The sequence below is a fragment of the Reyranella sp. genome, from assembly GCF_052439685.1.
In the GTDB taxonomy this organism is placed as follows: Bacteria; Pseudomonadota; Alphaproteobacteria; order Reyranellales; family Reyranellaceae; genus Reyranella.
This window is the reverse complement of sequence record NZ_JBQVQG010000028.1, coordinates 1-55105: the sequence shown is the minus strand read 5'-3', so window position 1 is coordinate 55105 and position 55105 is coordinate 1. Positions and strand designations below refer to the sequence as shown.

The window sequence follows — 55105 nt, the reverse complement described above, 5'->3', positions numbered from 1 at the left end:
CGCGGCGCCTGAGCCGCGGCGCCGGCCTCAGCCCAGCCGCTCGGCCTTCAGGCGGCCTTGGCGGATCGCCTTGACGAAGGTGCGATAGTCGCGCTGGGCCTGGTCGGCATACTCGACCGAGAAATCGGCGATGGCGTCGTCGAAGGTCTCGCTGCCGCCGAGATAGCCCGCGATCATCGCCGGGTCGCCCGAGCGGGCATGGGCGCGCGCCAGCGCCCAGGCGCAGATCCGGCCGTAGGTGCGCAGGTCGCCGGCATCGAAGCTCTCGACGACGGCGCTGATCTTCATGTCGCGCAGCTGGCGGACATAGTGCGAGCGCCCGTCGAGGCCGCGCGTCCAGCCGAGGAACAGGTCGCTGGCCGACTGCATCAGCCGCTGGCCCGCCACGACGCGCTGGCCGTGATTGTCGTGCAGGCTTTTGCCGACATAGGGCTCCAGCACCGAGGGCACGGCCTCCTTGACCTGCAGGAAGATGGGATCGCGGCTGTCGGCCATGAACAGGACCACGCCGCACATCCGTCCGACGCTGCCCACGCCCACCACCTTGATGGCGAGGTCGCAGAACTCGTAGCGGTCGAACAGGGTGCGCAGATGCTCGGGCAGCGATTCGCGATACTGCCGGATGGCGTCGCCGAACTGCGTGTGGAGGCCGGGCGTCTGCTCCGGCGTCGGATGGAAGATCAGCGGCGGATCGTCCTTGATGCGCGGCGTGTCGCCGACATGGTCGGCGAGCTTGGGGAACAGATAGTCGGGGACGTTCTTCTCCTCGATCTTCTCGAGGCGCTTGCGGATGATCTCCTGCCGCTCGGGCGAGTCGACGGCCTTGATGAAGCGGTCGAGGTCGATCGCATCGTACCAGACGTCGAGCGCCCGCATCCCGGCATAGTCCGACATGCGCTCGCGATAGGAGCTGGCGGCGGCGCGGGCGGCGCGCACCGCATCGCTCTCGGCCAGGCCGATCTGGCGGCCGGCCACGACCAGGCTGGCGGCCAGGCGCTTGACGTCCCACTCCCACGGGCCGGGCAGGGTCTCGTCGAAATCGTTGATGTCGAAGATCACCCGCCGCTCGGGCGTGGCGAAGCCGCCGAAGTTGCAGAGATGGGCGTCGCCGCAGGCCTGTACCCGCAGTCCCGAGACCGGCGTCGTGGCGAGGTCGGCCGCCATGATGTCGGCGGTGCCGCGATAGAAGGCGAAGGCCGATTCCATCATGCGCCCGTGGCGGATCGGGATCAGGTGCTCGAGCCGCCCCTTGTTGGAGCGCTCGATGATCTCGACGATGTCGGCCCGGTCCTTCGGCGCCTTCCAGTGGGCATGCGAGACCCGCGGCACCGTCTCGCGGATCGCCTTCCCGGCGGCGCGCCGCTCGTCGGCATGCAGGAACGCCGGTTCCCTCTGCGTGGTCTTGCGCGCCTTTTTCATGTCTGGTCCCGCTCCATCCCCGCCCGCGTGTAGTCCCCGCGGCTCGCCCTCAGGATAGAAGCCGCCGCATTCTCCGGCCAGTGCGTCACATGCGTCGTCCAGATCGACCTGGAACGCGTCGACCCCGCAGTCTCAAAGTCCTTTGGTCTGCACGGGGTCCGCAGCCACGATTTCCGGTCCGATTTCGAGTCGATGGCTGAGGACTTCGAGATAGCCGCACTTGGTGAAGTAGATCGCGTAGTGGCGGAGACCGCGCAGATCGGACGACACGCGCTCTCTGTATCGATCCACCCATTCGGAACCGGCCACTTCACAGAGTTGATCGATGCAGTGCCGCGCCGTGAGCGGCATCAACATCTCGGAATAGAGGCTGTGGCCCTGCACGAAGCCGAAGGTGAAGATCCTGCTGAAGGTGCCGGCCGTGCGGTAGTACTGAACGGTGGCGATGAGATCCATTTCGCGGAACTCGATCTTCAGCTCGTCGCAATGCCCGTACATCGTGTCGAGCCGGAGAATCGGTTTGAACTCCATCGATGCGCCCCGTCACCGCCCCGCCGACTCACACCAGGTCGTCGAGATCGACCTTCAGCACGTCGGCAATCTTCTTCATCACCGACACGCTTCCATCCTTCTTGCCGCTCTCGATCTCGGAGATGAACGGGGCGCTGACGCCGGCGGCGGCCGCAAGCTCGCGCCCCGACAGTCCGCGATGGCTGCGCCAGACCCTGACCTTGTTTTCGCCGGCGATGAGACGGCGCACGACCTCCGCCGGTACGACCTCATCGTCACCCGCCGCAATGTCGCGCACGACCTTGTTCGCCTTCGCAATGTCGGCCTGGTCGACGAGCTGTTCGTAGTCCGCGAGCGGCAGGATGACGAGACGCTCGCCGTTCGGGGTGGTGATGATCTGCACGCTCGCCTCCTACCTGTAGATGTCGCCCCGAGGGCCGATTTCGAGGACCAGTAGCACGGTACCCTGCTCGTCCATGATGACTCTCCAGTCGCCGACACGAAGACGGATATAGGGCGATCCGGCCAAAGCCTTCACATTGTTGGCCTGGGCTTGCGGATCGGCAGCGAACTGGTCGACTTTCTCCATGATCCGCGCCGCCAGCTTGGGCTGCAGCCGGCTCAGCACCTTGAGCGCTGATTTACTGTAGGCGACTGTTGTCACGGTCTAATATTAGCTGATAGCTAATATATTAGCAAGCAACTTGTCTCATAAGCATGGCAACGGCACCGGGCGGCGAGTAACAATGTTGCACGGGGGAGCTGTATCCGCTGCATGGACAAGAAGGCTCTGAGCGAGCGCGACATCTGCACGAAATTCATCACGCCGGCCGTGACAAAGGCGGGCTGGGATGTCGACACTCAGATTCTCGAGGAAAAGTCCTTCACCAAGGGCCGCATCATGGTCCGCGGCAAGCTGGTCAGCCGCGGCGCGCTCAAGCGGGCGGACTACATCCTCTCCTACAAGCCGAACATCCCGCTCGCCGTCATCGAGGCCAAGGACAATTCCCGCAGCGTCGGCGACGGCATGCAGCAGGCGCTGGACTATGCCGAGACGCTGGGCATCCCCTTCGTCTTCTCGTCCAACGGCGACGGCTTCGTCTTTCACGATCGGACCGGCAACGCCCAGCCGGTCGAGGTCGACCTGCCCCTCGATGCCTTCCCCTCGCCCGCCGACCTGTGGGAACGCTACCGCCAATGGAAAGGGCTGACGCGAGAGGCGGAACAGATCGTCCTGCAGCCATATTATGGCGGCAAGGGCCCGCGCTACTATCAGGTCAACGCCATCAACGCCGCCGTCGAGGCCATCGCCAAGGGCCAGCAGCGCATCCTGCTCGTAATGGCGACCGGAACCGGCAAGACCTACACCGCCTTCCAGATCATCTGGCGGCTCTGGAAGGCCGGGCGCGAGAGGCGCATCCTCTTCCTGGCCAACCGCAACGTGCTGATCGACCAGACGATGGTGAACGACTTCCGCCCGTTCGGCGGCGTCATGGCCAAGCTCAGCACGCGGTCAAAGACCATCGAGAAGGCCGACGGCACGAAGGAGGAACTGGCGCTCGCCGTCGACGGCACGCGGCAGGTCGACAAGTCCCACGAGGTCTATCTCGGCCTGTACCAGTCGCTGACCGGACCGGAGGAGCGCCAGAAACTCTACAAGAGCTTCTCGCCGGGCTTCTTCGACCTCATCGTCATCGACGAATGCCACCGGGGCAGCGCCGCCGAGGACAGCGCGTGGCGGGAAATCCTCGAATACTTCGACTCGGCGACGCAGATCGGCCTCACCGCGACGCCGAAGGCAACCACCTACACCTCGAACATCGCCTATTTCGGCAAGCCGGTGTTCTCCTACACGCTGAAGCAGGGCATCCGCGACGGCTTCCTCGCGCCCTGCAAGGTCGTGAAAGTCCCTATCGACCCCGACGTCGAGGGTTACCGGCCGGAAAAGGGCCAGTTCGACCGAGACGGCGACGAGGTCGACGACCCCATCGACAACGCCAGGGACTTCGAGCGCACGCTGGTGCTCGACGACCGCACCCGGCTGGTGGCCCGGAAGGTCACGGAGTTCCTGAAGCAGAGCGGCGACCGTTTCCAGAAGACCATCGTCTTCTGCGTCGACCAGGAACATGCGGCGCGCATGCGCCAGGCGCTGGTCAACGAGAATGCCGACCTCGTGCAGGCGAATGCGCGCTACGTCATGCGCATCACCGGCAACGACAAGGAAGGCACCGACCAGCTCGGCAACTTCATCGATCCGGAATCGCCCTACCCGGTGCTGGTCACGACCTCCCGCCTGCTGTCGACCGGCGTCGATGCCCAGACCTGCCGCCTCATCGTGCTCGACCGCGAGGTCGGCTCGATGACCGAGTTCAAGCAGATCGTCGGGCGCGGCACCCGCGTCCACGAGGACACCAAGAAGTTCTATTTCACCCTGATCGACTTCCGCGGCGCCACCAACCATTTCGCCGACCCGGATTTCGACGGCGAGCCGGTGCAGATCTACGAGCCCGGGCCGGACGAATCCCCCGTCCCGCCCGACGACGAGGATCCTATCCCGCCCCAGCCGGGCGACGACGAGACCATCGTCGACGGCTTTCCCTTTCCCTCGGCATCGAAAGGCGGCTTCAGCGATCGGCGCAAGGTCTGTGTCGACGGCGTGACCGCGACCATCGTCGCCGAGCGCGTCGAGTATCTCGACGAGAACGGCAAGCTGATCACCGAGACGCTGCGCGACTTCACCAAGACCACCCTCGAGAAGCGCTTCACTAGCCTCGACGACTTCCTGAAGCGCTGGAAGGCGGCCGAGCGCAAGCAGGCGGTGATCGACGAACTCGCCGCCGAGGGCCTGCTGCTCGATCCGGTCGCCGAGGAAGTCGGCAAGGACCTCGACCCGTTCGACCTCATCTGCCACGTCGCCTTCGACCGCAAGCCGTTGACCCGCCGCGAGCGCGCCGACAACGTGAAGAAGCGCGACGTGTTCGCCAAGTACGGCCCGCAGGCCCGAGCGGTGCTCGACGCGCTGCTGGCCAAGTATGCCGACGAAGGCGTGCTCAATCTCGACGACACCAACGTGCTCCGAATCGCCCCCTTCACGGGGCTGGGCACCCCCTTTCAGCTGATCCGGGCGTTCGGCGACCGGCAAGGCTTCGAGCAGGCCGTGCGGGAGATGCAGGCCGAGCTGTACCAGGAGACCACCCAGCCTATGCACGACGATTTTCTGCCCGGCGTGTCCGCGGCGCACGTCCTTGCACGCCTGGCCAAGGCCGGCGGCGCCGAAATAGAAAGCGGGAAATTCGCCAGCCCGGAGAGTTCGGCGGCACTGGCCTGCAACACGTTCGGCTGGTTCGCCGAGCGTCCAGGCGAGCTACCGCCCCTGCCCGGCATGAAGCCGCATGCGACGGCCTCTCTGGTCGATGTCGAATACAGCGCGCGCTTTCCGTTCCGTGGCGGGAAGCACCCCTGGCTCGATGCGGTCGTGGAGACCGGCGACCAGCTTATCGGCGTCGAATCCAAGCGATTCGAGCCCTATCGGGATCGCAAGAAACCGATTTTTTCGGCCGCCTACAGCCGCGTTGACTGGGGGCCGGACCTGAAGCCCTACGAAGCGATGCGCGATGCCCTCGCGTCGGGGCAGCAGACGTTCGAATTCCTCGATGCGGCACAACTGGTGAAGCACGCCTTCGGGCTCGTGACCGACGGGCGCCGCAAGGGCAAGGCGCCGGTCCTGGTCTATCTGTTCGCGGAGCCCGCCTCCCTCAAGGGCAGCCCCATTCCCGCGGCATCGTTCGCCCGTCATCGCGAGGAGATCGCACGATTTGCCGCGGCCGTGCGGGAGGCCGAGGTTTCTTTCCAGTCGATCAGCTATAGGGAGTGGCTCGCTATGTGGCCCGCTTCGCCTTCCCCGGTGGGCGATCACGCCCGGGCGATCGTCGAGCGCTTTCACCCCTAGTCGGTCCAGTCCATGCCCGTGCGTAACGCCGTCAAATCCATCCAGGACATCATGCGCCAGGACAGTGGCGTCGATGGCGATGCCCAACGCATCAGCCAGCTGTGCTGGATGTTCTTCCTCAAGATCATCGACGACCAGGACCAGGAGCTGGAGCTCACCAAGGACGCCTATCGCTCGCCGATCCCGAAGAAGCTGCAATGGCGGAGCTGGGCGGCGGACCCCGAGGGCATCACCGGCGACGCGCTGCTCGCCTTCATCAACGGCGAGCTGTTCCCGGCGCTGAAGGAGCTGCCAACCTCGACACGGCCGGGCGACCGGCGGCGCGTCGTCAAGGACGTGTTCGAGGACGCCTACAACTACATGAAGTCCGGCCAGCTGATGCGGCAGGTGGTCAACCGCATCAACGAGATCGACTTCAACGATCTCAGCGAACGCCAGCATTTCGGCGACATCTACGAGCAGATCCTCAACGACCTGCAGTCGGCCGGCAATGCGGGTGAATACTACACGCCGCGCGCCGTGACCGCCTTCATGACCGACCGCATCGACCCGCGCCCCGGCGAGCTGCTGCTCGACCCGGCCTGCGGCACGGGCGGCTTCCTCACCGGCGCCATGCGCCACATGCGTGCCAAGTACGTGAGGAGGCCCAACGACGAAGCCACGATGCAGGCGGCGTTGCGCGCGGTCGAGAAGAAGCAGCTGCCGCATATGCTCTGCGTCACCAACATGCTGCTGCACGGCGTCGAGGACCCCAGCTTCGTGCATCACGACAATACGCTGGCGCGGCCCTACATCAGCTACAGCCAGTCCGACCGGGTCGACATCGTGCTGACCAACCCACCGTTCGGCGGCCGCGAGGAAGACGGCATCGAGAGCAACTTCCCGACGCACTTCCGCACAAAGGAAACCGCCGACCTGTTCCTCGCGCTGATCGTGCGCCTGCTGAAGACCGGCGGCCGTGCCGCCGTGGTGCTGCCGGACGGCTCGCTGTTCGGCGAGGGCGTGAAGACGCGGCTGAAGGAACACCTGATGGAGGAGTGCAACCTGCACACCATCGTGCGGCTGCCCAACTCGGTGTTCCGGCCCTATGCCTCCATCGGCACTAACCTGCTGTTCTTCGAGAAAGGCACGCCGACGAAGGACATCTGGTACTGGGAGCATCGCGTGCCCGAGGGCCAGAAGGCCTACTCGATGACCCGGCCGATCCGCCTCGAACACCTGCAGGACTGCATCGACTGGTGGGGCGGCGCCAAACGTAGGGGCCGCGACGAAGGCCCGCGCGCCTGGAAGGTGACGGCCGAAGAGGTCAAGGCCCGCGGCTACAATCTCGACATCAAGAACCCGCACACCGTCGCCGACGACCACGGCGACCCGGAAACCCTGCTGGCCGACCTCACCGCCGCCGAGGCCGAGACCGCGCGGCTGCGCGACCAGTTGAAGGCGATCCTGGCCGAGGCGCTGGCCCGATGAACGCGGAGCGGCTTCTGGCGCACTATGAGAAGATTGCCGAGGCGCCAGACGCGATCGCGCGGCTGCGGCGGTTCATCCTCGATTTGGCCGTGCGCGGGAAGCTGGTGTCGCAGGATTCGAGGGATGAACCGGCGCCGGAGTCGCTGAAGAGGGTCTCTGCAACTTCGTTGTTGTCGAGATCAGGGAAGAAGCATTCGGCAACCGCCAGCGAGCTGCCGTTCGCGCTGCCGCCTGGCTGGTCTGCCGCGAGCATTGCGCAAGTGCTGGATGAATTGCAGACGGGTCCGTTCGGCAGCTCCCTCCACCAGAGTGACTACCAAGTTGGCGGCACGCCGGTAATCAACCCTGCATCCATTCAAAATGAAAGAATAGTGCCGATCGAAAAGATGGCAGTTGGGACGGATACCCTATTGCGACTGGCCACCTTCAAGCTTCGAGCCAACGATATCGTTATGGGGCGCCGCGGTGAAATGGGCCGCTGCGCCGTTGTCTCGGAACATGAGCAGGGGTGGCTGTGTGGAACAGGAAGCCTCATCCTTCGACCGTCGCGGTGCATATTCGCGCGATTTCTGGTCCTGCTCATTGGCTCCCCGTTTTCCCGTGAATACCTCAACGGGACTGCCGTTGGTTCAACTATGCAGAACTTGAACCAGTCGATACTTCTCAGTTTGGCTTTTGGTTTGCCTCCTTTTGCGGAACAACACCGCATCGTCGCCAAGGTCGATGAATTGATGGCTCTGTGCGACCAGCTCGAGAAGTCACGGACGGCACGGGAGGAAACACGGGATCGCCTGACCGCCGCAAGCCTCGCCCGCCTCAACGATCCCGCCCCCGAGACCTTCCAGACCGACGCCCGCTTCGCCCTCGACGCGCTGCCCTCGATGACGGCGCAGCCCGATCAGATCAAGCAGCTGCGGCAGGCGATCCTTAGTCTCGCGGTGAGAGGCAGGCTCGTCCCGCAGGATCCGACGGATGAACCGACGTCAGAGTTATTAAAGCGGATCGCAAAGAAAAAAGCCGAAAGAAAAAGCCTAACAAGCGACCCGCGCATCAGGATCGCTCCCGATCCGGCACGGGCGGAGTTTCCCATGACGCTTCCGCCTGGCTGGTCGCTGCAGTCATTCGAAAACCTCTTTCTCTTCATTGACTATCGGGGCAATACGCCCCCTAAGACGGATGGTGGAATTCCGCTTATTACCGCGAAGAACATTCGCAGGGGGTACCTGAACCGCGAGCCGCGGGAATACATTTCACTGGCAACCTTCAAGACTTGGATGACGCGCGGCTTTCCCGAAGTCGGCGACCTTTTCTTCACCACCGAAGCGCCACTCGCAAACATTTGCCTGAATGATATCGAGGAGCCCTTTGCACTCGCTCAGCGTGCAATCTGCTTTCAGCCCTATGGGAAGATCAACACCCGGCTATTGATGCTGTTCTTGATGAGCGATGTCATGCAGCACCTTATCGACAGCCACGCCACTGGTATGACGGCCAGGGGGATCAAGGCAGCAAAGCTCAAACCCCTTGCAATCCCAATACCGCCTGTGCACGAGCAACAGCGTATCGTCACCCGCGTAGATATGCTGATGTCCCTTTGCGACCGACTGGAAGCGAGCCTTGCCGCGGAGGAGACAGCGCGGAGCAGGCTGCTCGATGCGCTGCTGCACGAGGCCCTGGAGCCTTCGGATGATCGACTGGAAGCGGCGGCCTGACGCCCTCATAAACGCCCGACAACACTCCCCTCACCGCGGCGCCGGCAGCGGGCGGATCTCCTCCTTGGCCAGCATGCCGAGCGCGAAGATGCGGCGGGCGACGACCAGGGCTTCACCGGCGGTGCCGACGACAGCGGCAGCGATGCGGTCGTGGGTGGCCTTCATCGCGAACTCGACGACGCTGCTCATGACGGCAGTCGAGGAGGCCGACAGGAGGACGTGCGAGATGATGCGCCAGACGGCGCGCGCGCTATGGCGCAGCCCGTAGATCAGCATCAGGTCCTTCACCAGCGCGACGCCGATGCCCACCACGACCAGCGCGTCGAGCGCGGGGTGCGGACAGGCCGCCACGCCGAGGCTGGCGCGCAGCGCGGCGCGCTGGATGCGGTCGTCGGCCAGGCGATCCATCGGCACGAAGATCTCGCGGTTCAGAAGATCGATCACGTCGGCGTCGGTGTGCTGCGGCTGCAGCGCGGCCGAGACGGCGCCGAGCTTGCCGCGCACCTCGGGATTGCCGGCGTAGAGCGCCTCGAGGACGCCGACCAGGCGGCCGCCGCTGCCGACGCCGCCCAGCCGCGCCAGATGCTCGGCGAGTTCCCTCGCCCGCTCCGCCGACTTCAGCCGCGCATAGGCGCGGGCCTGGCCGGCCACCAGCCACAAGGTCGAGACCAGCAGCGCCACCAGCAGGCCGAACTGCGCCAGGTCGAGCACGCTGCCCTGCTCGATCGCACTGCGCAGCAGCGAGACCGCGCCGTCGACGACGAACAGCACCAGCAGCAGGCCGGCCGAGCCCAGCGCCAGCTTGGCCGGCCAGCGGATCGCCGGCGGGCGCGTCGTCACCTCGGGCAGGACCTCGTCGAGCGAGGGCGCGTCGGCCGGCGGCAGGTCGCCCGGCCGGAACTCCATGTCGACGAGGCGGCGGGGGGTCTCGGCGTTGGTGGTGCTCATGAGGATGCTCACGCGAGGAGGAACTGGAGGACCTTGTCGAGATTGACGTGCGGCAGCGGGCGGTCGCGGAAGGCGGGGCCCAGGCGCGGCGGCTCGAAGCGGCGGATGTTGAAGCCCTGCTCGGCCCACTGGTCGGCGGCGGGGATGGTGCCGGGGATCACGCCGGGCTGGATGTCGAGCACCTCAGCTCGGCCGGCCGGGATGCCGCGCAGGAAGGGCGTGGCGAGCCCGTTGACCTTGAGCTTGAGGTCGGTGGTCGCGCGCACCGAGGCCACGGCCAGCAGGCCCGACTGCCGCGCCGTCGCCTGCAGGAACGGCTCCCCGATCAGGTCGCGCAGCAGGTTGACCAAGTTGGCATGCTGGTCGGCGGTGACATGGTCGGCCTTGGTGGCGGCCAGCGCCAGCCGGTCGACCCGGGCGAGCGGCAGCAGGCGCAGCAGCGGGTTGCGCAGATCGTCGAAGGCGTCGCTGATGCTGCGGATGGCGAGGCCGAGATCGGCGAAGGCGTCACGGCCCTGCTGCAGCGCCGACAGCAGATCGACCAGCAGCACCTGCTTGCCCATGCGGCCGAACACCTCGCCGTAGAACTGCCGCACCTGCTTCAGGTAGGCGGCGTGGCGGCGCAGTAGTGCGGCGCCCATCGTGCCGCTGCGGGGCCCACGCACGCCCGAGCGCACGGTGGAGAGCGGGAAGAACAAGGCGGCCGGATCGACCGTTTCGTCGGCCAGCGCAAAGCGGCCGGGCTGCACGAAGCACAGGCTGCGCTCCTCGCGGCAGCGCAGGAGATAGTCGCGATAGAGCAGGCCGATGCGCGCCAGCTCGGCGGGATTCTCCGGCGCGGCGGGATCGAGCGCGCGCACGGCGGCGAGCCAGGGTGCCGCGAGATCGTGCCGGCCGGCGCTGTTGGCCAGCTCCTCCATCTGCCGCGACCAGTCGCGGAACGACTGGGTCAGCATCGGCAGGTCCAGAAGCCATTCGCCGGGATAGTCGATGAGATCGAGATCGGTGGTGGCCGTCGACGACAGCGCCGAGCGCAACAGGCCGACATCGCCGTGCCGGATGCGCACCCTGAGGCCGCTCAAGCCGGTGGTCGGCGCCGGCCAGGCCGGCGGCTCGGCGAGCAACTGGTCCAGCCGCTCCTCGACGGGAAAGCGCGGCACGCCGGGGATCGCCAGCAGTTCGACGTCGCGCACATGCTCGCGCCAGGGAAAGAACGGGAAGGCCGCCATCGGCGCCTGCGCCGCCGTGCGGAGCGCATGGGCGAAGGCGGTGATGAACACGGTCTTGCCCGAGCGCTGCAGCCCGGTCACGGCGATGCGATGCCGCCGCTGCCCCAGCGGCGAGGCGTCGAACGCCGCCGCCAGCCCCTCCAGGGTGGAATCGGCCGCGTTTTTCAGACGGGAAAGAGGTGTCACCAGGTCGTCGCCTCGAAGCATGTCCTTGGATGTGGGGTGTCACCACGTCCGAAAGATGGCAAGGCGACGGAGATCATATGCGATGGTCCCGGCGTATAGAGAAGGCTGAATGACGATCCCCTCGAAACGCCTCCTCAGGGGCGCCCTGTTCGCGAGCCTGGCCGCCGGCGTGATCCTCGCCGCCGTCGCGATCGCCCTCGCCCCGCCGCGTGCCGCGCCGCCTTCGTTCGAGCGCATGAGCGCCGCGCAGGCCTGGGCGGATCTCGAGAGCAGCCGCCCGGTCGGCCATCTCATCCGCCTGGTCGCCTTCGATCCGCAGAAGGAGCCGTGGCTGGCGATCGACCGGCTGGAACGGCTCGGGCCGCCGGACCAGCTCTATTCGTTCGTCGCGAGCTACGAGGAAATGGCGGGCTACACGGCGAAGCAGGCGCTGGAGAAGAACGGGCTGCGCCTGGGCGAGGGCCAGCACGTCTCGGCCGTCATCTTCCCGCGGCGCACCGAGCTCTATCCGGCCAATGCGCGCGGCCTGCTGCAGATCATCCGCGCGGTGGAGCAGGAGAAAGGCGAGACGATCGGCCAGCGCTTCCTCGAAGGCGCGAACGCACTCACCGGGGCCGAGGCGAAGGAGCTGCAATCGACCGACAGCGCCTCGTATCGCGTGAGCGATTTCCGCGACAGCTATCCGCGCTATTGCGAACTCGCGCGCCGATTCAACTGCGGCCCGGCCCCCTATCCCGCCAGCCGCTTCATCGGCAGCCTCTATCACGACTGGCATCCGCTGGGATTTTCCCAGATCGAGCCGGCCCGCGATCCCTGCACCCTGCCCGCCGCGCACTACTGCGCCTTCGTCGACTGGTCGACGGCGCGGGCCGAGTTCCTGCCGCGCTTCGGCAGCCGCGCCTTCTTCACGAAGAACCTCGAGGTCGCGAAGATCCCCGGCCGCATCCTGATCGACTTCGACCGGCCCGACCGGCAGATCATTCCCTATATCGGCGCGACGGCCGACTGACCCCGGAGAGAAGCATGTCCGAGACGACCCGCGCCTTCGCCGTTCGACTGATGCAGGACGTCTGGGAGAGGTTCGATCCCGCCGCCGTGCCGCGCTTCTATCATGCCGACATGGTCGGCCATCATCGCGCGCAGGTGCTGACCCGCGACGACGTCGTGCGGCGCCTCGAATGGGACCGGCTCCATTTCAGCGACGCCGCCTACGACATCCAGGACATCGTCGCCGACACCGACCGCTTCGCCCTCCGCTTCGTCCATGCCTGCACCCTCATCGCCAGCGGCCAGCGCTTCACCACCGAGGTGAACTATTTCTACCGGATGCGCGACGACAGGATCTCCGCCTTCTGGCTGCTGAGCGACGCCGACTTCGACTACAGGGCGCGGCCCTAGGGGCGGCGTCACTCAAACCAAAAAGCCTCCGGCGAATCCGGGGCGATGCAGGAGGCCGTATGAGACTGCATAAGCAAGCTCTTTTCCTGGCAAACATTCAACTCGGTCAGGGCAGTCCGGAGGCGCGGGCCATCCTGACGGCTTGCGATCGCCTGAACGGCATCTTGTCGAATCTCGATTCGAAGACCTCCGTGCTTCTCAGGGTAAACGCGATGGTTGTTGCGGCCCTCGCCTACGTCCTGATCATAAATGGCAGCGACCTTCTTCAGGTCGGCAACAGCACGTTGCGCCTGCTCGGCATCGTCGTTGGCCATGCGAGCCTGATAGCAACGATTGCAAGTTGTTGCTTTGCCTTTCCCGTCATTAACTTCGAAGGAGATTTTTTCGGCGTCTCTTTTGGCGAGAAAGAGGGTGATCCCGCAGCACTCGACGAGGCGGTTCTGGCCAGAAGATCTTCCACCGTCGCCAGAAAGGTCTGGTTCTACGGCTGGGCATGGCGCCTCGCCGCGCTGGGAAGCATTGGCTTTTCCCTGTTGGCGTTCCTGGCAACCCTGCATGTGAAGTAGCAGCGGCGAACCGGCGCCCCCTAGGCCACCTCAAGGCCGCCCCCAAGGATAGCGCTCTCTCCCCGCCGCACCCCCCGTATTAAGTGGCTTGTTGTTCCTGTTTTGTTCGCATACGAGTCGGTCCAGCAAGGAGGTGCTGGATGACCGGTCTCACGCTTCACGACGTCGCCACGGGCAGGCATCCCGTCGGCATCGAATGCGACCGCTGCGTGCGTCGCGTGGTCGTCACCGCCGCCGCATTGAAGGCCGTGGCGGGCGACCGCCGGACGCTCGCAGAGGCCGGCGTGGTCTGCGGCAAGTGCGGCTCGCGCGCCTTCAGCGTCACGCGCTTCCTGTCGGCCGCCTCCGTGCGCTCCTTCGTGCGCAATCACTGAGGGAGGCGACGATGATGCGTGGCGACCTGCCTCTCCCGCCGCCGCCGCCCGTGCGCGTGCGCTGCAATACCTCGGAGGAACTCGAGCGGGCCTTCCCGCACACCACCGCCATCATCCACCGCGGCGGCTGGACGTCGTTGGAACTGGCCGAGCTGAGCGGCTGGATGAAGCCGTTCGGCGACGTGCGCAGCGGCGAGTTCAACGGCATCCGGCACTTCTACTTCACCTGCCCCGAGCAGGCCGCGAAACTCCGCGAACATGCGCTGGAGACGCGGCTTCATCGCCTCAAGGCTCACTGCACGCGTGGCGCCACGCGCGAGGAAGTGGCGCTGGAATGGGAGCGCATGGCGGCCGAGCGCGAGGAGATCCTCGCCTGGGGCCGCCTGACCGGCATGACCCGCCAGGTGGTCGCCCATTACCGCGCCGAGCGGCATGTCGGCACCTATTCCTACACCGCGCATTTCAACGCCGCGAAGATCATCGAAAAGGCCCATCCCACCATCTCCGACCCGCGCAACCATGCAGGCGTGATGATCGAATGGGCGGAGCGGGAACACCGGGCATGGTTCTGGCGTTGCTGCCGCGGCCTGCACCATCTGTAAGGGAGAGCCCATGTCCGTCGCTTTCGAATACCTGCCCAATGCCCGGGATCTGGGGGCAAGGGATCCGCTCGACCGGGAAGCCGCTCTGATCCGGCGTGCTTTCGAGCTTGCGGCGGACCAGCCCTACGGCTTCACCTTCGATGACCTGGAGCAGGTCGAGGCCTATCGCACGCGGCGCGCGGGTACCTCCACCTTGCTGGAGTGCGTCGCCAGCCTCACCGACGGCCGCCGCTTCCACCTCGCCCATGTCGCGGGCCCGCACCGGCCGGATTCGGTGACGGTGACGCAGCTCATGACCCACGAGCCCCCGCCCGCGACCGGCGCCGACCGCGTCTCGCCCTGGATCGACGACGTGGCCGAACTCAACCACACGCTCGGCCTCCCCCTGATCCCGCCGCCGCCTACGCCCGTGATCCTGCCGCTGCCGGCGCGGCACTAGAAACGCAGCGGGGAGCTTGCGGCGACCTGCGGTCTCGCCCACAAGCTCCCCCGATGACCAAGCAGCACTCCCACAAGCGGCCGCCCTCCTCCCGCGAACGGCCGGACGTGATCGCCGCGCAGAAGGTGCTGGCGGAGATGTGGCCGGGGCCGGCGCGCGAGAGTTCCGTGACGCTCCTGAAGGCGCTGCACGTGCTGACGCGCGACGGCGGGCTGAACCTCGACACGCGGCGCAAGCTGAAGCAGGTGCTGCATCTCGTGCAGCTGCTGCGCCCCTCGATCGACGCGCTGCTGGCGCCAGAGAACGGTGAAGACGGAAACGATCCGGTGATCGCCGATCTCGGCACCGGCAAATCCTATCTCGGCTTCATCCTCTACGATCTGGTGATCGGCCCGGCCGGGCGCGGCTCGATCGTCGGCATCGACGTGCGCGCCGAACTGGTCGAGCGCTCGCAGCAGCTCGCGAAAGCCTGCGGCTTCGAGCGCATGTCTTTCGTGGCCGGCGGCATCGCCGACACGGTGCTGCCGGGTGGTCACGCCGAGGGGGGCCGCGCCGACATGGTGACGGCGCTGCATGCCTGCGACACCGCCACCGACGATGCGATCCGCTTCGCGTTGCGCCACGAGGCCAAGGTGGTGGCGCTGATCCCCTGCTGCCAGGCCGAGGTCGCGTCGCTGCTCGAGCATGCGAAGCCGGGGCCGATCGACCAGCTGTGGCGCCATCCGATGCACCGCCGCGAGTTCGGCGCCCATGCCACCAACGTGCTGCGCGGCCTGGTGCTCGAAGCCAAGGGCTACAAGGTGCGCGTCACCGAGTTCACCGGCCTCGAACACACGCTGAAGAACGAACTGATCCTCGCGACCCGCCACCAGCAGAGCAATCCCGTCGCCCGCCGCAAGCTCGATCAGCTCGTCGAGCAGCTGGGCGTGCGGCCGGGCCTGCTGGATGTGATGGACGCGCCTGCGTCCTGAGGCTGCGTCACCTCAGCACCGCGTGCGCAGACCGCCTCAACGCCTCACGTTGCCGGCCTTCGTCGCACCTCTCGACGGGAGCTGAAAGACCTCATGGGGAGGGTTTAGGGCTGGCCCCTCCCCGGCGAGCCACTGTCTCGCAAGAGCCTGGTCCGTGAAGAGGCGGATACGCCGACGGTGTCCTATCCGGTCTTTCAGCAGGATCGCCATGTCCACCAGAAGCGGCGGCGGGGTCTTGCCCAAATAAATCGCGATGGGCCCAGACCGGATAGGTCCTCCCAGGCGCGTACTGGCGACCATGCTCTCCATGTCCTGGTTGCTCAGCTTGATGTCGACCCGGCTGAGATCGAACAACTTGCAAAAGCCTGCTGCGCCCTCTGCACGCATGGCCTCTCGAAACGCCGTCGCAAAGTAGATGTCGAATACGCCGATGCCGCGAATCACGACCAGCTGTTCCGGCCGGTAGATCGTCCATCCCAAGGCACCCATAACGCTACCCCCTCTGACTTACCCCTGTCGGTAGTACTCCCTCCCGCCGAGTATTCTGTGATCACTCGCGAGGAAGAGTCATCATATTTCGCGCCGGCGGCCGATAGAAACGCTAGACATTGAAGCGTCAGTGAAGCTTTCGGCGCATTGCCTCCGCCATCGAGCGCTTGTCGCTGGTCGCCCACCAAAGGGCAGCTGCACGCTGATCGTCGTCGCCCCGAAGTTGATCGCCTCGAATAGATAGGCGGCCGGGCAGGTTCTCTTCAGGGACTGGCGGACTGCTTCTTCAGCTCGGTGTTCATTGCGGCCACCCGATCGAGCATTTCGGGCAGGCTTTCAGGCCCCACAGCATCAGAGCCAGATACGCGACAACAGCGATCCAGAACCCTTTGGGGTCACCTTGGCGGGCGAGAAGTTTCCGCGAGCCGGACGTCACGCGGCCTATCCAGGCGATGCCCCCGAAGAAGACCGTGAAGAGCAATAGATCCGCAGCGATGGACAGGGAATGTGGGTGCATTGGTTGTACTGCTCGCGAGAATCCGAAAATATTCAGTGACCGCGTGCTTGAGAGCGGACGGTCCCATTAGGGGGAAGCGCGGCTGGGGATTGCAAGAACCGTCCGGGCCGCCGTCAGGCACGCCGCGAGCCTCGATCGGTCACCTTCCAGGCATCACCGATCTACAACCCGCGCGCGGCAAAAGCGGCCTGGGAATCGGCGCAACGATGGCGGCGGAGGCGGCGTTGAGCGGCCTGAACCCGCACCGGCGCCACCCCAGCAGGAGCCAGCCATGGCAAGCCCCCGCGAAAACGATGTGAAAAGACGCACCCTGATGGCGGCGACCGTCGCCACGGCGGCAGTCGGCGCCGTGGCCCCACGGGCCGGGGCGCAGACGACTCCCGCTCCCCCTGCCCCGCAGGCGCCGTCGAGTGGCGCCGTACCGGCGCTGAAAATTTCCTTCACCGTCAACGGCAAGCCGCGCGATCTCGAACTCGATCCGCGCACGACCCTGCTCGACGCGCTGCGCGAGGGGCTGCATCTCGGCGGCACCAAGAAGGGCTGCGATCACGGCCAGTGCGGCGCCTGCACGGTGATCCTCGACGGGCGGCGCATCAATTCCTGCCTGACGCTGGCGGTCATGCACCAGGGCGGCGAGATCACCACCATCGAGGGGTTGGGCACGCCCGACAAGCTGCATCCGATGCAGGCCGCCTTCGTGAAGCATGACGGCTACCAGTGCGGCTACTGCACGCCGGGCCAGATCTGCTCGGCAGTCGCGGTGCTGGCGGAGATCGAGGCCGGCATCCCGAGCCATGTCACCGCCGACCTCAATGCCAAGCCCCCGCTCGACGACGCCGAGCTGCGCGAGCGCATGAGCGGCAACATCTGCCGCTGCGGCGCCTATTCCAACATCGTCGAGGCCATCGGCGACGTCGCCGGGAGGAAGGCATGAAGCCCTTCACCTACGAACGCGCCGCCTCGCCCGCCGAGGCCGCCCGCGCGGCCGCGGACCGGCCGGACGCGCGCTTCATCGCCGGCGGCACCAACCTACTCGACCTGATGAAGCTGCAGATCGAGACGCCGGCGCATCTGATCGACGTCAATGGCCTCGGCCTCGACAAGATCGAGGCGAAACCGGACGGCGGCCTGCGCATCGGCGCCCTGGTGCGCAACACCGATCTCGCCGCCGATGCGCGGGTGCGGCGCGACTATGCGGTTCTGTCGCGCGCGCTGCTGTCGGGCGCCTCGGGCCAGTTGCGCAACCGCGCCACGACGGCGGGCAATCTCCTGCAGCGCACGCGCTGTCCCTATTTCTACGACACCAACATGGCGTGCAACAAACGCCGCCCCGGCAGCGGCTGTTCGGCGCTGGGCGGCTACAGCCGCCAGCTCGCGGTGGTGGGCGGCAGCAACGCCTGCATCGCCACCCATCCCGGCGACATGCCGGTGGCGATGCGCGTCCTCGACGCCACGGTGGAGACGATGACACCCAAGGGCCAAACGCGCACCATCCCGATCGCCGACTTCCATCGCCTGCCCGGCGACACGCCCGAGATCGAGACGGTGCTGGAGCGCGGCGAACTGATCACGTCGGTCACGCTGCCCAAGCCGGCCGGCGGCACGCATCACTATCGCAAGGTGCGCGACCGCGCGTCCTACGCCTTCGCCCTCGTCTCGGTCGCCGCCATCGTCCAGCCCGACGGCAGCGGCCGGGTGGCGCTGGGCGGCGTGGCGCCCAAGCCGTGGCGCAACGAGGACGCCGAAGCAGACATGGCGCGCGGGGCGAAGCCGGTGATGGCCAGGCTGCTCGCCGGTGCAAAACCCACCGAAGAGAACAAGTTCAAACTGCCGCTGGCCGAGCGCGCGCTCGCCGCCGTGCTGGCCGACGCGAAGGGCTGAGCCATGAAATTCGACACGCCCGCCACGACCAATCCGATCGACCGGCTGAAGATCGTCGGCCAGCCGCTCGACCGCATCGAGGGACCGCTGAAGACCACGGGCACCGCGCCCTATGCCTATGAGCGTCACGACGTGGCGCCCGACGCGGCCTATGGCCATGTGCTGGGATCGGCCATCGCCAAGGGCCGCATCGCCTCCATGGATATCGCCGCCGCAAAGGCCGCGCCCGGCGTGCTGGCCATCGTCACGGCGGAGAATGCCGGCAAGCTCGGCAAGGGCGAGTACAATACAGCGACGCTGCTGGGCGGACCCGACATCGAGCACTATCACCAGGCCGTCGCCCTGGTCGTCGCCGAGACCTTCGAGCAGGCGCGCCATGCCGCCGGGCTGATCGAGGTCGCGTACACGCCGGCCAAGGGCGCCTTCGATCTCGCGGCATCCCGCGACAAGGCCAAGCCCGCCGGCACGGACGACGAGCCCGCCGACAGTGCGGTCGGCGATTTCGACGCAGCCTTTGCCGCCGCGCCGGTGCAGCTCGATGCCACCTACACCACGCCCGACCAGTCGCACGCGATGATGGAGCCGCACGCCACAATCGCTTCGTGGAAGGGCGACAGGCTCTCGCTGTGGACCTCGAACCAGATGATCGCCTGGAGCGTCGGCGACGTGGCGAAGACCCTGCATATGCCCAAGGACAAGGTCCACCTGATGTCGCCGTATATCGGCGGTGGCTTCGGCGGCAAGCTGTGGGTGCGTGCCGACGCGGTGCTGGCGGCGCTCGGCGCGCGAGCAGCCAGGCGCCCGGTCAAGGTGGCGCTGCAGCGGCCCCTGATGATGAACAACACCACCCACCGTCCGGCAACGATCCAGCGCCTGCGCATCGGGGCGGCGAAGGACGGCACGATCACGGCGATCGGCCATGACAGCTGGTCGGGCGACCTGCCCGAGGGCAAGCCGGAAACCGCGATCATGCAGACGCGGCTGCTCTATGCCGGCGCCAACCGGCTGACCCGCCAGCGGCTGGCCGTGCTCGATCTGCCCGAGGGCAATTCGATGCGCGCGCCCGGCGAGGCGCCCGGCATGATGGCGCTGGAGATCGCGATGGACGAGATGGCCGAGAAGCTCGGCCTCGATCCGATCGAGTTCCGTATCCGCAACGACACCCAGGTCGATCCCGAGCGGCCCACACGCCCCTTCTCCCAGCGCCAGCTCACCGAGTGCCTGCGGACCGGGGCCGAGCGCTTCGGCTGGTCGGCCCGCAAGGCCACGCCGCGGCAGGCGCGCGACGGGCGCTCGCTGGTCGGCCTCGGCATGGCCGCTGCCTATCGCGGGTCGCCGGTGATCAAGTCGGGCGCGCGGGTGCGGCTCGACGCAAAGGGCGTCGTCACCGTCGAGACCGACATGACCGACATCGGCACCGGCAGCTACACGATCATCGCCCAGACCGCCGCCGAGATGATGGGCGTGCCGCTCGACAAGGTGGTGGTGCGGCTGGGCGATTCGGCTTTCCCGGTGTCGGCCGGGTCGGGCGGCCAGTTCGGCGGCAACTCCTCGACCGCCGGCGTCTACGCCGCCTGCCTGAAGCTGCGCGAGGCGGTTACCGCCAAGCTCGGCCTCAACGCCGCCGACGCGCAATTCGCCGACGGCCAGGTCCGCTCGGGCGACCGCCGCATCGCGCTCGCCGAGGCGGCCAGGGGGACTGAGCTGGTGGCCGAGGATGCGATCGAGTTCGGCGGCCTCGACAAGAAGCATCAGCTGTCGACCTTCGGCGGGCATTTCGTCGAGGTGGCCGTCGATGCCGATACCGCCGAGGTGCGGATCCGGCGCATGCTGGCGGTCTGCGCCTCGGGCCGCATCCTCAACCCGAAATCGGCGCGCAGCCAGGTGATCGGCGCCATGACCATGGGCGCCGGCGCGGCGCTGATGGAGGAGCTGGCGGTCGACACGCGCCACGGCTTCTTCGTCAACCACGACCTCGCGGGTTACGAGGTGCCGGTGCACGCCGACATCCCGCACCAGGAAGTGATCTTCCTCGACGAGACCGATCCCCTGTCCTCGCCGATGAAGGCCAAGGGCGTCGGCGAACTCGGCATCTGCGGCGTCGCCGCCGCCGTGGCGAACGCGATCTACAACGCCACCGGCGTCCGGGTGCGCGACTATCCGATCACGCTGGACAAGCTTTTGGAGGAGATGCCGGACGTCGGGTAACCCGCCCTCACCCTGAGGAGCGCTCCTCTGGAGCGCGTCTCGAAGGGTCGAACGAGCACCCCGCCTGACGCCCATCCTTCGAGACGGTCGCTGCGCGACCTCCTCAGGATGAGGTGGTGTGCGGGGCGCACAGGCCGACCGCTCTCACCCCACCACGCACTTCGCCGGCAGCGGCGTGCCATCGAGCACGTAGAAGATGTTCTCGACCGCCTGCACGGCGACCCTCTCCAGCGACTGGCGGGTCGAGCCGCCGATATGTGGCGTGAAGACGACGTTCTTCTGCTTCCACAGCGGATGATCGGGATTGGGCGGCTCGACGACGAAAGTGTCGAGCGCGGCGCCGGCGAGATGGCCGCTCTCCAGCGCCGCCACGAGGGCCACGTCGTCGACCAGCGGGCCGCGCCCGGCATTCACCAGGAACGTACCCTTACGCATGCGGGCGAGCGCCGCCGCATCGATCATGCGGTCGGTCTCCTCGGTCAGCGGACAATGCAGGCTGACGATGTCCGCCCATTCGAGCAGCTCGCCCAGGACATCGACGCGGCCGACGCCCTCGGGGATTGCGTCGGGCAAGAGGTAGGGATCGTAGATCCGGATCTCGAGATCGAACGGCCGGCAGAGTGCCACCAGCGACGAGCCGACGGCGCCGCAGCCGACAATAGCGAGCTTCGAGCCTGACAGCTCGCGGCCCATGAAGGCCGATTGCGGCCAGGTGCCCTGCTTCAGCGCGGTGTCGAACGGCGCCATGTAGCGCAGCACCGAGATCATCATTCCCAGCGCCAGCTCGGCCACCGAGCGGGCATTGGCGCCGTGGGTGCGCAGCACCGCGATGCCGCGCGCACTGGCGGCTGCAACGTCGATATTGTCGTAGCCGACGCCGTGCTTGGACACGACCCGCAGGTCGGGCGCGGCGTTATAGACAGCCGGCGTGATCTTGGTGGTCCGCACCAGGATCGCATGCGTCGGCGCCTCCGCCACCGCCGCGATCATCTCGGCCTCGGTGGCCCGCGTCGGCAACATACGCACCTCGGCGCCACGCGCCTCGAGCAACGCCAGCGCGGCGGGCGCGAGCACGTCGGAGTTGATGATGATTCGTGGGCTGTTTTTCATTGAGGCACCCTCTCCCGACGCTAAGACAGCGGGATGGTGTTTAGCCGGATTGGCGGATGGGGGCGAGCGGTGAGCGGCGGGAATTCGTCAAGAATCTGGCTGATGGTACCCGCTCCCAGAGCGCCGAAGACAGCAAGAGTCCCAAGCGCGCAGCCCAGAGTCATTGCTTCCGCCTTCTCTCCTGCCAGTCATCGATTCCCACTTCATTGGCGACTGACCGGTTTGCGAACGTCAAACCACCAAAAGGCGAATGTGGCGGTGACAACAGGCAGGAGAAGCAAACCTATCCACATGCCACTTCAACAAACAGATAGTCAGGGCTTATTTGCGTTATCCGACGATAGCCGCAGTAAACGATATTCTGAGTCAGTCGATTTGATTCAAGCGAAGCCTTCAGGCCTTCTGACCAATGCTCTACCGGCAGGAGTAGCTCGTTGGAAGCGCTTCGTATCAGGATCCGATCCCACGGGAATCGCTGATAAGCATAGCAAACGGTGAAAGCAGAACTTGAATGTGCCTTTTGCGGAATATCGCAAACCGCCAGCTTTGCCAGCGCGTAGGGAATCATCCGGTCTTCTGCGCTCCGGTAGATTTCAGGATAGAGAATACGCGAGATCGTTATCGCGCCGATGAATGCCCAAGAGGCGGCTCTCAAGAATTCTCGTTGCTGCAGGCGCATCACCAGCATGACCACGCTTGAAGCAAGATACGCGAACAGAACAAACAGCCATGCGAAGTCATACCATCGGGCTCTACTCCCTCCGGTACGGAACTCGTTTGCCAGTTCCCCGACAAGCACAAGAGCAAGAGCAACACCCGCGAAAACCGCTATCGGACCAAGCGCTCGCGCAACACGTTGCATCAGAGGACCTAACTTTGGATTGTCTCGGCCTGACATTTATCATGCCATGGACGTATGTGTCGTTGGCACTAACACTGGCTTTTTCCTCCCCGACACTGGGCCGTTCCCGTTAAGAGCGCTGCCGAGCTAAGGACAGATCAGGACCAGGCCGCCCCAGAACAGCGGCAGTACCGCGAGCGGGATCCAGACGAGCGGCACGATGCGCAGCGCGATAAGGATGACGCCGGCGATCTGGACGGCGACCAGCCAAGGGAACAGGCTTCTGAACAGCGCCATGCTCATTGTGTGGCCCAGGGCGTGAAGGCAATACACACCCTTGTCGACGTAATCGGGCGGTACGCGATCGAGAGTGGATACCTGCGAGAATAAGATCGCCCACGCGGTAACGAACGCGATGGCCAGCCGGAGGAGGACCGACGGGCGATCTATCCATTCAATCAGCCGATGGTACGAGTTCATCAACGAAGCATCTCGCAGGCCTCAGGAGCGAGTTGCAACATAGCATGAGCAGCAAACGTTTGAAGGAGTCAGCAATGCGGGATGACCCTCGCCATCGACGGGCCATCAATCATGCCCGAACGGCCCAACTGAACCATTCATGGATCACATCTTCGTCTCGAGGAAGATCCAGACCGTGCTACTCCGCCTGCAACACCCCATCCTTGATCATCTGCGCCGCGGCAGCGTCTTCCTTCTTCAGGAGGGCGTCGAACGCGTCGGGGCTCAGCGCGCGCGGCTCGCTGCCGAGGCCCTTCAGCTTCGCCTGGACATCGGGATCGTCGAGCACCTTCTGCAGCGCGTCGCCCAGCAGCTTGATCGTGGCGGGCGGCGTCCTGGCGGGCGCGAGCAGGCCGGTGACGGCGACGACCTCGAAGCCCTTCAGGCCGAGCTCGTTGAGGGTCGGTGTCTGCGGCAGGTCGGCGGCGCGCTGCAGGCTGGTCACCGCCAGCGGTTTGAAGGCGCCGGCGCGCAGCTGGCCGAGCGAGTTCGGGAGCTCGTCGACGACGGCATCGACGGTGCCGCCCAGCGGGTCGGCGGTGGCCGCCGCCGCACCTTTGTAGGCAACGGCGGTGAACGTCACGCCGAGCCGCTGCTCCAGGCGCAGCAGCGCGAGATGGCTGGTCGTGCCGTTGCCGGCATGGCCGATCCACACCGCTGCCTGGTTGGCCTTGGCAAAGGCCGCCAGCTCGGCGAAGCTCTGGAAGCGGCTGGTTGCCGGGACTTCGATCACCAGCGGCGTCTCCGAAACGGTGCCGAGGCCCGCGAAGTCGTCCACCGTGTAAGGCGGCTTGGCCCCCAGGCGGGGCGCCAGCACCAGGCTGGCCGTGCCGGCCAGCACCAGCGTATGGCCGTCGGGCTTGGCCTTCGCGGCGGCGGTCCGGGCGATCAGGCCGGCGGCACCCGGGCGGTTCTCGATGACGAAGGGCTGACCCAGCACTTTCGACAGCGCCTGGCCGACGGTGCGCGCGGTCACGTCGATATTTCCACCGGGCGCGTAGCCCACGAGGATGGTGATCGGTTTGCCGGGAAAATCCTGGGCGCTCGCCGCGGCCATGCCGATGACCGGCGGGCCGACGAACGAGACGCCGAGCGCAACGAAAATCCTTCTACACAAGAAACCTCCGGAAACCTTCGCCCGGAGGCTCTTGTCAGGCGATGCGGCGTCGTTGGTGCGGCGGCGTTCCGCCGCTCGGATCAGCAGCGCGCGTAGCGTTGGCGGTAGCCGTCGTAATACTGGGTGCCGCAGGCGACCTGCTGCTGCACGACCTGGTCGGCGTAGCCGTTCTGGCCGCGGTTCGTGACGGTCACGGTCGTCATCCGGGGACCCTGATTATAACCGTTGTTATAGCCGTAGCCCTGGTTGCCATAGTAGGCCGGCGCGGGCTGCGAATAGGCGTAGCGTTGCGGCGGCGGCGGCGCGTAATAGCCGTTGTTGTACGCGGGCTGATAGCCGGTCGGCTGGCCGTAGCCATCGCCCTGGCACGCCGCGGCGGCCATGCCGATGCCGCCAACAAGCACAAGCCTCGCAAAGGTCGTCAGCATTTCTCTCCCTCCAGCCCATATCCGGGCATACAACCATCATCGGAAGCGCTGCGGGCCAAACCAAGGCGGAATTGGCCATTTCTTGCGATTAATAACGCTCGGACCTGCCCTTGAGTTGCGTCCGTGCGGTGCTCCGCCAGGCCGAGGGCGCGGTGCCGAAACGGTCGCGGAACCAGCGGGAGAAGGCGCTGAGCGAGGAGAAGCCCGCCATGTCGGCCAGCGCGCTGAGAGGCCGGTCGGTGTTCGACAAGGCGCGGGTGACGATCCCGGTGCGTACGCTCTCCAGGATCTCGGTGAAGGTCAGCCCCTCCTCTGCCAGCCGCCGGTGCAGCAGGCGGCGATTCAGGTTCAACTGCCCGGCCACCAGGTCGTCGGTACAGCGGCCGGTCGCAAGCTGCAGCGAGATCAGCTCGCGCGTCTTGTCGGAGAGCCGCGTGTTGGGCCGCGCCAGCAGCGCCTCGAGATGCTGCCGCGCATAGCGCGCGAGCGCGGGATCGGCGGCCGGGATGCGGCGGTCGAGGTCGCGGCTCTCGCAGACGATGCCGTTGAAGTCGCGCCCGAACTCGACCCGGCCGCCGAACAGCCGGCGATGCGTGTCGCGGCGGGCGGGTGCCTCGTGGATGAAGGAAAGGGACGGCCGCCACTGCGGACCGATCAGTGACTGCAGCACGCGATGCAGGACGCCGACCGCCAGCTCCGTGCCCTGGCGCAGCGGCACCGGCCGCGGCACACGGATCTCGACGATCGCCAGCGCGAGGCCCTCGCTCTCCTCCAGCCGCAGGTCGAGCGATTCGTTGTGCAGCGGGATGTAGCGCATCAGCGACAGCAGCGCGTCGCGCACCGTCGGCTCCTCGCGCACCAGCAGGCCGATCGGCCCCAGGATCGACAGCGACCGTGTCTCGGCGAGGCGCAGGCCGAAATCCTCGGCACCCGCCGCCCGCGCGGCGTTCTCCAGCAGCCGGCGCAGGCCGCCGGCCGGCACCTTCACGTCGGGATCGTCGAGACAGCGCCGGTCGATGCCGGCCTCCTTCAGCAGGCGCAGCGGGTCGAGCCCGAGCGACCGGGCGAGTTCCGGATAGGAGGTGAGGCAGGCGCTGCGGATGAAGTCGGTCACGGCCCGGTCGCGGCAGGGGCAGGAAGCACCCCGCCCGAACTGTCAAATCCATGTCCCCGAATGTCAAATGCCCGGACCGGCGCGCGCCTATCCTTGGGAAAATTCCTAGAGGAAACATGGACTATCAATCGATCGGCGTCCGCAAGCTCACCCCCACGATCGGCGCCGAGATTTCCGGCGTCGATCTCTCGCGGCCGCTGGGCAACCAGCAGTTCGACGAGGTCCATCAGGCGCTGATGGACAATCTCGTGATCTTCTTCCGCGACCAGGAGATGAACATCGAGAGCCACAAGGCGTTCGGCCGGCGCTTCGGCCGCCTGCACGTCCATCCCAATGCGCCGATCGGCGTGCCCGAGCATCGCGAGATCCTGGTGATCAAGGCCGACGAGACTTCGAAGCGCGTGGCCGGCGAGGAATGGCACAGCGACGTGTCCTGCGATGCCGAGCCGCCGATGGGCTCGATCCTCCATCTCACGGAGGTTCCGCCCGATGGCGGCGGCGACACGCTGTTCGCCAACATGTACCGGGCCTACGAGACCCTGTCGGAGCCGATACGGAAGATGCTGACCGGCCTCACCGCCCTCCATGACAGCGCCAAGGCACACAGCTTCCGCAACAAGGCCAACGACCGCGCCGACATGGCATTTCCCGCCAGCGAGCATCCGATCGTGCGCACCCATCCCGAGACCGGCCGCCAGGCACTCTATGTCAGCCGCGGCTTCACGGTCCGCATCCCGCAGATGAAGAAGCCTGAGAGCGACGCGGTGCTGGAGATGCTCTATCGCCACATCGAGACGCCTGAGTTGCACTGCCGCTTCGCGTGGCGGGCCAACTCGGTGGCGTTCTGGGACAATCGCTGCACCCAGCACCACGCGTTGTTCGACTACTTCCCGAACCGCCGCTACGGTCACCGGGTCACGATCTGCGGCGACAAGCCGTTCCACCGGGCCTGACCATGAAGCGCCGCCTGTTCCTCACCGGCGCCGCCGCGATGGTTCCCGCGACCGCCGTCCATGCCGACGCCTATCCGTCGAAGACCATCCGCGTGGTTCTGCCGGGGCCGCCCGGTGGCCTGCTCGACGTCGCCGCGCGCTCGCTGTCCGAGGCCATGCAGCGCGAGCTCGGCCAGACCTGGCTGATCGACCCGCGGCCCGGCGCCAACGGCATCCTGGCGGCGCAACTGGTGCTGGGGGCGCCGGCCGACGGCTACACGCTCTATCTCACCGTGTCGGGCCATGTCGTGCTGAACCTGCTGATGCGGGCGCCGTTCGACGCGATGGCCGACTTCAAGCCGATCGCCATGGTGGGCGTGAGCAGCGCGCTGATCTGCGTGCCGCCGGCCTCGCCCGCGAACACGATCGCGGAGTTCGTCGCGCTGGCGCGGGCCAATCCGGGCAAGCTCAATTATCTCAACCCGGGCAACGGTACCTCGGCCCACCTGATTCCCGAGCAGTTCCGAATGAAGTACGGCATCGACATCACCTCGATCTCCTACAAGGGCCTGCCGCCCGGCGTTCAGGACCTGCTGGGCGGCCGCCTCGACCTCGCGATCGTGAGCAGCACGCTGGCGGCGCCGCACGTCAAGGCGGGACGGCTCAAGGCGATCGGGGTGGTGGGCCTGAAGCGCGACCCCGATCTGCCAGACGTCGCGACCATGGAGGAACAGGGCGAGGCCGAGCTGCAGGTCCAGTCGTCGATCCCGATCCTCGGACAGAAGGGCCTGCCCGACGCGATCGTCGACCGGCTGAACAAGGCGGTGAACAAGGCCCTCGCCGATCCCGAGGTCCGCACCCGCCTCGCCCATGCCAGCATCGATCCGATGCCGATGAGTCCGCGCGAACTCGACGAGGCGATGCGCCGCGAGCATGTCCGCCTCGGCAAGCTCATCCGCCAACTCGGCATCACCGCCGACGGTGTCTAGGCCTGTGCGCTCCGCCACGCCGCCGGCGAGACGCCCGTTCTCGCGCTGAAGGCGCGCGAGAAGGCGGCGACGTCGGAATAGCAGGTGGTGACGGCGATGTCGGCGATCGTGAGATCGGTATCGCGCATCAGCTGCTGCGCGACCTGGACGCGGACTTCTGCGATGAGATCGCGGATCGAGGTGCCGCGTTCGGCGAGGCGGCGGTTGAGCGTGCGCCGGCTGAGGCCCAGGGCGGAGGCGACGGCATCGACGCCGACGATGCCCTGCGCCATCCCGCGGACGATCTCCCGCCGGGCGAGGATCGCGATGTCGAGCTCCTCCCCAGCCGCCGGCGGTGGCGGCGGCGCGGCCAGTCCCGGCGGCGTCGGCGCGGGCCGCCGCGGCAGCCAGGACGGGTCGAAGTGCACGGCGCTCTGCGGCGCGCCGAAGGTGAGCGGCGCGCGGAAGAATTCGTCGTAAGGCCGGCGGTCGGCCGGCGCGCGATGGGCGAGGGTCACGCGCAGCGGCGTCCATTTCGGCCCACCCAGGAAGCGCAGGATGTTGGTCAGCACCGCCAGCGAGAAGTCCTCGAGATGGTCGGTCCCGCGCAGGTGATAGGCGTAGGGCGTGATGCTGAAGCAGGCGCCGTCGGGGCCGGTCGAGAGGGCCGGCACCAGCGCCTCGCCGTTCAGGTGCAGGTTCATCGTCAGGCCGCGCAGTGCGCGCTCGACCGTCAGCGCACCCCCCAGCAGGCGGGCGAGCGGTGCGCCCAGCGCGGCAGGCTCCACCGGCTGGGCGAGCAGCAGCCCGAGATGCGGACAGGTCGCGGCCTCGGCGCAGCGCGCCACGAGATCGAGCAGGCGGTCAACCGGCCAGCGATTGTCGGGGTCGCCGAAACAGTCGGGCGGCAGGCCCGCCTCGGCCACCAGCGGCGCCAACGCCACGCCGAAGCGCGCCAGCAGCGCTTCCAGGCCGAAGATCGGCCCGACACGCATGCTGCGGCCTGCAGCGTTGCTGCGGTGGGCGGGTGTGCCTGGTTCTTGGGAGGTCGCGAGACTCGTCACCGTAGCGGGATGGTTGCACTTTTGGCGCAAACTGTCATGGCGTCCCGAAAGGCGCTTTGGCACACCGCCGGGGAAGATTCGATCCCTCTGAACGGCCGGAGAAGCCTCGTGAATCGGAAGTTGGCGGCTGCTGCGCTCGTCGTCGGGGGTGTCCTCGCCTGTCCGGTCGTTGCGACGGCGGAGCCGGCGACCACTCCCGACGCCTGGCGCTTCCAGGTCGCCAGCTATGGCTGGCTGATGAGCGTGGGCGGCAGCACGACCTCGCACGGCCAGACGGTCGACACCAATGCAAGCTTCATCGACCTGCTGCAGAAGAGCGATTCGCTGATCGGCTTCATGGGCTATCTCGAGGCCGACAAGGGACCGCTCGGCGTCTATGCCGATCTCGTCTTCACCAAGATGGGCTTCACCACCAGCCAGGCCGCCTATCGCAACCCGGTCGCCGGCCTGAAGCTCAGCGCGACGGCCAACGCGGCACTCACGATGCAGATGTTCGTGATGGAGCTAGGCGGCGTCTATGAACTCAAGCGTTGGGGAGGCACCGGCACCGGCAGCGGCGCGACGACGCTCGAGGCGGTGGGCGGCTTCCGCTACTGGAACGTCAACCTGGTGGGCACCTTCGACGCGCTGCTCACCGCCGACACCACCCGCTTCAACCTGAGTCGCAGCGGCGGCATCGCACTGGCCGACAGCGGCACCACGGCCTGGGTGGATCCGCTGGTCGGCCTGCGGCTGCGCCACCAGCTCGCGCCTCACCAGACGATCACGGTGCGCGGCGACATCGGCGGCTTCAATTTACAGAACTCGCTGAGCTGGCAGGCGATCGCCGTCTACGCCTACGACTGGCAGATGAGCGGCTACCAGATCGCGGCCCTCGCGGGCTTCCGTGCGCTCGGCATCAACTACAACAGCGGCAGCGGCGCCACCGCCTTCGGCCTCAACGAGGTCTTCTACGGCCCCGTGCTGGGCGTGAGTTTCCGGTTCTGAAAGAGAGAGGTTCGATCATGGCCATCAATCGTCGCAACGCCACTTTGGGCGGTCTCGCCGGCACGCTCTCCGCCCTCGGCGGTCTCCTTCCCTCCACCAGTGCGCAGGCCCAGGAAGGCGTGCCGATCCTCGGCGGGCTGGAGGAGTTCTGGCTGGCGACCGACGCCTATGTCTACGGCTATCCGCTGGTCACCATGGAGATGACGCGGCGGATCATGACCAACGTCGCGGCCCCCGCTGGCACGCGCGCGCCGATGGGCCAGTTCGCGCGCATCCGCGAATATCCCACCGCCGCCTTCCGCGATGTCACGGCCCCCAACGCCGACACGCTCTACACGATCGCCTGGGCCGATGTCGGCAAGGAACCGTGGGTGCTCAGCCTGCCCGACATGAAGGGCCGCTATTACCTGTTCCCGATGCTCGACGGCTGGACCAGCGTCTTCCAGGTGCCGGGTTCGCGCACCACCGGCACGGGCGCGCAGACCTATGCCATCACCGGCCCCGGCTGGAAGGGCACGCTCCCGGCCGGCGTCAAGGAATACAAGTCGCCGACCAGCCTGGTGTGGATGCTGGGCCGCATCTACTGCACCGGCACGCCGGAGGACTATGCCGCCGTCCATGCGCTCCAGGACCAGTGCAAGCTGGTGCCGCTCAGCGCCTGGGGCAAGGACTACACGCCGCCCGCTGCCACGGTCGATCCCAAGGTCGACATGAAGACGGCGGTGCGCGAGCAGGTGAACGCGCTCGACGCCGTCTCCTACTTCACCCTGCTGGCCGAGCTGATGAAGACCAACCCGCCGACGCCGGCCGATGCCGCCGCCGTCGCGCGCTTCGCCCGCATCGGCCTGGTGCCCGGCCAGGACTTCGACAAGAGCAAGCTCGACGCCGACTTCGTGGCGCGCATCCCGCACATCGCCTTCGACCGCATCATGCTGCAGCTCAAGCTCGGCAAGTCGGTGAAGAACGTGAACGGCTGGCTCTACGACACGGTCACCGGCCTCTACGGGACGGACTATCTCAACCGCGCGCTGGTCACGGCGATCGGGCTGGGCGCCAACCGGCCGCAGGACGCGATCTATCCGATGTCGATGAAGGACGCCAACGGCAGCGACTATGACGGCAAGAACAAATACGTGATGCGCTTCGCCAAGGGCCAGCTGCCGCCGGTCAAGGGCTTCTGGTCGCTCACCATGTACGATGCCGACTTCTTCTTCGTCGCCAACCCGATCAACCGCTACTCGATCAGCGCACGGCAGAAGCTGAAGGCCAACGCCGACGGCTCGACCGATCTCTACATCCAGAACGAATCGCCCGGCGCCGATAAGGAATCGAACTGGCTGCCCGCACCCAAGGGCAAGTTCCAGCTGATGCTGCGCCTCTACTGGCCCACCGAGACGCCGCCCTCGATCATCAACGGCACCTGGTCCCCGCCGCCGGCGAAGAAGGTGGGGTAAGCAGGATCGTCACCGCAGCGCGCCGTCCTAAGCGCGCTCCACGGCCGCAGTGGCCGCGCGCTGGGCGAAGACGCGCGTCACCTCGGCGAGGTTATCGGTACCCCAAGTGCAGAGCGGCACCAGGGCCTGGGCGAGGCTCTCGCCCAGCGGGGTCAGGGCATAGTCGACCCGCGGCGGCACCTCCCGGTAGTCGGTGCGGCGCACGAGGCCGTCGGCGGTCAGCTCCTTGAGTTGCTGGATCAGCATCTTGTCGCTGACGTCGCGCATGGCGCGGCGCAGCTCGCCGTAGCGGGTCGGGCCGCCCTGCGCCAGGAAGTAGAGGATCAGCGGTTTCCACTTGCCGGCGATCACCCGCAGCGTGGCATCGAGGCCGCAGGTGAAGCCCGGCAAGGTCGGGGTGCAGGTCGGGACCTGCGGAGAGGCGTCTGACATTTTGAGGCACTTACCAAAAGGTGCATACTTGTCCTTAGGTGGGTACGCCTCCAGCTCTGTGCAACCTCAAAAGCAGGAGCACAGGATGAGCAGACTCAAAGGCAAGACGGCCGTGATCACCGGCGACGGCACCGGCATCGGGCTGGGCGCCGCGCAGCGCTTCGTCGATGAAGGCGCCTTCGTCTATCTCTTCGGACGACGGCAGGAACAGCTCGATGCCGCCGTGGCAAAGCTCGGCGCTTCGGCGCGCGCGGTGCGCGGCTCGGTGACCGAGATGGCCGACCTCGACCGGCTGTACGAGACGGTGAAGACGGAGCGCGGCGGGCTCGACATCCTGTTCGCCAATGCCGGCACCGGCGCCTTCGCGCCGCTGGGCGCGATCACGCCGGAGCAGTACGACCAGATCTTCGACGTCAACGTGAAGGGGCTGATCTTCTCGGTGCAGAAGGGCTTGCCGCTGATGAAGGCCGGCGGGTCGATCATCCTCACCGGATCGACCACCGGCGAGATGGGCACGGCGCAGTTCAGCATCTACAGCGCCACCAAGGCCGCGGTGCGCAATCTGGCGCGCAGCTGGGCGCTCGACCTGAAGGGCACCGGCATCCGGGTCAACGTCCTGTCGCCGGGCCCTACTCGAACCGACTTGGCGCTCGAGGTCGTGGGCAAGGAAGCCTTCGAAGCGATCGGTGCCGCAACGCCGCTCGGCCGCATCGGCGAGCCGTCGGAGACCGGCGCGGTGGCGGCGTTCCTCGCCTCCGCCGATTCAAGCTTCATGACCGGCGGCGAGGTCTTCGTCGACGGCGGTCTGGCGCAGATCTAGGGCGCGCCGCAGGCGCGCCCTCGGAGGCGATCGAACGCCCGCTTCAGCGCGAGCGCTGCAGCGGGGTCGGTGTCAGCGGACTGGGCGTCAGCGGTGCAGGTGCCGGTTCGGCCGAGCTGGGCGGCCGGCCGCCGCGCGGCGAGTCGCTGACGGCGGGCGCACCGGTGGTCGGGTCGCCAAGCGGGGTCGCCTTGATCATCGTGTCGGTTTCGGTCGCCGCGGCCGGCGTGACCGCGGGCCCGAGGGGAATCGGGGCACCCGGCGCGGCCGTCGGCAAACCGGGCGCCGCCGGGGTGTCCGGCAGGGCGGGCGCGGGTCGGCCCCCCTGCTGGGCGACGGCCTTGGCGGCGGAGGAGGTGTAGAGCCACTCGTCGGCACCGCGGGTCGTGCCTTCCTTGAAGACGGCGATGGCGCGCTTCTTGTCGCCGGCCTTCCAGAAGGCTTCCGACACATCGCGATAGACCATGCCGGTGGCGCTGGGCTTGTTGTCCTTCGGGACCCGCTGCAGCGCGCCCTTGGCGCGGTCGAAGCTGCGCTCGCCGGCGGCCAGATTGCCGCTCAGGATCTGGTACTCGGCCAGGCTGCTATAGGCGAGCGCCAGGGTGCCGCAATTGTAGTTGGTGGTGGAGGAGCACTGGTCAGTGGCCGAGTATTTCTCGACCTCCTTCTGCGCGAGGGCGGTCGCGGCCTTGAGGTCGCCGCCTTCCGACGCCCGCAGCGCCTGCTCCTGGTAGGAGGTGCTGTCGCTGGCACAGGCCGAAAGCAGTGCACCGGCCGCGCCGGCGACGACGAGCTTCAGGACCTGTGTCCCGCGATCCCCCAACAGCCCGGCCATCTCGAGATTCCCGTCCTCTCCCGAAGGCCGTCGATCGGCCCTCCCCCGCCCCGTCTTATGGCGGGCGACCGCCCCGAACGAAAGGGGGGATTTGCCGGCCAGACGACGCCCGGCCCTCTTGGTCTCCGCGCCGCCAAGCGGTTAGATTGCATTTGCATGCGGCAATACTGGTGGGTCAATCACAAGCAGACGTTCAATCAGGAGATTGAGCACCAGTACCTGTGGTCGCCCAAGACCTCGGCAAACGGCGCGCGTAACCGCTTCTACGACAACATGCGCGCGGCCAGTCCCGGCGATCTGGTCCTCTCCTACGCCAACCAGCTCATCCGCTATGTCGGGCGGGTCGCGGATTTCGCGTTCACAGCGCCCAAGCCGTCGGAATTTGGTGCGACGGGCTCATACTGGAACAACGAAGGGTGGCTGCTGCCGGTTTTTTGGACCCGCCTCGATCCGCCCGTGCGCCCGAAGAATCTGCTGGCGCTGATCGGGCCCCTGCTGCCTGAAAAGTATTCACCCATCCGCGCGTCCTCCGGCGACGGCAATCAGGGCGTCTACCTCGCGGCCATTCCGCGGGAAATCCACGACATCGTCGTCGCGAGCGCTCACGTGGACGAAGTTCAGCTGCGCACCGGTGGTGCCAACCGACTGACGTTCCGCAACGTCAAGGACGAGCTCGATGACCGTGTCGAAGCGAGCATTCGCACCGACCTCACGCTAAGCGACACGGTGCGGACGGCCACAATTCAGGCTCGCCGGGGCCAGGGCACGTTCCGGTCGAATGTCGAAAAAGTTGAGAGGTCGTGCCGGCTCACGGGCATCACCAACCCCGCGCTGCTGATCGCCAGCCACATCAGGCCCTGGCGATCATGCGAGACGCCAACCCAACGACTCGACGGCGCGAACGGGCTCCTGCTCACGCCAGACGCCGATCTACTCTTCGACCGAGGCTTCATCTCCTTCGAGGACAGCGGCGAGGTGCGGGTTTCCCCCCGCTTCGACCAGGGCGACCTTCGCCGCCTCGGGCTCGGCGAACATGCATGGAAGCAGCTCGGCTTCTCCGAAGCCCCAATGCCTTGGCTGGCGCAAGGCTTCTCCGACAGCCAGCGAGCCTATCTCAACTATCATCGCGCGCAGGTCTACGTTACCTGACGCCAATAGTGCTGAACCACGATCTGAAGCTCTAGTGAGCGAGCCCGAACACCCGGCAGGCATTGGTCTCGTAGATCTTCCGCCGCTCCTCCTCCGTGACGCTGGCGCCGTCCATGAAGCGCACGGCTTCGGCGTCGTCCTCGTAGGGGAAATCGGCGGCGAAGAGAATGCGGTCGACGCCCAGCACGTCGAGCGAGAGGCGCAGCGCCGGCATCGAGGTCACGCCCGAGGTGGTGATCACGAAATTGTCGAGGAAGTATTCGCTCGGCAGTCGCGGCAGCTTCTCGCAGGCGCCGATCTTCACCTCCAGCAGATAGCGGTTGTCGATGCGCTGCAGCCAGAAGGGAATGGCCTCGCCCATGTGGCCGAGCACGATCCTGAGCTTCGGATGGCGCGCGAAGGTGCCCGACATGAGGAGGCGCATCGCATGCAGGCCGGTCTCGGCGGCGAAGCCCCAGCCGGCGAACCACAGCGCATAGTCGAGATAGGGCGCGACCCACGAGGCGGCGGGCTCGCGCGGATGGAGATAGATCGGCATGTCGTGCGCCTCGGCCGCCGCGAGCATCGGCCGGAACTTCGGCGCATCGAGATACTCCCCTTTGGTGTGGGAGTTCACGATCAGGCCGTTGAGCTTCAACGTATTGGCAGCGCGCTCGATCTCCTTCGTCGCCGCCGCCGGATCTTGCGGTGCGATGGCGGCCAGGCCGGCGAAGCGCGTCGGATGGGCGCGCACAGCTGCCGCCAGCGCGTCGTTGGACTCGGCCGCGAGCCGCGTCGCCAGGGCCGCATCGAACACCTGCACGCCCGGCGAGGTGAGCGAGAGGACCTGCATGTCGAGACCGATCGCATCCATATGCGCGAGGCGCGCCGCGCCGATGTCGAGCAGCCGGTCGTCCAGCGGCTTGTTGGCCGGCGTCTGGGCGAGGATCGACTCCCCCATCTTCGCGAAGCCGGGCTCGGCGTCGGGGCCCGCCAGCACCTTTTGCCATTCCGCCATGATCTCCGGCGTCACGAAGGCTTCTTCGACCGCGATACGCCGAAAGGACATGTTCACGCTCCCTGCTCCATGATGCCGAGCCTACGTCAACGTGCATGAAACGCCGAGTGCATTTCGTGTGCACTCCGTCGCCGTGTCCGCGTAGCATGAGGCACGTTCACACAGGAGCAAACGGATGGCGATCCCCGAAGACGACTCGTCCCTCCCGTCCCGCCGCTCGGCCATGGCCTCCGGTGCCGCCCTGCTAGGCACGACCCTGCTGGCCGGCGGAATCTCGCAGGCACAGGCACCCGCCCCCGCGCCGGCCGGTCCTCCGACGGCCACGATGCTGGCCGGCTACAACATCCTGTTCGTGCTGGTCGACCAGGAGCATTTCTTCCCGACCTGGCCGTTCCCCGTCCCGGGGCGCGAGGCGATCAAGAAGAAGGCCGTCACCTTCCTCAATCATCAGGCGGCCTCCTGCGTCTGCTCCTCGGCGCGTTCGGTCGTCTATACCGGCCAGCACATCCAGCACACCGGGATCGCCGACAATCTCAACTACATCTGGCAGCGCGACCTCTCGACCAGGATCAAGACGATCGGCCATCGGCTCAACGAGCTGGGCTACCACGCCGCCTATCAGGGCAAGTGGCATCTCTCGGCGACGATGGACCTCAACGACAAGCCAGTCGACGCGCCGCTGCTCGACTATCGCAAGACCATGCAGTCCTACGGATTCCAGGACTTCTTCGGCGTCGGTGACCTGATCGACGGCACGCTCGGTGGCTACAAGTACGACGACGGCACACTGGCGACCGCGGTCACGTGGCTGCGCACCGAGGCGCAGACGCTGCGCACGAAGGGCCAGCCCTGGTACCTCGCGGTCAATCTCGTGAACCCACACGACACGATGTACTTCGACTCCGATACCGGGACCGAGAACATCCAAGGCAAGCGGCATGCGCTCCCCATCGCCCGCGCGCCGGACGACGAGCTCTATCGCGCGACTTGGGACGGCGTGCCCCTGCCCGCGAGCCGCCACCAGGCGCTCGATGCGCCGGGCCGGCCGAAGGCGCACCTCTACTACCAGCAATCGATCGACCTTCTGGTAGGTGTCTGGCCCGACGAGGACAGGCGCTGGCGCGACCTGCGCAACTATTACTTCAACGCTATTCGCGACTGCGACCAGAAGGTGGAGCGCCTGATGGCCGCGCTCGAGCACAACGGCATGGCGCAGAATACGATCGTCGTCTTCACGGCCGACCATGGTGAGTTGGGCGGCAGCCACCAGATGCGCGGCAAGGGCACCAACACCTACCGCCAGCAGAACCACCTGCCGCTGATGATCGTCCATCCGGGCTTTCCCGGCGGCAAGGAATGCCAGGCGATCACCTCGCAGCTCGACCTCACGCCAACCCTCCTCGCCCTCACCGGCAAGGATGCCGCCGCGGTCGCGCGGGCCAGCGAGGGTCTGCGCGGCAGGGATTTCTCCGCCCTGCTGCGCAACCCGGCGACCGCGGGTCCCAAGTCCGTGCGGCCGGCCTCGCTGTTCAACTTCGACATGCTGTCCTATTCGGACCCGAAGTGGGCCGCGATGACGATCGACATGCGCGCGTTCCGGACCAAGCCGCCGGAGCAGCAGGAGACGATGCTGGCCGCGCAACCGCCGGATTTCCGCAACCGCACCGCCATCCGCAGCATCTTCGACGGCCGCTATCGCTTCTCGCGCTATTTCTCGCCGGTGGCCTTCAACGCGCCTAAGACGATGGAGGAACTGCTCGCGAAGAACGACCTCGAAGTCTACGACCTCGAGGCCGATCCGGACGAGATGACGAACCTCTCGCTCGACATGAAGAAGAACGGCGATCTCATCCTGGCGCTCAATCAGGTGACCAACGAACGCATCGCCGAGGAGGTCGGCGTCGACGACGGCTCGTTCCTGCCGATCCGCAACGGGAAGTGGAAGTTTCCGCCGTTGGACGAGCGCTAGCCCAGGACCCAGGCGAACACGCTTGACTATTCGTTTGCTACCTTGCGATATCCGCAAGGTAGCAAACGGATGGAAGGGCCCCGGCATGCGGGACGAACGAGACGCCGAACATCTGACCGTCGGCGCATGGACAAAGCGATGCTATTTTGCGGGACGGGCCCTCATGGACGCGACCCTCCGTCCATACGATGTGGGTTCGACGCAGTGGTACGTCCTCTGGCACCTGGCAAACGCCGGTCCGGCGGTGCAGCGCGATCTCGGACATGCGCTTGAGCTCGAACGGGCAACTTTGAGCGGGATCATCGCCACGCTCGTTCGCAAAGGGCTGGTCCAGCAGACCTCGAACGAAGAAGACCAGCGCCAGCGTCTTCTGAGCCTGACACGTTCAGGCAAGGCCCTGTGGCGCCAACTCCCGGACCTCTCGTTCATTCACCAGGCTGCTTTCGACGGCATCGACGAGACCGATCTGGCCACGACGATCCGCGTCCTTCGATTGGCGACCGAGCGGCTACAGACCCTCTCGGGAAAAGTATGAGCCCATGACGATCCTGATGACGGGAGCGACAGGCCTCGTTGGCGAGCGCCTTGTTCCGCGGCTGGTGGAAGCAGGCTTTGCTTGCCGGCTACTGCTGCGGACAGGGAAGCCCTCCCCCCGGGAGCAACGGCCGTGACGGGCGATATTCTCGACCGTTCGACGCTCTCGGAGGCTGTTCGGGGTGTTTCGGCGGTCGTGCATCTGGCCGCCGTCTTTCGCAGCCCGGATATCGATTTGATCTGGAGGAGCAACCTGGAGGGCACCCGCAATTTGATCGCCGCCGTGCAAGCCGACGCGCCGGGCGCTCGCTTCATCATGGCGAGCACGTCGAATGTCTACGACAAGAACTCGACCCAGCCCGCCCGGGAGACCGATCGTGTCGAGCCGCAACATGCCTATCCCGCCAGCAAGGTCGCAGCCGAGAAACTGCTGCGCGAGAGTGGCTTGAACTGGTCGATCTCACGGTTCCCGTTCGTTTATGGCGACGGCGACGGTCACCTGGAGATGCTGCCAAAGCACCTGGTCGCCGCCGGCTTCCATCCCGCCCATCGGATGAGCACGATACACCATCGCGATATTGCAACGGCGATAAAGCTCGCGCTGGCAGGCGCCTTCGATGGTCGGATCGTCAACATATCCGATGAAGCGCCGACCACGGTCTATGAATTGGTGGGACTCGTGGGCCAGAGGATGGAACCGTCGGCCGAGGACATGCGAAATCCCTGGTCCCTCCATGTCGATGGATCGCTCGCGCGGCGCCTTGGCTTCTGGCCGATCGTGAGGACGGTTCATCAGGCCGCGCAAGAAGGCATACTGTAAGGACACGAATGCATGTCCTGTACGACCGAGCGAGTCCTACGAGGGCGATGGGGGTCGAAGGTCCCTGCGGACGAGAGAGCCAGACGTCGCTCCCGGATAGTGCCGAAGGCAATGTCCTGACGCTCTCTCGCAAGGTCGCGCTCGGCGCTGGCTACGTTCTTTCGAAGGTGCCGGTCAGCGCGGCCTTGGCCAGCGTGTTGAAATGCAGCTGGAAGCCGACGATCGCGGCCGACGTGTCGGCAGTCACCGGCAGGGCCTCTTCCTTCACCGCGAACACCGTGAAGACGTAGCGGTGCGGGCCGTGGCCCGGCGGCGGGCACGGACCGCCATAGCCCGGGGCGCCGAAGTCGGTGCGCGTCTGCAGCGCGCCCTTTGGGAGAAGGCCGGCCTTCGGGTTGCCGGCGTCGAGCGCCAGCTCGGTCGTGCCGGCGGGGATGTTGACCACCACCCAGTGCCAGAATCCCGAGCCGGTCGGTGCGTCGGGATCGTAGCAGCGCACGGCGAAGCTCTTGGTGCCCTCGGGCGCGCCGGACCAGCGCAGGTGCGGCGACTTGTTGCCGCCGCCGCAGCCGAAGCCGTACTCGGCCGAGAGGATGTGCTCCATCCCGAGGGTGGCGCCTTCCTTGAAGCTGTCGCTGGTTACCGTGAAGGACATGGTTGGTTCCTCGCTGTTCAAGAGACCTGTTGCACCGGCATACGTCGCTCCCGGAGCTTGCCGTGGGCAAGCTCCTACGCTCCCCCGGCCGCGCCTTGCGCGGCCGACTACTCGGCCTTGATCCCGATCTCCTTCATCACCTGGAGCATGATCCGGGTGTCTCGCTGGAAGACCTTGTTGGTCGCTTCGAAATCGAGGGGACCGACGATCAGGTAATTGGCCATCAGCGCCTTCACCTTCTCGTCGGTGCCGGCTTCGAACAGCGTGTCGGAGAGCTTCTTTACGACGTCCTTGGGCGTCGCCGCCGGGACGGCGAAGACAGCGAAGGCGCGCGTCTCGTAGAAGCCGCCGACGGCGCCCTGCTCCACCATCGTCTCGACACCGGGAAAGGCCGGCAGACGGTCGCCCATCATGGCGATGGCCCTGCCCTTGCCGGAACCGATCACCGAGGCCGCACCGGCCGGACTGCCCGCCGCGCCGTCGAGCGCCTGGGCCGCCACGTCGGCGAACATCGCGGCCTCGCCGCGATACTGCACGACCTCGACCTTGAACCCGTATTGGCGCGCCATCGTCTCGATCAGCATCTGCGGCGTCGAACCCGGCCCGTAGGCGCCGAAGTTCAACTTGTCGACCTTCTTGGCGTATTCGAGGAACTGCTTGAGGTTGGTCGCGCCGGTCTTCTCGGCCGCCACGACGGGGCCGCCGAGGCTGGTCGTCATGGCGAGATAGGTGAAGTCCTTCTCCGGATCATACGGCAGGTCCTTCACCGTGACCCGGTTCTGGATCAGCGACGAGGAAATGGTGCAGAGGATGGTGTAGCCGTCGGGCGGCGCGCGCTTGACCTCGGCCACGCCGATCGTGCCACCGGCGCCGCCCTTGTTCTCGACCACCACGGAGGTGCCGAGCTTGCGGCCGAGATACTCGCCATAGACGCGCGCGATGCCGTCGGTCTGTCCGCCCGCCGGATAGGGTACGACGATCCGGATCGGCTTGTTCGGGAACGCGCCCTGCGCCCGCGACGAACTGGTGAAAAGAGCCGGCGCCGCGAGAGCGCTTGCGCCCGTAACGATGAGCCCACGACGAGTCGGTGTACGCATTACAATTCCTCCCTGATCTCCAGGGCTTTGCCGCCCCTTGACCTTGCGACCGGCACACTATTCAGGACGAGTGAAGCCAGCAAGCAGAGGACGCGCCGTCACGACTTTCTGCGCTACAGTTGGCGCGGATTTGACGGAGCCTTCCGCTGCACGACGCGACATCGCCGTTTTTCATTTCGCTCTTCGGGATCGCCGGCGTCGCTGCCGCCTATCTCCTGGGCTCGACGCCCACGGGGTATCTGGCGGGCCGGCTGCTGCGCGGCATCGACATCCGTCAGCACGGTTCCGGGTCGACCGGCGCGACCAACGTACTGCGCACGCTGGGCAAGGGACCGGCCCTGGTGGTGCTGGTTGTCGACGTGCTGAAGGGCATGGCGGCGATCCTGCTCGCGCGCTGGCTCTATCCCTGGCTGGGCGCATCGCCGGACGGAATGCCCTGGGCGGTCTGCCTGTGCGGGCTTGCCGTGCTGCTGGGCCACAGCCGCTCGATCTGGCTGGGCTTCACCGGCGGCAAGTCGGCGGCGACCGGCCTCGGCGTGCTGCTCGCTTTGTCGTGGCCGGTCGGCGTGGGCGCGGCCTTCGTCTTTCTCGCCGTGCTGGCACTCGTGCGTATCGTGTCGCTCGCCTCGATGCTGGCGGCGGTGACGGCCGCGATTCTCGTCTGCCTGCTGCCCGAGCCGCTGGCCTATCGCCTGCTGGTCATCGCCGGCGGCCTCTACGTGCTCGCACTCCACCGCGCCAACATCGTGCGCCTGCTCGCCGGAACCGAACCGAAGGTGGGGCGCAGCAGCCCCTGATCCTCGTCAGCCGGACGACTTGGATCGGCCCCGCATCACCTCGGCGATGGCGTGATCGAGATGGGCCTGCAGGAAGGGCTTGTTGAGGCGCGGGATGTCGGACATCCCGCCGTCGGGCAGTTCGGCATAGCCGGTCGCGAGCAGGACCGGCAGGTCGGGGCGCTCGCGCCGGATGGCGGCGACCAGTTCGGTGCCGGTCATGCCGGGCATCGCCTGATCGGTGACGACGAGATCGACCCGTTCCATGCCCGCGAGCGCTGCCAGCGCCTCGCGGCCGGAATAGGCGGTGACGACCTCGTGACCGAGATCCTCCAGCATGGCGGCGGTGTTCACGAGGATCAGCGCGTCGTCGTCGACCGCGAGGATGTACAGCGACGTCGCCTCGACCGCGGGCGCGGGCTCGCTGTGCTGAGACAGAACATCGGCGCCGGCGGCCATCGGGATCCACAGCGACGCAGTCGTTCCGATGCCCGGGACGCTCTCGAGTTGCAGGCGGCCGCCCAGCTGTTCGGCGAGTCCGTGCACCATCGAGAGGCCGAGGCCGGTCCCCTTGCCCACGCCCTTGGTCGTGAAGAACGGTTCGGTCGCGCGCGCCAGGGTGATGGCATCCATGCCGTGGCCCTGGTCGCGGACCGAGAGGCGCACGTAGCGGCCGGCCGGCAGCGGGAACGTCGAGGCCGGGTCCGCCGTGGCCTCGCGCGCCGAGATGGCGATGACGCCGCCGCGCGGCATGGCATCGCGCGCATTGACCACGAGGTTGAGCAGCGCCATTTCGAGCTGGTTGACGTCGACCCTTACCGGCGGAAGCGACGCCGGGCAGTCGACGTCGAGCACGATCGAGGGGCCGAGCGTGTGGTCGAACAGCGTCGTCATGCCGGTCACCAACGCAGCGACCGAGGCCAGTTCCGGATCGAGTTCCTGCCGCCGCGCGAAGGCCAGCATGCGCTGCGTCAGGGTGGCGCCGCGGCGCGCCGCCTGCATGGCATTGTCGATCAGCAGCAGGTTCCGGTCGTCGGCCGGCAGGCGCTTGCGCACCAGTTCGAGGCTGCCGATGACGGCGGTCAGTAGGTTGTTGAAGTCGTGCGCGACGCCGCCGGTGAGCTGGCCGATCGCCTCCATCTTCTGCGACTGGAACAGCGCCTCGCGCGCGCGCTCGAGTTCGAGCTGCACCTCGCGGCGCTCCGTGATGTCGCGCGTGACCTTGGCGAAGCCGCGCAGCGTGCCGTCGGGCTCGCGAACCGGATCGATGACGATGCTGGCCCAGAAGCGCGTGCCGTCCTTGCGCACGCGCCAGGCCTCGTTCTCGAAGCGGCCCTCGTGCAGTGCGGTGGCGAGCGCCCGCTGCGGCGCGCCGGCGGCACGGTCCTCCTCGGTATAGAAACGCGAGAAGTGCTGGCCGACGATCTCTTCCGGCGCATAGCCCTTGATCCGCTGGGCCCCGGCATTCCAGGTCGCGACGTTGCCCTCGGGATCGAGCATATAGATGCCGTAGTCGGTGACGCTCTGCACCAGAAGGCGGAACTCCTCCTGGCTGCGGCGCAGCTCCTCCGCCGCCGCGCGCCGCCGGGTCAGGTCGCGCGTGACCTTGGCGAAGCCCAGCAGCGTGCCGTCGGGACCGCGGATCGGGTCCATGACCACATGCGCCCAGAAGCGCGTGCCGTCCTTGCGCACGCGCCAACCCTCGTTCTCGAACCGGCCCTCGCGCAGCGCGATGTCGAGGGCCCGCGCCGGCAGGCCGGAACGGCGATCCTCTTCGGCGTAGAAGCGCGAGAAATGGCTGCCGACGATCTCGGCCGCAGTGTAGCCCTTGAAGCGTTCGGCGCCGCTGTTCCAGCTCGCGACGTTGCCCGCGGGATCGAGCATGTACACGGCATAGTCGAGCACGCCCTCGACCAGCTGGCGGAACGAGCCGTCATCCAAAGGTTTGCCAGCAGACGCAGGTGCCTTGGTGGGAGGGGCCGACATGGCGCCGCTATATCACAAGTCGCGCCAGCCGGAACGGCTCCGGCGCCGGCGCGCCCGCTAGCCGAACCGCAGCGAGTCGAAGAACCGCGTGACCATCGGGCTGCCGAGCCGGGACAGGCGCCCCTGCGCGATCTGCGAATAGACCGCCTGCCGCGTGAGGTAGAGACGCGCCCGCACGAAGCGGTCGCCCGCCGCGGCAAGGACGAACTCGCGCCCCGTGAGCGGCCCGGTCTCGATCTCGCGCTGCTCCCTGGTGTGGAAATTCCGAAAAGACCGACCGCCGCGCCTGCGGCCACGAAGAACCGACGTGCACGATGTCACCCTCTCCCGATCGAGAGTGCATCTGGCGCCCGTTCCCCGATCGGCGAAACCGGTATAGGCTGCCGGTGCAGCGCGGCGGTCAGCGCAACCGCTCGACCGCCTCGACGATGACCTTGAGCTTTTCCTCGGCGGCGGTAGCGCTGCAGATCGGGTTGTCGGCGAAGGTGGCAAAGCCGCAATCGGGATGGAACAGCAGGCGGTCCTTGCCGAACAGGTCGATGGCGCGGGCGATCTTGGCGCCGACTTCCTCGACCGGCTCGGCATGGGCGCATTTCTGGTTCACCACGCCGACGCCGATGCGGGCGTCCTGCGGCAGCGCCTTCAGGATCTCGAGTTCGCCGGCGCGCGGGGTGCACATCTCCAGGAGATAGGCGCCGACCCGCATGGAGGCGAGCGTGTCGACCAGCGGGCGATAGTCGCCGGCCAGCGCGACCGATTCATCGGGGGTCCAGTTGCCGCGGCAGACATGCAACGCGATGCGCTCGCGCGGGCTTCCGTCGACCACCGCGTTCACGAGGTCGCGGGCGAAGGCCAGCTCATGCGCCGGCTCCCGCGATTCCGACAGCGCCCCGCACATGAAGCTGGGGCCGCTCTTGGCGCCGCTGAACACCACTTCCGACAGGACCGGCTCGTCGAACTGGACCAGCGAGACACCGGCATCGAGCAGGTCCTTCAGCTCGGCGCGCAACGCCGTCACGATGTCCTGGGCCAGATCCTCGCGGCTCTCATAGGCGCGCTCGTTCAGACACTCCATCCACATGGTGCGCGTCAGCAGATAAGGACCCGGCAGCGCGACCTTGATCGGCCTGGTCGAGAGCGTGCGCAGGAAATCCGCCTCGTGTCGCACCAGCGGACGGCTGCGCGAGATGCGGCCCAGCACCGCCGGGTGGCGCACGTCGGCGGCCGGCACGTCGAGCGCCCGCAGCTCACGCTCGAACTTCTCGGGATCGTCGACCAGCGGCAGCAGGTCGGTCAGCGGGATGAGCTGGCAATTGTCGAGCCGTGTCGCCACGAAGCTCGCATAGGAATCGCGGCGCTGCTCGCCATCGGTGAGGACGCCCACCCCGGCCCGCTCCTGCGCGGCGACGACGAGGCGCACGGCATCGTTGGCGGTCTCGTGGAACGCGGCCTCGTCGAGCTTGCCCTCGACGTAGGAATGCATCGCCTCGACCATCCAGCGCGGGCGCGGCCAGGAGCCGATGCCCATGACGGACATCGCGGGAACCGGCGGCGCGGCTACGGGTTCTGTCCGAGCATGAGCGCCACTGGAGTGGCGCGCTCCAGCAATGTCCGTCGTGCGGAGCGCGCCACTCCAGTGGCGCTCTTCCTTGGCTCCACGTTCGGCGAGCTTGCCCTTGGCGATCACGAAGCTGCGCTGCTTGCCGACCTTCTGGAACGAGACCAGCTCGTTGGACGTCAGGCGGCACCAGGCCGGCAGGTCCTCGTCGACCGAGATTTCCGTCGAGAGGATTTCCAGCAGCTGGCCGCGCGCCATCGGGTCGATGTGCTTGCGGATCAGCAGCAGGAGCCCGTTGCCGCAATCGAGGTCGCCGCCGTCGAAGCTGACGTCGGGGCCGGTGATGCCGTCGGGAAAAACGTGGGTTTCGGTCGGCTTCATGTCGGTGTCTCGCTGTTGCCGTAGAGATGGCCGAACGCGGCCTCGTCGAACTCGGCCACCGGACTATCGATCACCTTGCGCCCCTGCGACAGGCCAACGACGCGATCGGCATAGGTCCGCGCCAGATGGACCTGATGGAGCGAGCAGACGACGCCGACGCCGTCGCTGCGCGCGATGCGCTGCAGCAGTTCGAGGACGCCCGCACCGGCCGCCGGATCGAGGCTGGCCACCGGCTCGTCGGCCACGATCAGGCTCGGCCGCTGCGCCATGGCGCGCGCGATCGCCACCCGCTGCTGCTGGCCGCCTGAGAGCGTGTCGGCGCGCTGCATCGCCTGGCGCAGCAGGCCGACACGATCGAGGCTTTCCAGCGCCAGCAGCCGGTCGTCGCGGTCGAAGCGGCGCAGCACGCCGCGCCATGCCGGCACATGACCGAGACGGCCGGCCAGCACGTTGTCGAGGGCCGTGAGGCGGCTCACGAGATTGAACTGCTGGAACACCACGGCGATCCGGCGGCGGGCGCGGCCATGCAGCGTTGCGATGTCGTCGTCTCCCACCCTCACCTCGCCCCTGTCCGGCGCCAGCAGGCCGGTCAGGCAGCGGAAGAGCGTCGTCTTGCCGGCGCCGCTGGGCCCCAGCACGGCAACGAACTCGCCCTCGCGCACGGTGAAGCTGATGTCGTCGATCGCCGCATGGCCCTTGAAGGCCTTGGCGAGACCGACGGCGGTGAGACGCGGCGCGCCTCTCATGACCGGATGAGCCGCTTGCGCAGCCAGGCCGAGACCTGGTCGAGCACGGTCACGACCACCAGGATCATGGCGATGATGGTGAAGAGCCGCGGGAAGTCGAGCAGGTCCATACTGTTCTTCAGCTCGAGGCCGATACCGCCGGCGCCGACCACGCCCAGCACGGTCGAGGCGCGGATGTTGAACTCCCACCAGAACAGCGTGGTCGAGAGCATCACCGGCAGGATGTCCGGCACCAGCGCGTAGCAGATCGCGGTGAAGCGGCCGGCGCCGGTCGTGCGCACGGCGTCGAGCGGCCCGAGATTGGCATTCTCGATATGGTCGGCAAAGAATTTGGCGGCACTGCCCCAGGTGTGGAGCGCGATGCCGATCACGCCGGCGAAGGGGCCGAGGCCGACCGCCGCGACGAACAGCAGCGCGAAGACGAAGGAGTCGATGCCGCGCAGCGCGTTCAGGAACCAGCGCACCGGATAGTAGAGCGCCGGCCAGGGCGTGATGTTGCGGCTGGCGAGGATCGCCATCGGGATGGCGAGCAGGGTCGCGAGCGTCGTGCCCAGCGCCGCCATCGCCACGGTCTCGGCGATGCGATAGGCGAACAGCGGCACCTCGCGCGTGTCGGGCGGCCAGGCCGACGCGATCCAGTGGCCGAGCCTGGGCAGGCCGGTCGCCAGCCGCTCGAGATCGATGCCCGCGAGGTCCCACGACACGGCATAGAAGGCCAGCACGAGTGCCGCGATGAGCCACAGGCGCAGGCGGCGGGCGCTGAAGCCCCGCCCCTGCGCCTCGAGATCGGCAAGCGCCTTCTCGGCCGCGCTCATAGACCGGCCCCACCATACGGTAGGGCTATCGCATTTGCCCAAACTCCCCGTCGTCTCGACCGGAGCGCAGCGGAGTGGAGAGACCTTCTTTCCTCGATTTGACGGCTAATGGTGGAAAAAAGGTCTCTCCACTCCGCGCTGCGCGCTCCGGTCGAGACGACGGAAATTTCCATATGCGATTGCCCTGCGTCAGACGAGAGAGGTGGCCCCGGGGGGTTGCGGGGGGGGGCCCCCCCCCCCCATGCCGACGCGGTGGCCGCGCAGTTGGTTGCGTCCAGAAGTTCCGGACCGTCGAGGTCGTGCACCCCAGCTGAAGCGTCGCCTCGGCGACGCCGCCTGGATCATGAACAGCCGCGCTACGTCGACCGCGACGGTGTCCACTGTTGCGGCCCATGCGACTGCCGGCGCAAGCATGCCACGAAGTTGCGGGAGACCCAGGCAGGGATCGCGACCACCACCGGCGCCGGCGACATCATCCTGATGCCGCGCGCGCGTGTCGCGCAGGGGCTCGATCCGTCGATCGACTACAACTGACGACACTGCATCCGCGGGGGGATGGTGCGCTGCGTGTTCAAGCCGTTGACGGGAAGGTGAGTAGGGAAATCGCGATCATCCTATTCTTGGCTTGCTGGTGGCGACGCTCACAGCAGCCTGCGCCGTCTGCATGGGCGTGGTGTTCGGCATCAACGGAAATAGATGGGCGCGCGCTGGGCTAGATATATTGCACACGCGTCATGCCCAGGAGTAGCGAACGTGCAATCGCGCGACATCCCGGACCGAGCAGCTTTCAGTGAATAGGTGCTTTCGAAGCGGCAGCTGCATCGGCGCGCTCGTATCTATTTTTTTGAATCGATAGCGAAGCATCGACAAGCTCGGTCAGCTCTTTGGCCAACATCTTGAGTCGCGGAAGGTCGACATTGCCGTGAACAAGCGCGTGTCCATCGGGCCCAATCGCCACGATTACGTGCGGAAGCGAAGAAGCACCATCATCTTTAAGGCGCTTATCCAAGGACTCGTTTATCTCAGCAAGGACCGCCAAAATCTTGTTGCGCTGCTCGTCGACCATATTGAGAGAGTAGGAGTAATCCGCTCACTTCACCATCCCGCATGTTTGCATACCTTTGAATAAAAAAGCGTCTCCACAGTGTCTTAGCTTATTGTCCTGTAGCGAACTAAGCGCGGATGTTTGCGTTCATGCTGCGGTGACCCTGGCCGCCTCCTGAGGCGACCAGCTCGTTGCAGAGATTTGCACGCATTCCAACGTTTGCCGAATTTCGAAACAATGGCTTGTGATCGATTCATCGATGCGTGACCGGGATTCGTTCGCATTTGCAGCTTGGCCAATCGTCGATGCAGAGCAATACGTGCAGCACAGGCTGAGCCGATCAATGCTCGATGTCCGAGTGCAAGAACGCAGAGATAAGCCCACTGATCACCCATCAGTTTTTTCGGAATCTATCCAAGACTCCTTTCTCTCGTGTCATCCTTGGCTGCCGAGAGGAGGAGTGTCATGAAAGGCAATAGCGACAAACGTTCGCCTGCGATTCCAAAACTCTCCGCGACGTTGAAGAGTAAAATCAGCATTGGCCTGGATGCGTTACAGGACCGAATCGCGCAGGACCGTATGAGCGAAAAGGACTTCATCGCGGCGGTCTCGGATATCATTGCCGCAACGCCTGGGGATTTAGGATCAATCGATGGCCTGCTCATCGCCCAGAAGATTCGGGAGATAGAGCACGATTGGAAGGAGAGCCTAAAGCGGTCGCTCAGTTGATGCGTAGTCTTCGGAATTTTGCGGCCCAGGCCATCGCCCCGTTTCGGGCCACTGCCGCCACTGTTTGGAATCCGCAGGCAGTTAGACCACAGTGACATCGAAGCCTTGAGCGGACGTGCTGCAACGCTTGCAATATGTGGGGACATCGTAGTGAGCACAGAGGAAGAGATCGAGCTCGGCAAGAAGTTGATTGATGAGATGCGCGCATCCTTCAGCCGAAGCGATTGGGACGATACTACGAGGATCTTCGAACGGATCGCGGGTTTGAAGACCGACCGGGGCCTTCGGCTTGAGGCGACGTGCCTGGCGGTCCGCACGCTCGTTGCCATTAAGCAGCGCTCTGCGGCCCGCCATCTCTTCGCGACTGTGGCGACCGGCGAATACAAGAAGCCACCCCATTATGAATACCTCGCTCGTGCCTATCTCGACCTCAAGCAGTACAAGGAAGCTGCGGCAGCCTGCGAACGTGCAGAAGCGCTTCGTCAAGCCGAGTCGGAGTGAGCGGCCTTTCGCAATTGCGCCGCTTGCGTGTTCAAGGGCACACCCGGCCAGCTCTTCTCGGCACTGGGCCTGCCGGCTCTGTACCGATGCGGTGAGTTTTCGCTATGCGCCGCCCATGACCGGCAATTCGCAAATCGCTAAACCTACGCCAGGCTTCAATAGCCAAGCTCGGTTTGAGATTGCGTCCATGTTAAATATCCATGAATAAGCACCGCGCTCCCAAGGCGTTGCGCAGCGGCGGCGTTGGCCGGATTTAGGCGGGCCTCCAGCCTGCAGTTCAAGAATGGTCTCCCGCTCGATCCAAATCGGGCAACTGGCGGGGGGGGGGGATCACCCCGGCCCGAGGCGATGCAGACCCTGAGGATCCTTGGCTTGGCAGGCACAGCTATCTCAACGTACTGCACGGCTGCAATGGGCAGCAGAAGCCGGCGGGTATTGTGCGACATCTCCTCGATGGGTGGGGGAGGCGGGCGCCAGCCTTCTACAAGATCAACGCCAGCGTCACGAACGTGCCAACACTGCCAGCGGCAGCACCTCGGAAGGCATCCTCAAGGTCTCACCCGCACTTTGCTGTGATCTGTTGAGCACCGTCACTGCCTAAAATTTCGGCACGTGCGTTGAAAAACGGCACCTTTAATACTAATTTAGAGTGAGGGTGAATTGGTTGGGGATGCATGTCGGATCACCATTCCGAGAACGTACGCGCTGCCAGGCAGCGCGTGATAGATGAGCTTGCAATGTTTCGGGTCGATAGCTCGGACAAGCGCTTGGGGCATCTGAAAGCCGCGATCGATTACTGGCACGACGCGGTGGGGGCCTGGAGTGGAGCCAAACCGATCGAGCCCGGCAAACAGAATCTCAGTTAGCAGTCCGCTCGCAGCTATCCTGCCAAGCATGCTCGAGGTCACGGATCTCTTGCGACAGCATCAGGTAGTTGGCGCCGCTCAGCCCGTCCGTCGTGGCGGCCAAGACCTCGGCCACGGCGCTTCTAAATTCGGCTTCGGTCAATCTGTCCTGCTCAAGGCGGCAGCCGAGGCGCGCCATCAGCTCTTTGGCGTTTTTCATCGACCCCGCATCTAATCCAGTATCCCGATATCAGAAAGAGCTTTCGCTTCCATTACGGTAGGACTTTCAGTCGGCAGCACCTGCCTGGATGTCCCGGCGGAAGCCGACTTAATGCCGCGAGGCACGTCCGTCACGAGTTCGCCACGCTGGCCGCGGAGCCGGCAGACACAGGGCAGGGCTCATACTTCCGATCTTCCATGCCTGCCGGGATGACCATGGCGGTGAAACGACGGCAGCCGTGACACACGACGTATTGGTGGCCGAGGATCGTCCGCGGGGCGCACAACGTGCCAGGCGGGTGGCGCCACGGGCCGACCATCAACAGCCCAGCTTCGTCTTGGTCCAGGTTGGCGCTCCCCGCCGTGAGCCGGCGCCTCGCTGTATCCCGCCTGTGCAGGCCGCGTCGATGTCGGAGGCGGCGATCCACCGCTGCATCACGTCCGCGTCGGCGCTGCGCGCGGGATATAGTGGCAGGGTATTGCCGCTACCTGCTGGCGTCAGCCGAAGAGTCCGCATGGAGACATGAGCGGGGTGCGGGCGCGGCTAGACGGCGCGCGCATGGGGCCATACAAAGTCGCTGCCTCTCAGCGGGCAGATTTCCGGCCCTGCCGGCGATCACTACTGAGGCGGCGAGAAGGGGCAGATTGAGAACCGAGTCCCCAACAGCAGTCCCCAACAGGACCGTACCGTTGGCGAGCGATCCTCAGAAAACCTCGATTCTATTGGCAAGCGCCCGTAGCTCAGTGGATAGAGCAACCGCCTTCTAAGCGGTAGGCCGCTGGTTCGAATCCAGCCGGGCGCGCCATCTCCCAGCCGTTGCAGTCCATATGTATCATGGTTGCAGGGCTGGTTCGCATCAGTGCATGCGATTCATTATCAATGCCTTTTTCTTTCCGTGATAATAACTCGCATTCTCCTCAATTCGGGGGAGACGAGTAGCCTTTTGGGGAGAAGAAATGGCAAAGCGCGTACCGGTCAAGACGGCGTTGGTTGGATTGCTCGTGGCGCCGGGCGCCATGGCCCAGCAGGATCCCGCTCAGACGCCAGCGCCTGCGCCAGCCACGCCTTCGACTGAAAACCAGCCCGCGGCTCCATCTGCCGCGCCCGCGACCATGCAGACCGTGACGGTCACCGGCAGCCGTCCCAGCGAGGACTTCCAGACCACGCGAGGCTCCATCAACCGCCTCGGCGCCGCCAACCTGATGGACGTGCCGCAGTCGGTGGTCGTCATCAACCGGGCGCTGATGCAGTCGCAGGGCGTAACCAAGCTGGAAGACGCCGTCCGCAACGCGCCGGGCGTCACGATCGGGTCGGCGGAAGGCGGTGCCATCGGCACCAACATCAACATCAACGGCTTCTCCGCCCGGACCGACATCTATCTCGATGGCATGCGTGACCGCGGCCAGTACTATCGCGACGTGTTCGCGCTGGAGCAGGTCGAGGTGCTGATGGGCCCGTCCTCGATGCTGTTCGGCCGCGGCTCGACGGGCGGCGTCATCAACCAGGTGACCAAGAAGCCGTTCCTGAAGCAGGCGACGGAACTCAGTGCCCAGGTGACCACCAACGGCCTCGTGCGCACGACGGCGGACGTCAACACGCCCTTCGAGGAGACCAACGCGGCCCGCGTGTCGGCGATGTTCCAGGTCGGCAAGGCCTCGACGGTCGACCAGACCAATGTCCTCGACTTCGGTCTCGCGCCGAGCGTGAAGCTCGGCATCGGCACGCCCACGGAGATCACGCTGGGCGCGATCCTTCAGCATAAGAAGGACCAGGTGAACTATGGTGTCCCGAACCTGAACGGCTATCCGCTCAACGCGCCCCGCAACACCGCCTGGGGCTTCAACGACGACTATACCGAGCAGGACGTCATCGCCCTGCAGAGCCTGATCGAGCACAAATTCGCTCCGAACCTGAACCTGCGCAACCAGACGGAGTTCGTCTGGGTGAACACGGCCGTGCGTGAAACCTCGGGCGGATTCGTCGGCACGCTCGGCGCCAACGGTGGTTTCGTGGCGGCGCCGCGCGGCCCGAACAACATCCCCTATAGTGCCGCGCCGCTCGGCAATCTGTGGATCCGCCAGCTCAGTCGTGACCGAAACATCAATGACATCACGGTGGAGAACCAGACCGAAGTGTTGGCCAAGTTCAACACCGGAACAGTCGGCCACACGCTGTTGATGGGTGTCGATCTGAACTACGAATCCTACTCGAACAAGCAATCCAGCCGTACCGGCACATGCAACGGTATCGCTCTGCCGGCCGGGTCCGTCGGCTGCACCCCGGCAGGCTACACGGTCGGCGCCAACACGCCCGGCAACGTCGCGTCCGTGCCAGGCAACTACGCGTCGTCACAGGCCTGGGGCGCCGGCTTCTACTTCAACGACACGGTTCAGGTCATTCCCGAGGTGAAAGTCGTCGGCGGCCTGCGCTGGGACTACTACTCGGCGACGGTCGGCAACTCCGTCAATAGCGCCAATACGGCCGGAAACACCCAGGTCCCGTTTCTCTACCAGGCTGACAGTTTCCTCAGCGTCCGAGCCGGCGTCATTTACGAGCCGACACCGGCGCAATCGTACTACGTTTCGTATAGCACCTCGTTCAATCCCTCCCTCGAGCAACTCACCTCGACGACCGGCGCATCGAACCTGCCGCCAGAAAACAACAAGGGCGTGGAGGCTGGCGTCAAGTACGAGTTGCTGAATGCCAATCTCTCTCTCAATGCCGCAGTGTTCTCGATCGTCAAGAACAATGCGAGGACGCAGAACCCGGATGGCAGTTACTCGCCGACCGGAAACGTGCAGGTGAGTGGTGGCCGCGTCGGCTTCTCTGGCCGCATCACGCCGGAATGGCAGGTGTTCGGTGGCTACGCCTATCTGAACGGCGTCATCCTGCAGGGGTTGAGCTACCAGAACGGCATCGGCAACACGACGGGCAAGGTGCCGCTCAACACGCCGAGAGACTCTGCGAACCTGTGGACGACCTACACGTTCAAGGAGACCTACGAGATCGGCGGCGGCGTCTTCTATGTCGGACAGCGCTATGCCAACAATACCAATACCGTGGTCGTTCCGGCCTATGCCCGCGTCGACCTGACGGCAGCCTACAAGCAGCCGACCTACGACGTACGGCTCAACGTCTACAACCTGTTCAACTCTGTCTACTACGACGGCGTCATCGCGTCCGACGGTGGCCGCGCGGTGATGGGGTCTGGCACCACGGGCATGATCACGCTGAACTATCGTCTGTGAAGACGGTAGCCGCCGCCCGTCATGCTGGTCTGTATTCCCCAAGTCCTCAACGCCGCGCAGCTCGTCAGTCTGCGCGAGCGCCTGGAGCGCTCCAATTCGTGGGTCGACGGTCGCGTGACCGCCGGCTATCAGGGCGCGCCGGTGAAGTTCAATCAACAGATCGACGAGCGGTCTGAAACGGCGATCGCCTGCCAGCGCATCGTCGGGGCGGCGCTGGAGGTCCACCCGGTCTTCATCAGCGCCGTTCTGCCGAACGAGATCTATCCGCCCATGTTCAACCGCTACGGGGAAGGGATGAGATTCGGCGCGCACGTCGACGGCAGCGTGCGCATCAACCCGCACAACGGGCGCAAGCTGCGTACCGACGTATCGGCGACGTTGTTCCTCAGCAATCCCGAGGACTATGACGGCGGGGAGCTGCAGATCGAGGACACGTACGGCCAGCACAGCGTCAAGCTGGCGGCAGGCGACATGGTCGTCTATCCCGCGACCAGTCTGCATTCGGTGGCCCCGATCACCCGCGGTGTGCGAATGGCCTGCTTCTTCTGGACGCAGAGTCTGATCCGGGACGACATGCAACGGTCTCTCCTGCACGACATGGACAACGCCATCCAGCGGCTGAACGAGACCAACGCGGACGAGGGGGCGCGGCGGGCGCTGATCGGCTGCTACCACAACCTCGTGCGGCAATGGAGCGAGACCTGATGACCGTCACCGCCGCCATGCCCGGCAAAGCGGGGAAGGTGAATCGCCGGCTGAGCTTCGTGCGCTGGGTACGCAAGACGCACGGGTGGTTCGGCCTGTGGGGTGCGCTGCTCGGTCTCCTGTTCGGGTTCAGCGGCATCTGGCTCAATCACCGCAGCACCATGAAGCTGTCCTTGCCTGACCAGCAGCAGATCAATGCTCAGCTCCAGCTGCCCGATCCACGACCCCAGACCATAGAGGCGATGGGAGCTTGGCTGCAGCAGTCGCTGAAGCTCGACCGCGGCCCGAACAACACGCGTGTCGAGCGCGCGCGACCCGTTGCGTGGGGTGAGCGGGGCGGCGATGGGAATGCCCGTCCCCTGCAACAACCCGAGCGCTGGGTGCTGAACTTCGGTGGTCCCAATCATCTGGTGCAGGCGGAGTACTGGGTCGGAAACCGATCGCTTTCGGTGCGGACGACGCGGAACGGCTTCGTGGCCACGCTGACCAACCTGCACAAGGGCACGACGATGCCCGTGCCGTGGATCCTGTTGATCGACACGCTGGCCGGCAGCATGATCTTCCTGTCGATCAGCGGCGTCATCCTGTGGTGGGAGACCCACCGCAAGCGCGCGGTCGGCATCACGATCTTCGCCGTCGCCGTGGCTACCACGGTGGCATTGGCCGTAAGCCCGCTCCGATTGTAGGAGCGATGTCAGTGGTTGAACCCGTGCCTTCGAACCCGCCCTTCGTGGAGCCCGGCCCGCCGGGACCGTCACGCGAGCCGCTCTCGACCGCGGCGCGTCGGGGGATCCTCGCGCTGGTGATCTTCTTCCATGTCGGTGGCGGCTGGGCACTGAC

At 66.1% G+C, this 55105-nt stretch carries 55 protein-coding genes, 1 tRNA gene and 1 pseudogene (1 of these 57 cut by a window edge); 31 read left to right on the top strand and 26 right to left on the bottom strand.

Annotated elements, in window-relative coordinates; translation table 11 throughout:
• Nucleotides 1–12, top strand: the final stretch of a protein-coding gene (locus ACT6UX_RS25150; protein ID WP_444777894.1) for an SRPBCC family protein. The gene continues 492 nt to the left of window position 1, outside the view; 12 of the gene's 504 nt are visible here — the last part of the coding sequence; its start codon lies beyond the left edge, outside the window; it ends in the stop codon at nucleotides 10–12.
• 15 nt (nucleotides 13–27) lie between these two features.
• Here the strand turns inward: ACT6UX_RS25150 and ACT6UX_RS25145 are convergent, their stop codons facing one another.
• The 4 genes from ACT6UX_RS25145 to ACT6UX_RS25130 form a co-directional block, all read right to left on the bottom strand.
• Entirely contained in the window at nucleotides 28–1419 is a 1392-nt protein-coding gene (locus ACT6UX_RS25145) for a DUF2252 domain-containing protein (RefSeq protein ID WP_444777893.1), read from the bottom strand.
• Between the two features lie 132 nt (nucleotides 1420–1551).
• The gene (locus ACT6UX_RS25140) at nucleotides 1552–1950 is read right to left on the bottom strand and encodes a hypothetical protein (RefSeq protein WP_444777892.1); all 399 of its coding nucleotides are present in this window, start codon (nucleotides 1948–1950) and stop codon (nucleotides 1552–1554) included.
• Between the two features lie 28 nt (nucleotides 1951–1978).
• Nucleotides 1979–2332: a helix-turn-helix domain-containing protein gene (locus ACT6UX_RS25135; RefSeq protein WP_444777891.1), complete on the bottom strand. Its 354-nt coding sequence runs from the start codon at nucleotides 2330–2332 to the stop codon at nucleotides 1979–1981.
• A 9-nt stretch (nucleotides 2333–2341) separates the two neighbouring features.
• Entirely contained in the window at nucleotides 2342–2593 is a 252-nt protein-coding gene (locus ACT6UX_RS25130; protein ID WP_444777890.1) for a type II toxin-antitoxin system RelE family toxin, read from the bottom strand.
• 111 nt (nucleotides 2594–2704) lie between these two features.
• Between ACT6UX_RS25130 and hsdR the strand changes: the two are divergent.
• From hsdR to ACT6UX_RS25110, 4 genes and pseudogenes are all read left to right on the top strand, one after another.
• Nucleotides 2705–5122 (top strand): annotated as a pseudogene (gene hsdR, locus ACT6UX_RS25125) (EcoAI/FtnUII family type I restriction enzme subunit R); the annotation flags it as partial.
• A complete protein-coding gene (locus ACT6UX_RS25120; protein WP_444777909.1) occupies nucleotides 5096–5878 on the top strand; it encodes a PGN_0703 family putative restriction endonuclease in 783 nt (260 codons plus the stop codon). The pseudogene hsdR and the gene ACT6UX_RS25120, both read left to right, overlap by 27 nt.
• A gap of 12 nt (nucleotides 5879–5890) precedes the next feature.
• Nucleotides 5891–7348: an N-6 DNA methylase gene (locus tag ACT6UX_RS25115; protein WP_444777889.1), complete on the top strand. Its 1458-nt coding sequence runs from the start codon at nucleotides 5891–5893 to the stop codon at nucleotides 7346–7348.
• A complete protein-coding gene (locus ACT6UX_RS25110) occupies nucleotides 7345–9060 on the top strand; it encodes a restriction endonuclease subunit S (RefSeq protein WP_444777888.1) in 1716 nt (571 codons plus the stop codon). Before ACT6UX_RS25115 ends, ACT6UX_RS25110 begins: the two co-directional genes overlap by 4 nt.
• Nucleotides 9061–9090: 30 nt before the next feature.
• Here the strand turns inward: ACT6UX_RS25110 and ACT6UX_RS25105 are convergent, their stop codons facing one another.
• Together ACT6UX_RS25105 and ACT6UX_RS25100 are read right to left on the bottom strand one after the other, a co-directional pair.
• Nucleotides 9091–10008 (bottom strand): DUF697 domain-containing protein, encoded by a 918-nt coding sequence (locus tag ACT6UX_RS25105; protein ID WP_444777887.1) that lies wholly within the window; start codon nucleotides 10006–10008, stop codon nucleotides 9091–9093.
• 8 nt (nucleotides 10009–10016) lie between these two features.
• The gene (locus ACT6UX_RS25100; protein WP_444777886.1) at nucleotides 10017–11423 is read right to left on the bottom strand and encodes a YcjX family protein; all 1407 of its coding nucleotides are present in this window, start codon (nucleotides 11421–11423) and stop codon (nucleotides 10017–10019) included.
• Nucleotides 11424–11532: 109 nt separating this feature from the next.
• On the opposite strand from ACT6UX_RS25100, the gene ACT6UX_RS25095 reads away from it, so the two are divergent.
• From ACT6UX_RS25095 to ACT6UX_RS25065, 7 genes are all read left to right on the top strand, one after another.
• Nucleotides 11533–12432, top strand: coding sequence for a hypothetical protein (locus ACT6UX_RS25095; protein ID WP_444777885.1), 900 nt, complete (start codon nucleotides 11533–11535; stop codon nucleotides 12430–12432).
• A gap of 14 nt (nucleotides 12433–12446) precedes the next feature.
• The gene (locus ACT6UX_RS25090; protein ID WP_444777884.1) at nucleotides 12447–12821 is read left to right on the top strand and encodes an ester cyclase; all 375 of its coding nucleotides are present in this window, start codon (nucleotides 12447–12449) and stop codon (nucleotides 12819–12821) included.
• Between the two features lie 59 nt (nucleotides 12822–12880).
• Complete coding sequence (locus ACT6UX_RS25085) at nucleotides 12881–13387, top strand: hypothetical protein (RefSeq protein WP_444777883.1); 507 nt, start codon at nucleotides 12881–12883, stop codon at nucleotides 13385–13387.
• 140 nt (nucleotides 13388–13527) lie between these two features.
• Entirely contained in the window at nucleotides 13528–13761 is a 234-nt protein-coding gene (locus ACT6UX_RS25080) for a hypothetical protein (RefSeq protein ID WP_444777882.1), read from the top strand.
• Nucleotides 13762–13772: 11 nt separating this feature from the next.
• Entirely contained in the window at nucleotides 13773–14363 is a 591-nt protein-coding gene (locus tag ACT6UX_RS25075) for a hypothetical protein (protein ID WP_444777881.1), read from the top strand.
• Between the two features lie 10 nt (nucleotides 14364–14373).
• Nucleotides 14374–14802: a hypothetical protein gene (locus ACT6UX_RS25070; RefSeq protein ID WP_444777880.1), complete on the top strand. Its 429-nt coding sequence runs from the start codon at nucleotides 14374–14376 to the stop codon at nucleotides 14800–14802.
• Nucleotides 14803–14855: 53 nt separating this feature from the next.
• The gene (locus ACT6UX_RS25065) at nucleotides 14856–15773 is read left to right on the top strand and encodes a class I SAM-dependent methyltransferase (RefSeq protein ID WP_444777879.1); all 918 of its coding nucleotides are present in this window, start codon (nucleotides 14856–14858) and stop codon (nucleotides 15771–15773) included.
• Between the two features lie 36 nt (nucleotides 15774–15809).
• Here ACT6UX_RS25065 and ACT6UX_RS25060 read toward each other — a convergent pair whose 3' ends face one another.
• Nucleotides 15810–16262, bottom strand: a complete 453-nt coding sequence (locus ACT6UX_RS25060) for a hypothetical protein (protein ID WP_444777878.1) — start codon at nucleotides 16260–16262, stop codon at nucleotides 15810–15812.
• 788 nt (nucleotides 16263–17050) lie between these two features.
• Between ACT6UX_RS25060 and paoA the strand changes: the two genes are divergently transcribed.
• The 3 genes from paoA to paoC are packed head-to-tail and all read left to right on the top strand — an operon-like array spanning nucleotide 17051 to nucleotide 20868.
• A complete protein-coding gene (gene paoA / locus ACT6UX_RS25055; RefSeq protein WP_444777877.1) occupies nucleotides 17051–17713 on the top strand; it encodes an aldehyde dehydrogenase iron-sulfur subunit PaoA in 663 nt (220 codons plus the stop codon).
• Nucleotides 17710–18660, top strand: coding sequence for an FAD binding domain-containing protein (locus tag ACT6UX_RS25050; RefSeq protein WP_444777876.1), 951 nt, complete (start codon nucleotides 17710–17712; stop codon nucleotides 18658–18660). Before paoA ends, ACT6UX_RS25050 begins: the two co-directional genes overlap by 4 nt.
• A 3-nt stretch (nucleotides 18661–18663) precedes the next feature.
• Nucleotides 18664–20868, top strand: a complete 2205-nt coding sequence (paoC, locus tag ACT6UX_RS25045) for an aldehyde oxidoreductase molybdenum-binding subunit PaoC (RefSeq protein ID WP_444777875.1) — start codon at nucleotides 18664–18666, stop codon at nucleotides 20866–20868.
• 144 nt (nucleotides 20869–21012) lie between these two features.
• On the opposite strand, the gene ACT6UX_RS25040 is transcribed toward paoC, so the two are convergent.
• The 6 genes from ACT6UX_RS25040 to ACT6UX_RS25015 form a co-directional block, all read right to left on the bottom strand.
• A complete protein-coding gene (locus tag ACT6UX_RS25040) occupies nucleotides 21013–21978 on the bottom strand; it encodes a hydroxyacid dehydrogenase (RefSeq protein WP_444777874.1) in 966 nt (321 codons plus the stop codon).
• Nucleotides 21979–22261: 283 nt separating this feature from the next.
• A complete protein-coding gene (locus ACT6UX_RS25035; RefSeq protein WP_444777873.1) occupies nucleotides 22262–22840 on the bottom strand; it encodes a hypothetical protein in 579 nt (192 codons plus the stop codon).
• A gap of 126 nt (nucleotides 22841–22966) precedes the next feature.
• Complete coding sequence (locus tag ACT6UX_RS25030; RefSeq protein ID WP_444777872.1) at nucleotides 22967–23299, bottom strand: hypothetical protein; 333 nt, start codon at nucleotides 23297–23299, stop codon at nucleotides 22967–22969.
• A 178-nt stretch (nucleotides 23300–23477) separates the two neighbouring features.
• A complete protein-coding gene (locus ACT6UX_RS25025; protein ID WP_444777871.1) occupies nucleotides 23478–24455 on the bottom strand; it encodes a Bug family tripartite tricarboxylate transporter substrate binding protein in 978 nt (325 codons plus the stop codon).
• Nucleotides 24456–24535: 80 nt separating this feature from the next.
• Complete coding sequence (locus ACT6UX_RS25020) at nucleotides 24536–24883, bottom strand: hypothetical protein (RefSeq protein WP_444777870.1); 348 nt, start codon at nucleotides 24881–24883, stop codon at nucleotides 24536–24538.
• 88 nt (nucleotides 24884–24971) lie between these two features.
• Nucleotides 24972–25997: an AraC family transcriptional regulator ligand-binding domain-containing protein gene (locus ACT6UX_RS25015; RefSeq protein WP_444777869.1), complete on the bottom strand. Its 1026-nt coding sequence runs from the start codon at nucleotides 25995–25997 to the stop codon at nucleotides 24972–24974.
• A 116-nt stretch (nucleotides 25998–26113) separates the two neighbouring features.
• Here ACT6UX_RS25015 and ACT6UX_RS25010 point away from each other — a divergent pair, with 116 nt between their 5' ends.
• Both ACT6UX_RS25010 and ACT6UX_RS25005 read left to right on the top strand, forming a co-directional pair.
• A complete protein-coding gene (locus ACT6UX_RS25010) occupies nucleotides 26114–26950 on the top strand; it encodes a TauD/TfdA dioxygenase family protein (RefSeq protein ID WP_444777868.1) in 837 nt (278 codons plus the stop codon).
• 2 nt (nucleotides 26951–26952) lie between these two features.
• Complete coding sequence (locus ACT6UX_RS25005) at nucleotides 26953–27918, top strand: Bug family tripartite tricarboxylate transporter substrate binding protein (RefSeq protein ID WP_444777867.1); 966 nt, start codon at nucleotides 26953–26955, stop codon at nucleotides 27916–27918.
• Here the strand turns inward: ACT6UX_RS25005 and ACT6UX_RS25000 are convergent.
• A complete protein-coding gene (locus ACT6UX_RS25000; RefSeq protein WP_444777866.1) occupies nucleotides 27915–28892 on the bottom strand; it encodes an AraC family transcriptional regulator in 978 nt (325 codons plus the stop codon). The two genes, ACT6UX_RS25005 and ACT6UX_RS25000, sit on opposite strands and share 4 nt — an antisense overlap.
• A gap of 177 nt (nucleotides 28893–29069) precedes the next feature.
• Here ACT6UX_RS25000 and ACT6UX_RS24995 point away from each other — a divergent pair, with 177 nt between their 5' ends.
• Both ACT6UX_RS24995 and ACT6UX_RS24990 read left to right on the top strand, forming a co-directional pair.
• Nucleotides 29070–29948 (top strand): hypothetical protein, encoded by an 879-nt coding sequence (locus ACT6UX_RS24995; RefSeq protein ID WP_444777865.1) that lies wholly within the window; start codon nucleotides 29070–29072, stop codon nucleotides 29946–29948.
• Nucleotides 29949–29965: 17 nt separating this feature from the next.
• A complete protein-coding gene (locus tag ACT6UX_RS24990) occupies nucleotides 29966–31402 on the top strand; it encodes a DUF1254 domain-containing protein (RefSeq protein WP_444777864.1) in 1437 nt (478 codons plus the stop codon).
• A 27-nt stretch (nucleotides 31403–31429) separates the two neighbouring features.
• On the opposite strand, the gene ACT6UX_RS24985 is transcribed toward ACT6UX_RS24990, so the two are convergent.
• Complete coding sequence (locus tag ACT6UX_RS24985) at nucleotides 31430–31834, bottom strand: winged helix-turn-helix transcriptional regulator (protein ID WP_444777863.1); 405 nt, start codon at nucleotides 31832–31834, stop codon at nucleotides 31430–31432.
• Between the two features lie 85 nt (nucleotides 31835–31919).
• Between ACT6UX_RS24985 and ACT6UX_RS24980 the strand changes: the two genes are divergently transcribed.
• The gene (locus ACT6UX_RS24980; protein ID WP_444777862.1) at nucleotides 31920–32654 is read left to right on the top strand and encodes an SDR family NAD(P)-dependent oxidoreductase; all 735 of its coding nucleotides are present in this window, start codon (nucleotides 31920–31922) and stop codon (nucleotides 32652–32654) included.
• 43 nt (nucleotides 32655–32697) lie between these two features.
• On the opposite strand, the gene ACT6UX_RS24975 is transcribed toward ACT6UX_RS24980, so the two are convergent.
• The gene (locus ACT6UX_RS24975; protein WP_444777861.1) at nucleotides 32698–33489 is read right to left on the bottom strand and encodes a hypothetical protein; all 792 of its coding nucleotides are present in this window, start codon (nucleotides 33487–33489) and stop codon (nucleotides 32698–32700) included.
• A 156-nt stretch (nucleotides 33490–33645) separates the two neighbouring features.
• On the opposite strand from ACT6UX_RS24975, the gene ACT6UX_RS24970 reads away from it, so the two are divergent.
• Nucleotides 33646–34638 (top strand): HNH endonuclease, encoded by a 993-nt coding sequence (locus tag ACT6UX_RS24970; RefSeq protein ID WP_444777860.1) that lies wholly within the window; start codon nucleotides 33646–33648, stop codon nucleotides 34636–34638.
• Between the two features lie 31 nt (nucleotides 34639–34669).
• Here ACT6UX_RS24970 and ACT6UX_RS24965 read toward each other — a convergent pair whose 3' ends face one another.
• Nucleotides 34670–35686, bottom strand: coding sequence for an amidohydrolase family protein (locus tag ACT6UX_RS24965; protein ID WP_444777859.1), 1017 nt, complete (start codon nucleotides 35684–35686; stop codon nucleotides 34670–34672).
• 124 nt (nucleotides 35687–35810) lie between these two features.
• On the opposite strand from ACT6UX_RS24965, the gene ACT6UX_RS24960 reads away from it, so the two are divergent.
• The 3 genes from ACT6UX_RS24960 (at nucleotide 35811) to ACT6UX_RS24950 (ending at nucleotide 38958) form a co-directional block, all read left to right on the top strand.
• Nucleotides 35811–37604: a sulfatase-like hydrolase/transferase gene (locus ACT6UX_RS24960; protein ID WP_444777858.1), complete on the top strand. Its 1794-nt coding sequence runs from the start codon at nucleotides 35811–35813 to the stop codon at nucleotides 37602–37604.
• Nucleotides 37605–37689: 85 nt separating this feature from the next.
• Complete coding sequence (locus ACT6UX_RS24955) at nucleotides 37690–38139, top strand: MarR family winged helix-turn-helix transcriptional regulator (protein ID WP_444777857.1); 450 nt, start codon at nucleotides 37690–37692, stop codon at nucleotides 38137–38139.
• Between the two features lie 132 nt (nucleotides 38140–38271).
• Nucleotides 38272–38958 carry an NAD-dependent epimerase/dehydratase family protein gene (locus tag ACT6UX_RS24950; RefSeq protein ID WP_444777856.1) on the top strand — a complete coding sequence of 229 codons (687 nt, stop codon included), beginning with the start codon at nucleotides 38272–38274 and terminating at the stop codon, nucleotides 38956–38958.
• 151 nt (nucleotides 38959–39109) lie between these two features.
• On the opposite strand, the gene ACT6UX_RS24945 is transcribed toward ACT6UX_RS24950, so the two are convergent.
• Nucleotides 39110–39613, bottom strand: a complete 504-nt coding sequence (locus tag ACT6UX_RS24945) for a YbhB/YbcL family Raf kinase inhibitor-like protein (RefSeq protein WP_444777855.1) — start codon at nucleotides 39611–39613, stop codon at nucleotides 39110–39112.
• A 107-nt stretch (nucleotides 39614–39720) separates the two neighbouring features.
• On the bottom strand, nucleotides 39721–40710 hold the full coding sequence (locus ACT6UX_RS24940) for a Bug family tripartite tricarboxylate transporter substrate binding protein (RefSeq protein ID WP_444777854.1): 990 nt from the start codon (nucleotides 40708–40710) through the stop codon (nucleotides 39721–39723).
• A gap of 146 nt (nucleotides 40711–40856) precedes the next feature.
• Between ACT6UX_RS24940 and plsY the strand changes: the two genes are divergently transcribed.
• Nucleotides 40857–41507, top strand: coding sequence for a glycerol-3-phosphate 1-O-acyltransferase PlsY (gene plsY / locus ACT6UX_RS24935; protein WP_444777908.1), 651 nt, complete (start codon nucleotides 40857–40859; stop codon nucleotides 41505–41507).
• A 6-nt stretch (nucleotides 41508–41513) separates the two neighbouring features.
• Here the strand turns inward: plsY and ACT6UX_RS24930 are convergent, their stop codons facing one another.
• The 6 genes from ACT6UX_RS24930 to ACT6UX_RS24905 form a co-directional block, all read right to left on the bottom strand.
• On the bottom strand, nucleotides 41514–43472 hold the full coding sequence (locus ACT6UX_RS24930) for a PAS domain S-box protein (protein ID WP_444777853.1): 1959 nt from the start codon (nucleotides 43470–43472) through the stop codon (nucleotides 41514–41516).
• Between the two features lie 57 nt (nucleotides 43473–43529).
• Nucleotides 43530–43793: a hypothetical protein gene (locus ACT6UX_RS24925; RefSeq protein WP_444777852.1), complete on the bottom strand. Its 264-nt coding sequence runs from the start codon at nucleotides 43791–43793 to the stop codon at nucleotides 43530–43532.
• A 79-nt stretch (nucleotides 43794–43872) separates the two neighbouring features.
• Nucleotides 43873–45411, bottom strand: coding sequence for a 5-methyltetrahydropteroyltriglutamate--homocysteine methyltransferase (locus ACT6UX_RS24920; RefSeq protein WP_444777851.1), 1539 nt, complete (start codon nucleotides 45409–45411; stop codon nucleotides 43873–43875).
• Nucleotides 45408–46157, bottom strand: a complete 750-nt coding sequence (gene phnC, locus ACT6UX_RS24915) for a phosphonate ABC transporter ATP-binding protein (RefSeq protein ID WP_444777850.1) — start codon at nucleotides 46155–46157, stop codon at nucleotides 45408–45410. Before phnC ends, ACT6UX_RS24920 begins: the two co-directional genes overlap by 4 nt.
• Nucleotides 46154–46972, bottom strand: coding sequence for a phosphonate ABC transporter, permease protein PhnE (phnE, locus tag ACT6UX_RS24910; protein ID WP_444777849.1), 819 nt, complete (start codon nucleotides 46970–46972; stop codon nucleotides 46154–46156). The genes phnC and phnE overlap by 4 nt, the downstream gene beginning before the upstream one ends.
• Before the next feature lie 787 nt (nucleotides 46973–47759).
• On the bottom strand, nucleotides 47760–48038 hold the full coding sequence (locus tag ACT6UX_RS24905) for a hypothetical protein (protein ID WP_444777848.1): 279 nt from the start codon (nucleotides 48036–48038) through the stop codon (nucleotides 47760–47762).
• Nucleotides 48039–48482: 444 nt separating this feature from the next.
• Between ACT6UX_RS24905 and ACT6UX_RS24900 the strand changes: the two genes are divergently transcribed.
• Both ACT6UX_RS24900 and ACT6UX_RS24895 read left to right on the top strand, forming a co-directional pair.
• A complete protein-coding gene (locus tag ACT6UX_RS24900; protein ID WP_444777847.1) occupies nucleotides 48483–48746 on the top strand; it encodes a hypothetical protein in 264 nt (87 codons plus the stop codon).
• A gap of 150 nt (nucleotides 48747–48896) precedes the next feature.
• Nucleotides 48897–49247, top strand: coding sequence for a hypothetical protein (locus tag ACT6UX_RS24895; protein WP_444777846.1), 351 nt, complete (start codon nucleotides 48897–48899; stop codon nucleotides 49245–49247).
• An 858-nt stretch (nucleotides 49248–50105) separates the two neighbouring features.
• Here ACT6UX_RS24895 and ACT6UX_RS24890 read toward each other — a convergent pair.
• A complete protein-coding gene (locus ACT6UX_RS24890; RefSeq protein ID WP_444777845.1) occupies nucleotides 50106–50312 on the bottom strand; it encodes a hypothetical protein in 207 nt (68 codons plus the stop codon).
• A 729-nt stretch (nucleotides 50313–51041) separates the two neighbouring features.
• On the opposite strand from ACT6UX_RS24890, the gene ACT6UX_RS24885 reads away from it, so the two are divergent.
• The 4 genes from ACT6UX_RS24885 (at nucleotide 51042) to ACT6UX_RS24870 (ending at nucleotide 54951) form a co-directional block, all read left to right on the top strand.
• Nucleotides 51042–51117 (top strand) — tRNA-Arg (locus ACT6UX_RS24885).
• A gap of 151 nt (nucleotides 51118–51268) precedes the next feature.
• Nucleotides 51269–53560: a TonB-dependent receptor gene (locus ACT6UX_RS24880; protein ID WP_444777844.1), complete on the top strand. Its 2292-nt coding sequence runs from the start codon at nucleotides 51269–51271 to the stop codon at nucleotides 53558–53560.
• Nucleotides 53561–53581: 21 nt separating this feature from the next.
• Nucleotides 53582–54265, top strand: coding sequence for a Fe2+-dependent dioxygenase (locus ACT6UX_RS24875; RefSeq protein WP_444777843.1), 684 nt, complete (start codon nucleotides 53582–53584; stop codon nucleotides 54263–54265).
• A complete protein-coding gene (locus ACT6UX_RS24870; protein WP_444777842.1) occupies nucleotides 54265–54951 on the top strand; it encodes a PepSY-associated TM helix domain-containing protein in 687 nt (228 codons plus the stop codon). The genes ACT6UX_RS24875 and ACT6UX_RS24870 overlap by 1 nt, the downstream gene beginning before the upstream one ends.
• Nucleotides 54952–55105: the final 154 nt, after the last annotated feature.

Excerpts from the sequence above, each read along its gene's own strand:
- ACT6UX_RS25145 (WP_444777893.1), bottom strand. The coding sequence starts at position 1,419 with ATGAAAAAGGCGCGCAAGACCACGCAGAGGGAACCGGCGTTCCTGCAT.
- ACT6UX_RS25140 (WP_444777892.1), bottom strand. The coding sequence starts at position 1,950 with ATGGAGTTCAAACCGATTCTCCGGCTCGACACGATGTACGGGCATTGC.
- ACT6UX_RS25120 (WP_444777909.1), top strand. The coding sequence starts at position 5,096 with ATGCAGGCCGAGCTGTACCAGGAGACCACCCAGCCTATGCACGACGAT.
- ACT6UX_RS25115 (WP_444777889.1), top strand. The coding sequence starts at position 5,891 with ATGCCCGTGCGTAACGCCGTCAAATCCATCCAGGACATCATGCGCCAG.
- ACT6UX_RS25110 (WP_444777888.1), top strand. The coding sequence starts at position 7,345 with ATGAACGCGGAGCGGCTTCTGGCGCACTATGAGAAGATTGCCGAGGCG.
- ACT6UX_RS25105 (WP_444777887.1), bottom strand. The coding sequence starts at position 10,008 with ATGAGCACCACCAACGCCGAGACCCCCCGCCGCCTCGTCGACATGGAG.
- ACT6UX_RS25095 (WP_444777885.1), top strand. The coding sequence starts at position 11,533 with ATGACGATCCCCTCGAAACGCCTCCTCAGGGGCGCCCTGTTCGCGAGC.
- ACT6UX_RS25090 (WP_444777884.1), top strand. The coding sequence starts at position 12,447 with ATGTCCGAGACGACCCGCGCCTTCGCCGTTCGACTGATGCAGGACGTC.
- ACT6UX_RS25085 (WP_444777883.1), top strand. The coding sequence starts at position 12,881 with ATGAGACTGCATAAGCAAGCTCTTTTCCTGGCAAACATTCAACTCGGT.
- ACT6UX_RS25080 (WP_444777882.1), top strand. The coding sequence starts at position 13,528 with ATGACCGGTCTCACGCTTCACGACGTCGCCACGGGCAGGCATCCCGTC.
- ACT6UX_RS25075 (WP_444777881.1), top strand. The coding sequence starts at position 13,773 with ATGATGCGTGGCGACCTGCCTCTCCCGCCGCCGCCGCCCGTGCGCGTG.
- ACT6UX_RS25070 (WP_444777880.1), top strand. The coding sequence starts at position 14,374 with ATGTCCGTCGCTTTCGAATACCTGCCCAATGCCCGGGATCTGGGGGCA.
- ACT6UX_RS25065 (WP_444777879.1), top strand. The coding sequence starts at position 14,856 with ATGACCAAGCAGCACTCCCACAAGCGGCCGCCCTCCTCCCGCGAACGG.
- ACT6UX_RS25060 (WP_444777878.1), bottom strand. The coding sequence starts at position 16,262 with ATGGGTGCCTTGGGATGGACGATCTACCGGCCGGAACAGCTGGTCGTG.
- paoA (WP_444777877.1), top strand. The coding sequence starts at position 17,051 with ATGGCAAGCCCCCGCGAAAACGATGTGAAAAGACGCACCCTGATGGCG.
- ACT6UX_RS25050 (WP_444777876.1), top strand. The coding sequence starts at position 17,710 with ATGAAGCCCTTCACCTACGAACGCGCCGCCTCGCCCGCCGAGGCCGCC.
- paoC (WP_444777875.1), top strand. The coding sequence starts at position 18,664 with ATGAAATTCGACACGCCCGCCACGACCAATCCGATCGACCGGCTGAAG.
- ACT6UX_RS25040 (WP_444777874.1), bottom strand. The coding sequence starts at position 21,978 with ATGAAAAACAGCCCACGAATCATCATCAACTCCGACGTGCTCGCGCCC.
- ACT6UX_RS25035 (WP_444777873.1), bottom strand. The coding sequence starts at position 22,840 with ATGCAACGTGTTGCGCGAGCGCTTGGTCCGATAGCGGTTTTCGCGGGT.
- ACT6UX_RS25030 (WP_444777872.1), bottom strand. The coding sequence starts at position 23,299 with ATGAACTCGTACCATCGGCTGATTGAATGGATAGATCGCCCGTCGGTC.
- ACT6UX_RS25020 (WP_444777870.1), bottom strand. The coding sequence starts at position 24,883 with ATGCTGACGACCTTTGCGAGGCTTGTGCTTGTTGGCGGCATCGGCATG.
- ACT6UX_RS25010 (WP_444777868.1), top strand. The coding sequence starts at position 26,114 with ATGGACTATCAATCGATCGGCGTCCGCAAGCTCACCCCCACGATCGGC.
- ACT6UX_RS25005 (WP_444777867.1), top strand. The coding sequence starts at position 26,953 with ATGAAGCGCCGCCTGTTCCTCACCGGCGCCGCCGCGATGGTTCCCGCG.
- ACT6UX_RS25000 (WP_444777866.1), bottom strand. The coding sequence starts at position 28,892 with ATGCGTGTCGGGCCGATCTTCGGCCTGGAAGCGCTGCTGGCGCGCTTC.
- ACT6UX_RS24990 (WP_444777864.1), top strand. The coding sequence starts at position 29,966 with ATGGCCATCAATCGTCGCAACGCCACTTTGGGCGGTCTCGCCGGCACG.
- ACT6UX_RS24985 (WP_444777863.1), bottom strand. The coding sequence starts at position 31,834 with ATGTCAGACGCCTCTCCGCAGGTCCCGACCTGCACCCCGACCTTGCCG.
- ACT6UX_RS24980 (WP_444777862.1), top strand. The coding sequence starts at position 31,920 with ATGAGCAGACTCAAAGGCAAGACGGCCGTGATCACCGGCGACGGCACC.
- ACT6UX_RS24975 (WP_444777861.1), bottom strand. The coding sequence starts at position 33,489 with ATGGCCGGGCTGTTGGGGGATCGCGGGACACAGGTCCTGAAGCTCGTC.
- ACT6UX_RS24970 (WP_444777860.1), top strand. The coding sequence starts at position 33,646 with ATGCGGCAATACTGGTGGGTCAATCACAAGCAGACGTTCAATCAGGAG.
- ACT6UX_RS24965 (WP_444777859.1), bottom strand. The coding sequence starts at position 35,686 with ATGTCCTTTCGGCGTATCGCGGTCGAAGAAGCCTTCGTGACGCCGGAG.
- ACT6UX_RS24960 (WP_444777858.1), top strand. The coding sequence starts at position 35,811 with ATGGCGATCCCCGAAGACGACTCGTCCCTCCCGTCCCGCCGCTCGGCC.
- ACT6UX_RS24955 (WP_444777857.1), top strand. The coding sequence starts at position 37,690 with ATGCGGGACGAACGAGACGCCGAACATCTGACCGTCGGCGCATGGACA.
- ACT6UX_RS24945 (WP_444777855.1), bottom strand. The coding sequence starts at position 39,613 with ATGTCCTTCACGGTAACCAGCGACAGCTTCAAGGAAGGCGCCACCCTC.
- ACT6UX_RS24940 (WP_444777854.1), bottom strand. The coding sequence starts at position 40,710 with ATGCGTACACCGACTCGTCGTGGGCTCATCGTTACGGGCGCAAGCGCT.
- ACT6UX_RS24930 (WP_444777853.1), bottom strand. The coding sequence starts at position 43,472 with ATGTCGGCCCCTCCCACCAAGGCACCTGCGTCTGCTGGCAAACCTTTG.
- ACT6UX_RS24920 (WP_444777851.1), bottom strand. The coding sequence starts at position 45,411 with ATGAAGCCGACCGAAACCCACGTTTTTCCCGACGGCATCACCGGCCCC.
- phnC (WP_444777850.1), bottom strand. The coding sequence starts at position 46,157 with ATGAGAGGCGCGCCGCGTCTCACCGCCGTCGGTCTCGCCAAGGCCTTC.
- phnE (WP_444777849.1), bottom strand. The coding sequence starts at position 46,972 with ATGAGCGCGGCCGAGAAGGCGCTTGCCGATCTCGAGGCGCAGGGGCGG.
- ACT6UX_RS24905 (WP_444777848.1), bottom strand. The coding sequence starts at position 48,038 with ATGGTCGACGAGCAGCGCAACAAGATTTTGGCGGTCCTTGCTGAGATA.
- ACT6UX_RS24900 (WP_444777847.1), top strand. The coding sequence starts at position 48,483 with ATGAAAGGCAATAGCGACAAACGTTCGCCTGCGATTCCAAAACTCTCC.
- ACT6UX_RS24890 (WP_444777845.1), bottom strand. The coding sequence starts at position 50,312 with ATGAAAAACGCCAAAGAGCTGATGGCGCGCCTCGGCTGCCGCCTTGAG.
- ACT6UX_RS24880 (WP_444777844.1), top strand. The coding sequence starts at position 51,269 with ATGGCAAAGCGCGTACCGGTCAAGACGGCGTTGGTTGGATTGCTCGTG.
- ACT6UX_RS24875 (WP_444777843.1), top strand. The coding sequence starts at position 53,582 with ATGCTGGTCTGTATTCCCCAAGTCCTCAACGCCGCGCAGCTCGTCAGT.
- ACT6UX_RS24870 (WP_444777842.1), top strand. The coding sequence starts at position 54,265 with ATGACCGTCACCGCCGCCATGCCCGGCAAAGCGGGGAAGGTGAATCGC.